This is a genomic window from Tropicimonas aquimaris, from assembly GCF_042676185.1.
GTDB lineage: Bacteria > Pseudomonadota > Alphaproteobacteria > Rhodobacterales > Rhodobacteraceae > Tropicimonas > Tropicimonas aquimaris.
Genome location: NZ_JBHTJT010000060.1, coordinates 56,122 through 110,155, shown reverse-complemented (window position 1 = coordinate 110,155; position 54,034 = coordinate 56,122). Strand labels below are relative to the sequence as shown.

At 65.5% G+C, this 54,034-nt stretch carries 56 protein-coding genes (2 of these 56 running past the window's edge); 35 read left to right on the top strand and 21 right to left on the bottom strand.

The window, feature by feature from the left end:
* Window positions 1-730, top strand: partial view of a hypothetical protein gene (locus ACFQ2S_RS23815; RefSeq protein ID WP_386078960.1) — the 3' portion only. 677 nt of this gene lie to the left of the window's left edge; 730 of the gene's 1,407 nt are visible here — the last part of the coding sequence; its start codon lies beyond the left edge, outside the window; the stop codon is at window positions 728-730.
* A gap of 318 nt (window positions 731-1,048) precedes the next feature.
* Here ACFQ2S_RS23815 and ACFQ2S_RS23810 read toward each other — a convergent pair whose 3' ends face one another.
* The 3 genes from ACFQ2S_RS23810 to ACFQ2S_RS23800 are packed head-to-tail and all read right to left on the bottom strand — an operon-like array spanning window position 1,049 to window position 2,817.
* Window positions 1,049-1,369 (bottom strand): ATPase inhibitor subunit zeta, encoded by a 321-nt coding sequence (locus tag ACFQ2S_RS23810; protein WP_386078957.1) that lies wholly within the window; start codon window positions 1,367-1,369, stop codon window positions 1,049-1,051.
* 50 nt (window positions 1,370-1,419) lie between these two features.
* Window positions 1,420-1,776 (bottom strand): hypothetical protein, encoded by a 357-nt coding sequence (locus ACFQ2S_RS23805; RefSeq protein WP_386078955.1) that lies wholly within the window; start codon window positions 1,774-1,776, stop codon window positions 1,420-1,422.
* Window positions 1,777-1,806: 30 nt separating this feature from the next.
* Window positions 1,807-2,817 carry a DUF2333 family protein gene (locus ACFQ2S_RS23800; protein WP_386078953.1) on the bottom strand — a complete coding sequence of 337 codons (1,011 nt, stop codon included), beginning with the start codon at window positions 2,815-2,817 and terminating at the stop codon, window positions 1,807-1,809.
* Between the two features lie 176 nt (window positions 2,818-2,993).
* On the opposite strand from ACFQ2S_RS23800, the gene ACFQ2S_RS23795 reads away from it, so the two are divergent.
* The 11 genes from ACFQ2S_RS23795 to ACFQ2S_RS23745 all read left to right on the top strand — a co-directional run bounded on the left by ACFQ2S_RS23795 (window position 2,994) and on the right by ACFQ2S_RS23745 (window position 12,036).
* Window positions 2,994-3,503 (top strand): sigma-70 family RNA polymerase sigma factor, encoded by a 510-nt coding sequence (locus tag ACFQ2S_RS23795; protein ID WP_386078950.1) that lies wholly within the window; start codon window positions 2,994-2,996, stop codon window positions 3,501-3,503.
* A 13-nt stretch (window positions 3,504-3,516) separates the two neighbouring features.
* Window positions 3,517-4,302, top strand: coding sequence for an anti-sigma factor family protein (locus ACFQ2S_RS23790; protein ID WP_386078947.1), 786 nt, complete (start codon window positions 3,517-3,519; stop codon window positions 4,300-4,302).
* Window positions 4,303-4,548: 246 nt separating this feature from the next.
* Window positions 4,549-4,911: a hypothetical protein gene (locus ACFQ2S_RS23785; RefSeq protein WP_386078944.1), complete on the top strand. Its 363-nt coding sequence runs from the start codon at window positions 4,549-4,551 to the stop codon at window positions 4,909-4,911.
* 276 nt (window positions 4,912-5,187) lie between these two features.
* Complete coding sequence (locus tag ACFQ2S_RS23780; RefSeq protein ID WP_386078942.1) at window positions 5,188-5,763, top strand: Na+/H+ antiporter subunit E; 576 nt, start codon at window positions 5,188-5,190, stop codon at window positions 5,761-5,763.
* Entirely contained in the window at window positions 5,760-6,011 is a 252-nt protein-coding gene (locus ACFQ2S_RS23775; RefSeq protein ID WP_386078939.1) for a monovalent cation/H+ antiporter complex subunit F, read from the top strand. The genes ACFQ2S_RS23780 and ACFQ2S_RS23775 overlap by 4 nt, the downstream gene beginning before the upstream one ends.
* Complete coding sequence (locus tag ACFQ2S_RS23770; protein ID WP_386078936.1) at window positions 6,008-6,316, top strand: cation:proton antiporter; 309 nt, start codon at window positions 6,008-6,010, stop codon at window positions 6,314-6,316. Before ACFQ2S_RS23775 ends, ACFQ2S_RS23770 begins: the two co-directional genes overlap by 4 nt.
* Window positions 6,316-7,194, top strand: a complete 879-nt coding sequence (gene mbhE / locus ACFQ2S_RS23765; protein WP_386078934.1) for a hydrogen gas-evolving membrane-bound hydrogenase subunit E — start codon at window positions 6,316-6,318, stop codon at window positions 7,192-7,194. Before ACFQ2S_RS23770 ends, mbhE begins: the two co-directional genes overlap by 1 nt.
* A 1-nt stretch (window position 7,195) precedes the next feature.
* Window positions 7,196-7,471 carry an NADH-quinone oxidoreductase subunit K gene (locus tag ACFQ2S_RS23760; protein ID WP_386078933.1) on the top strand — a complete coding sequence of 92 codons (276 nt, stop codon included), beginning with the start codon at window positions 7,196-7,198 and terminating at the stop codon, window positions 7,469-7,471.
* Window positions 7,464-8,873 carry a complex I subunit 5 family protein gene (locus ACFQ2S_RS23755; RefSeq protein WP_386078931.1) on the top strand — a complete coding sequence of 470 codons (1,410 nt, stop codon included), beginning with the start codon at window positions 7,464-7,466 and terminating at the stop codon, window positions 8,871-8,873. Before ACFQ2S_RS23760 ends, ACFQ2S_RS23755 begins: the two co-directional genes overlap by 8 nt.
* On the top strand, window positions 8,870-10,342 hold the full coding sequence (locus ACFQ2S_RS23750) for a complex I subunit 5 family protein (RefSeq protein WP_386078929.1): 1,473 nt from the start codon (window positions 8,870-8,872) through the stop codon (window positions 10,340-10,342). The genes ACFQ2S_RS23755 and ACFQ2S_RS23750 overlap by 4 nt, the downstream gene beginning before the upstream one ends.
* Window positions 10,339-12,036 carry a proton-conducting transporter transmembrane domain-containing protein gene (locus ACFQ2S_RS23745; RefSeq protein WP_386078927.1) on the top strand — a complete coding sequence of 566 codons (1,698 nt, stop codon included), beginning with the start codon at window positions 10,339-10,341 and terminating at the stop codon, window positions 12,034-12,036. The genes ACFQ2S_RS23750 and ACFQ2S_RS23745 overlap by 4 nt, the downstream gene beginning before the upstream one ends.
* On the opposite strand, the gene ACFQ2S_RS23740 is transcribed toward ACFQ2S_RS23745, so the two are convergent.
* Window positions 12,037-12,906 (bottom strand): LysR family transcriptional regulator, encoded by an 870-nt coding sequence (locus ACFQ2S_RS23740; RefSeq protein WP_386078924.1) that lies wholly within the window; start codon window positions 12,904-12,906, stop codon window positions 12,037-12,039. It lies immediately after the preceding gene.
* A gap of 176 nt (window positions 12,907-13,082) precedes the next feature.
* Here ACFQ2S_RS23740 and ACFQ2S_RS23735 point away from each other — a divergent pair, with 176 nt between their 5' ends.
* Together ACFQ2S_RS23735 and ACFQ2S_RS23730 are read left to right on the top strand one after the other, a co-directional pair.
* Complete coding sequence (locus ACFQ2S_RS23735; protein WP_386078922.1) at window positions 13,083-14,600, top strand: proton-conducting transporter transmembrane domain-containing protein; 1,518 nt, start codon at window positions 13,083-13,085, stop codon at window positions 14,598-14,600.
* Between the two features lie 3 nt (window positions 14,601-14,603).
* A complete protein-coding gene (locus ACFQ2S_RS23730) occupies window positions 14,604-16,958 on the top strand; it encodes a putative inorganic carbon transporter subunit DabA (protein WP_386078919.1) in 2,355 nt (784 codons plus the stop codon).
* A gap of 153 nt (window positions 16,959-17,111) precedes the next feature.
* Here ACFQ2S_RS23730 and ACFQ2S_RS23725 read toward each other — a convergent pair whose 3' ends face one another.
* Complete coding sequence (locus ACFQ2S_RS23725; RefSeq protein WP_386078916.1) at window positions 17,112-19,202, bottom strand: inositol monophosphatase family protein; 2,091 nt, start codon at window positions 19,200-19,202, stop codon at window positions 17,112-17,114.
* Between the two features lie 108 nt (window positions 19,203-19,310).
* On the opposite strand from ACFQ2S_RS23725, the gene ACFQ2S_RS23720 reads away from it, so the two are divergent.
* Entirely contained in the window at window positions 19,311-19,946 is a 636-nt protein-coding gene (locus ACFQ2S_RS23720) for a recombinase family protein (RefSeq protein WP_386078914.1), read from the top strand.
* Window positions 19,947-19,994: 48 nt separating this feature from the next.
* On the opposite strand, the gene ACFQ2S_RS23715 is transcribed toward ACFQ2S_RS23720, so the two are convergent.
* Together ACFQ2S_RS23715 and ACFQ2S_RS23710 are read right to left on the bottom strand one after the other, a co-directional pair.
* Entirely contained in the window at window positions 19,995-20,624 is a 630-nt protein-coding gene (locus ACFQ2S_RS23715) for an RES family NAD+ phosphorylase (RefSeq protein ID WP_386078911.1), read from the bottom strand.
* Window positions 20,621-21,280: a hypothetical protein gene (locus tag ACFQ2S_RS23710; RefSeq protein ID WP_386078908.1), complete on the bottom strand. Its 660-nt coding sequence runs from the start codon at window positions 21,278-21,280 to the stop codon at window positions 20,621-20,623. The genes ACFQ2S_RS23715 and ACFQ2S_RS23710 overlap by 4 nt, the downstream gene beginning before the upstream one ends.
* A gap of 519 nt (window positions 21,281-21,799) precedes the next feature.
* On the opposite strand from ACFQ2S_RS23710, the gene ACFQ2S_RS23705 reads away from it, so the two are divergent.
* The 4 genes from ACFQ2S_RS23705 (at window position 21,800) to ACFQ2S_RS23690 (ending at window position 23,687) form a co-directional block, all read left to right on the top strand.
* Window positions 21,800-22,348, top strand: a complete 549-nt coding sequence (locus ACFQ2S_RS23705; protein WP_386078906.1) for a carboxymuconolactone decarboxylase family protein — start codon at window positions 21,800-21,802, stop codon at window positions 22,346-22,348.
* Between the two features lie 24 nt (window positions 22,349-22,372).
* Complete coding sequence (locus ACFQ2S_RS23700) at window positions 22,373-22,522, top strand: hypothetical protein (RefSeq protein ID WP_386078904.1); 150 nt, start codon at window positions 22,373-22,375, stop codon at window positions 22,520-22,522.
* 77 nt (window positions 22,523-22,599) lie between these two features.
* On the top strand, window positions 22,600-23,064 hold the full coding sequence (locus tag ACFQ2S_RS23695) for a nuclear transport factor 2 family protein (protein ID WP_386078902.1): 465 nt from the start codon (window positions 22,600-22,602) through the stop codon (window positions 23,062-23,064).
* A gap of 2 nt (window positions 23,065-23,066) precedes the next feature.
* Window positions 23,067-23,687 carry a pyridoxamine 5'-phosphate oxidase family protein gene (locus tag ACFQ2S_RS23690; RefSeq protein WP_386078899.1) on the top strand — a complete coding sequence of 207 codons (621 nt, stop codon included), beginning with the start codon at window positions 23,067-23,069 and terminating at the stop codon, window positions 23,685-23,687.
* On the opposite strand, the gene ACFQ2S_RS23685 is transcribed toward ACFQ2S_RS23690, so the two are convergent.
* Window positions 23,673-24,686 carry an AraC family transcriptional regulator gene (locus tag ACFQ2S_RS23685; RefSeq protein WP_386078897.1) on the bottom strand — a complete coding sequence of 338 codons (1,014 nt, stop codon included), beginning with the start codon at window positions 24,684-24,686 and terminating at the stop codon, window positions 23,673-23,675. The two genes, ACFQ2S_RS23690 and ACFQ2S_RS23685, sit on opposite strands and share 15 nt — an antisense overlap.
* A 280-nt stretch (window positions 24,687-24,966) precedes the next feature.
* Between ACFQ2S_RS23685 and ACFQ2S_RS23680 the strand changes: the two genes are divergently transcribed.
* Window positions 24,967-25,812, top strand: a complete 846-nt coding sequence (locus ACFQ2S_RS23680) for an isochorismatase family protein (RefSeq protein ID WP_386078895.1) — start codon at window positions 24,967-24,969, stop codon at window positions 25,810-25,812.
* 259 nt (window positions 25,813-26,071) lie between these two features.
* A complete protein-coding gene (locus ACFQ2S_RS23675) occupies window positions 26,072-26,554 on the top strand; it encodes a YHS domain-containing (seleno)protein (RefSeq protein WP_386078893.1) in 483 nt (160 codons plus the stop codon).
* 333 nt (window positions 26,555-26,887) lie between these two features.
* Here ACFQ2S_RS23675 and ACFQ2S_RS23670 read toward each other — a convergent pair whose 3' ends face one another.
* The gene (locus ACFQ2S_RS23670) at window positions 26,888-27,820 is read right to left on the bottom strand and encodes a LysR family transcriptional regulator (protein ID WP_386078891.1); all 933 of its coding nucleotides are present in this window, start codon (window positions 27,818-27,820) and stop codon (window positions 26,888-26,890) included.
* Between the two features lie 99 nt (window positions 27,821-27,919).
* On the opposite strand from ACFQ2S_RS23670, the gene ACFQ2S_RS23665 reads away from it, so the two are divergent.
* From ACFQ2S_RS23665 to ACFQ2S_RS23640, 6 genes are all read left to right on the top strand, one after another.
* Complete coding sequence (locus tag ACFQ2S_RS23665; protein WP_386078888.1) at window positions 27,920-28,927, top strand: class 1 fructose-bisphosphatase; 1,008 nt, start codon at window positions 27,920-27,922, stop codon at window positions 28,925-28,927.
* Window positions 28,928-28,973: 46 nt separating this feature from the next.
* On the top strand, window positions 28,974-29,846 hold the full coding sequence (locus ACFQ2S_RS23660; RefSeq protein WP_386078885.1) for a phosphoribulokinase: 873 nt from the start codon (window positions 28,974-28,976) through the stop codon (window positions 29,844-29,846).
* A 10-nt stretch (window positions 29,847-29,856) separates the two neighbouring features.
* Window positions 29,857-31,854, top strand: a complete 1,998-nt coding sequence (gene tkt / locus ACFQ2S_RS23655) for a transketolase (protein WP_386078883.1) — start codon at window positions 29,857-29,859, stop codon at window positions 31,852-31,854.
* Window positions 31,855-31,856: 2 nt separating this feature from the next.
* Window positions 31,857-32,939, top strand: a complete 1,083-nt coding sequence (fba, locus tag ACFQ2S_RS23650; RefSeq protein ID WP_386078881.1) for a class II fructose-bisphosphate aldolase — start codon at window positions 31,857-31,859, stop codon at window positions 32,937-32,939.
* 137 nt (window positions 32,940-33,076) lie between these two features.
* Window positions 33,077-33,772 (top strand): ribulose-phosphate 3-epimerase, encoded by a 696-nt coding sequence (rpe, locus tag ACFQ2S_RS23645; RefSeq protein ID WP_386078879.1) that lies wholly within the window; start codon window positions 33,077-33,079, stop codon window positions 33,770-33,772.
* Window positions 33,773-34,423: 651 nt separating this feature from the next.
* Window positions 34,424-35,140, top strand: a complete 717-nt coding sequence (locus ACFQ2S_RS23640) for an HAD-IA family hydrolase (RefSeq protein WP_386078877.1) — start codon at window positions 34,424-34,426, stop codon at window positions 35,138-35,140.
* Between the two features lie 17 nt (window positions 35,141-35,157).
* On the opposite strand, the gene ACFQ2S_RS23635 is transcribed toward ACFQ2S_RS23640, so the two are convergent.
* The gene (locus ACFQ2S_RS23635; RefSeq protein WP_386078874.1) at window positions 35,158-36,078 is read right to left on the bottom strand and encodes a LysR family transcriptional regulator; all 921 of its coding nucleotides are present in this window, start codon (window positions 36,076-36,078) and stop codon (window positions 35,158-35,160) included.
* Window positions 36,079-36,179: 101 nt separating this feature from the next.
* Between ACFQ2S_RS23635 and ACFQ2S_RS23630 the strand changes: the two genes are divergently transcribed.
* From ACFQ2S_RS23630 to ACFQ2S_RS23610, 5 genes are all read left to right on the top strand, one after another.
* Entirely contained in the window at window positions 36,180-37,610 is a 1,431-nt protein-coding gene (locus tag ACFQ2S_RS23630) for a form I ribulose bisphosphate carboxylase large subunit (RefSeq protein ID WP_386078872.1), read from the top strand.
* A 67-nt stretch (window positions 37,611-37,677) separates the two neighbouring features.
* Window positions 37,678-38,034 (top strand): ribulose bisphosphate carboxylase small subunit, encoded by a 357-nt coding sequence (locus ACFQ2S_RS23625; protein WP_386078869.1) that lies wholly within the window; start codon window positions 37,678-37,680, stop codon window positions 38,032-38,034.
* 52 nt (window positions 38,035-38,086) lie between these two features.
* Window positions 38,087-38,896: a CbbQ/NirQ/NorQ/GpvN family protein gene (locus ACFQ2S_RS23620; RefSeq protein WP_386078867.1), complete on the top strand. Its 810-nt coding sequence runs from the start codon at window positions 38,087-38,089 to the stop codon at window positions 38,894-38,896.
* 10 nt (window positions 38,897-38,906) lie between these two features.
* On the top strand, window positions 38,907-41,249 hold the full coding sequence (locus ACFQ2S_RS23615; protein WP_386078864.1) for a nitric oxide reductase activation protein NorD: 2,343 nt from the start codon (window positions 38,907-38,909) through the stop codon (window positions 41,247-41,249).
* Window positions 41,250-41,378: 129 nt separating this feature from the next.
* Window positions 41,379-42,473: a M20 family metallopeptidase gene (locus tag ACFQ2S_RS23610; protein WP_386078861.1), complete on the top strand. Its 1,095-nt coding sequence runs from the start codon at window positions 41,379-41,381 to the stop codon at window positions 42,471-42,473.
* Here ACFQ2S_RS23610 and ACFQ2S_RS23605 read toward each other — a convergent pair.
* Both ACFQ2S_RS23605 and ACFQ2S_RS23600 read right to left on the bottom strand, forming a co-directional pair.
* A complete protein-coding gene (locus ACFQ2S_RS23605) occupies window positions 42,443-43,108 on the bottom strand; it encodes a TenA family protein (protein ID WP_386078858.1) in 666 nt (221 codons plus the stop codon). The two genes, ACFQ2S_RS23610 and ACFQ2S_RS23605, sit on opposite strands and share 31 nt — an antisense overlap.
* Window positions 43,101-43,943: a BtpA/SgcQ family protein gene (locus tag ACFQ2S_RS23600; protein ID WP_386078856.1), complete on the bottom strand. Its 843-nt coding sequence runs from the start codon at window positions 43,941-43,943 to the stop codon at window positions 43,101-43,103. Before ACFQ2S_RS23600 ends, ACFQ2S_RS23605 begins: the two co-directional genes overlap by 8 nt.
* Before the next feature lie 32 nt (window positions 43,944-43,975).
* Between ACFQ2S_RS23600 and ACFQ2S_RS23595 the strand changes: the two genes are divergently transcribed.
* Window positions 43,976-44,854, top strand: a complete 879-nt coding sequence (locus ACFQ2S_RS23595; RefSeq protein WP_386078853.1) for a PfkB family carbohydrate kinase — start codon at window positions 43,976-43,978, stop codon at window positions 44,852-44,854.
* Window positions 44,855-44,875: 21 nt separating this feature from the next.
* On the opposite strand, the gene ACFQ2S_RS23590 is transcribed toward ACFQ2S_RS23595, so the two are convergent.
* Genes ACFQ2S_RS23590 through ACFQ2S_RS23565 form a run of 6 tightly spaced genes read right to left on the bottom strand, consistent with a single transcriptional unit; the run spans window position 44,876 to window position 50,483 of the window.
* Window positions 44,876-45,640, bottom strand: coding sequence for a glutamine amidotransferase (locus ACFQ2S_RS23590; RefSeq protein WP_386078850.1), 765 nt, complete (start codon window positions 45,638-45,640; stop codon window positions 44,876-44,878).
* A 16-nt stretch (window positions 45,641-45,656) separates the two neighbouring features.
* Window positions 45,657-46,721, bottom strand: coding sequence for a phosphotriesterase family protein (locus tag ACFQ2S_RS23585; RefSeq protein WP_386078847.1), 1,065 nt, complete (start codon window positions 46,719-46,721; stop codon window positions 45,657-45,659).
* Window positions 46,718-47,722, bottom strand: a complete 1,005-nt coding sequence (locus ACFQ2S_RS23580) for an ABC transporter permease (protein WP_089234794.1) — start codon at window positions 47,720-47,722, stop codon at window positions 46,718-46,720. The genes ACFQ2S_RS23585 and ACFQ2S_RS23580 overlap by 4 nt, the downstream gene beginning before the upstream one ends.
* The gene (locus tag ACFQ2S_RS23575) at window positions 47,722-48,507 is read right to left on the bottom strand and encodes an ATP-binding cassette domain-containing protein (protein WP_386078844.1); all 786 of its coding nucleotides are present in this window, start codon (window positions 48,505-48,507) and stop codon (window positions 47,722-47,724) included. The genes ACFQ2S_RS23580 and ACFQ2S_RS23575 overlap by 1 nt, the downstream gene beginning before the upstream one ends.
* A complete protein-coding gene (locus tag ACFQ2S_RS23570; RefSeq protein ID WP_386078841.1) occupies window positions 48,507-49,439 on the bottom strand; it encodes a substrate-binding domain-containing protein in 933 nt (310 codons plus the stop codon). The genes ACFQ2S_RS23575 and ACFQ2S_RS23570 overlap by 1 nt, the downstream gene beginning before the upstream one ends.
* A 27-nt stretch (window positions 49,440-49,466) precedes the next feature.
* Window positions 49,467-50,483: a LacI family DNA-binding transcriptional regulator gene (locus tag ACFQ2S_RS23565; protein WP_386078838.1), complete on the bottom strand. Its 1,017-nt coding sequence runs from the start codon at window positions 50,481-50,483 to the stop codon at window positions 49,467-49,469.
* A gap of 874 nt (window positions 50,484-51,357) precedes the next feature.
* On the opposite strand from ACFQ2S_RS23565, the gene ACFQ2S_RS23560 reads away from it, so the two are divergent.
* Window positions 51,358-52,200, top strand: coding sequence for a LacI family DNA-binding transcriptional regulator (locus ACFQ2S_RS23560; RefSeq protein WP_386078835.1), 843 nt, complete (start codon window positions 51,358-51,360; stop codon window positions 52,198-52,200).
* A complete protein-coding gene (locus ACFQ2S_RS23555; RefSeq protein ID WP_386078833.1) occupies window positions 52,091-52,381 on the top strand; it encodes a substrate-binding domain-containing protein in 291 nt (96 codons plus the stop codon). The genes ACFQ2S_RS23560 and ACFQ2S_RS23555 overlap by 110 nt, the downstream gene beginning before the upstream one ends.
* Before the next feature lie 38 nt (window positions 52,382-52,419).
* On the opposite strand, the gene ACFQ2S_RS23550 is transcribed toward ACFQ2S_RS23555, so the two are convergent.
* The 3 genes in view from ACFQ2S_RS23550 to ACFQ2S_RS23540 are tightly spaced (at most 24 nt apart) and all read right to left on the bottom strand, a layout consistent with a single transcriptional unit that may run on beyond the window.
* Complete coding sequence (locus ACFQ2S_RS23550; RefSeq protein ID WP_386079377.1) at window positions 52,420-53,064, bottom strand: ABC transporter permease; 645 nt, start codon at window positions 53,062-53,064, stop codon at window positions 52,420-52,422.
* Between the two features lie 24 nt (window positions 53,065-53,088).
* On the bottom strand, window positions 53,089-53,922 hold the full coding sequence (locus ACFQ2S_RS23545; RefSeq protein WP_386078831.1) for a DUF2628 domain-containing protein: 834 nt from the start codon (window positions 53,920-53,922) through the stop codon (window positions 53,089-53,091).
* Between the two features lie 9 nt (window positions 53,923-53,931).
* A protein-coding gene (locus ACFQ2S_RS23540) for a hypothetical protein (RefSeq protein ID WP_386078828.1) crosses the window boundary here: on the bottom strand, window positions 53,932-54,034 show its 3' portion. 62 nt of this gene lie beyond the right edge of the window; only the last 103 of its 165 coding nucleotides appear in the window; its start codon lies beyond the right edge, outside the window — the gene reads right to left on this strand; its stop codon occupies window positions 53,932-53,934.

Below are 54,034 nucleotides of genomic sequence, written 5' to 3'. Positions count from 1 at the left end.
GTTGCAGGGCGAGGCAGAGCTTGCCGCCGCCGCTCGTCGCGATCTCGTTGCCGGTCATCTATACCGGAATTTCGACTCCCTGTCCGATCCCGGTGCCGGTCTCGATCTGGCCGCCGAGGGTATCGCCGCGGGCGACATCGGAATGGTCCGGATTGTCGCAACGATGCGGGAAGAAGAGGGTGCCCTTGGAGCAAGAGCCGAGACACTCAGGCAGCAAGCCCTGGAAATCGCCAACCAGGCTGCCGCCGGCGGCGACGAGACCGCGGCCCGCAGCATTTTCGATTACTGGCACAAGCTGGCGGTCCGGTCCCCGGAAGGCGCCCGAGAAGAGGCTGCGATCGTCACCGCCTACGGGGCGCTTCTCGACCGGCCCAGACTTGTCCGGCACGAACTCGTGAACCTGGCGCAGAGGGTCGAAGGACCGGCGGAGCGCGCGGAGGCCGTTGCTCTGCTCGAGACGCTTGAGGGCAAGGACTATACAGCTGCGTTGCTCGACCTCCGGACGCACAAGAATCTTTACGTGCAGGCCCTGCAAACGCGTCTGGCTCAACGGGGATATGACCCCGGCGTTCCCGACGGTCTCCTCGGCCCTCGCACGCTGAGGTCGTTCGCGGCGTTCTGCGAGAGCTACGGTGTCGAAGCCGAATGCGAGAACGGGCCACTTTCTTGGCAGATCGGAAGAGCCATCGGAAGTCACCTCGATCCGGGCGACGATCCGGCGGAGCCCTGATTGCGGCGGGCGAGTTACTCGGGACCTGACCACGCCCGGATGTTGCCAGGAGACTGGCGTTGGCAGCCATTGCTTCGCCTCCGGAAAACCAAGGCAAAAAACGGCTGCGACGAGAGCTTTGACGGCCACGCCCGCGCCAGGATCCCCGTCTGGACCCAGGATTGCAACCGGGCCGGACCTTGCTCATTGCTCGGCGGACTCATGCCTCGGAGACCCCAGGGTATTATTCCCGAAGAGGTGCCGGGCCCGCCCCCCTCTCGAAGGAACGCGCCGGACCACTGGGCCGGCGCGCTTGATTTCAATCCGCGTGAAAGCGCGTCAGCTGGCCCGGGCCAGGCCGACGACAGCTGTGGCGTCGCGCATGAATTCCTCCAGCTTTCTGTGCAGGAGCGCCTCATCGGCGAGGTCGCCGAGGTAGTTGCTCAAGACGGCGATCGTCCGATCATTGCCGGGGGAACGAAGGCCCTCTCGGATCAGTTCCTGTACAAGCTCTCGTTCACCCGACAGAGCGTCGTCTTTCAACTGAGCTGCCCATCCGGCGATAAATCGGAACGCCTGAATGCGTGCCTGGAAGGCAAGCTCCCCGTCGCGTGCGAATTTCGCCTCCATCGATTGTTCGCGCTTCTTGAATGCTGACATCGGTTTTCTGTCCTCCTGAAAACTGTTGATCGAAGGTCGGTACTGCCCTCTCAAGCGGCGCGAAGGCCCTGCGGTTGTTCAAACTTCCGGCTGCCATCCTCTTCGGCCGTGATGGCGTCCCTTTGTGATCCTTCGAGCAGTTCGATCACCTCGCGGCCCAGGGCGCGCTGCTGTGCGGTATCGAGGATCATTTCCTCGACCGCGTCGAAGAGGCTGCCTCGGGTAAGGCCGATCAGGTGGAGCTGGCGATCCGAGAGGCGGTCGAGCGCCGTCATGACAGCGGTGAAGTCGCGCTCGAAACGCCAGTCGTCGTAGGACTGCCGGAGGGGTGCCATGCGGCCCGGCCGCGACGGTTCGCCTGCGGTTGCTCCGGTCGCTTCGAACGTGGAGAAAAGTCGCTTGAACATCGGAAAGTCTCCTGTGGTGAAGGCCGTGGGTCAGACGGCAAGAACGTTGACCGCTTCTTCCAACTGCAGGATCGCCCGTTTCATGTAGAAGCCCTGCAATGCCAGATGGTTGGCAAAAATCGACCGGTCCCGGTCTCCATTGAGCACGATCGTCGGCCTGAGCTCTGCGCCCTGCCGGAGACCGTCGAGCGCCTGAGCCCAGATCGGGCCGAGGTTACGCTCGCGAATGACCCGCTCGAAATCCTCGCCGAGGTTCGAAAGCACAACGTGGTAGCCGTGCAGCATTCCCTTGTTGTGGTAGAACACATCATCGGCCTGGCGGCTGAAAATCCACCATCCGGTGTTCTGCGCCCGCTCCAGCCGCGCTGTCTGCGCCCCCAGATCGGCCGAGATGCGCGAGAGCGTGGCCGCCAGGGTATCCGCGCGCCGTTCGAACACGGCCTCGCCGCGCGCCAGCCTGTCATTGTAATGCATCAGCGCCGACAACCCCTGGCGGTACTGCGTTTCCGAAGACACCGACGGCAGCAGCGAGCGCGTGGGCTCCCAGATCCAGATGTCTGGCGGGAACTGGAGAAACCCGGTGGCGCGCTCAAGATCGGGATCGTCACTCGAAGAGCCGCGTGTGCGCGCGATCTGATCGAGCAGCTCAAAGCTGAACCGGCCGACCGCATCGATAACGCCTGTCTGGAAGTTGGGCATGTTGTCAAGCACGGCGGAGGGCGCGACGATCGGGTCGTTCGGGGTCCAGCCATTCTCGTTCAGCTCTCTCTGGATCAAGGCCGCCGCCGCGGCGACGGCCGCACTTGCACCCGAGCCGTCGGTGGTGACGGCCGGCGGCTCGGTGCTGATCGCGTGCTTCAATGGCCCGAGCACCCCATAGGCCACAATGGCCCAGATCGAGACGCCAACAGCGAGGTAGCGGGCCCATCGCAGAACGGGGAACTTTCGGGTTTGGTGCTCCGAGCGCGCTTCCCCGGTGCCTGCGAGTACAGGCAGGAGGCCAGTTCCGTGAGAATGGGCATGGTGGCTATCGGATGTCACTGGACTTTTCCCCTTGCGGCTTCGAACGACATACGCGGCAGGGGCAGATTTCATCCGGCGAGGCTCTGCAGATCGCCGAAAAAAGCCGGACAAGAAAATTTTATCGGAAACTGGGATGAAAACCCGGGTTCGCTCGTATGTCACACAGGACATGATTTCTGGAGTGAAGGGAGAAGATGGAAGCGCGCGCCGAACTGGAAAGGAATCTCGACGAGTATGTCGACGCCCTGACGCGATACGCGATGGTGTTGACGCGCGACCGGGATGCGGCCGAGGATCTCGTGCAGGAGACGCTGACGAAAGCGATTGCCGCGGCCGATCAATGGCAGCCGGGCAGCGACCTGCGCGTCTGGCTGTTCCGCATCCTGCACAACACCTTCATCAGCGACCGGCGTCGCCATCGGGTGCGTGAGGATGCGAAGCTGATGCTGCCGGAGCCGGTCGAGGATACCGACCCGACCAGGCGGATCGAGCTGCAGCAGGTGCTCGACGCCCTGCTGGAACTCCCCGAAGCGCAACGGCAGCCGATCGTTCTCGTGGCGCTCAAGGAGATGAGCTATGCCGATGCGGCCCGCACGCTCGATCTGCCGCTTGGCACGTTCTACAGCCGTCTGGGTCGGGGCCGCGCCGCGCTCCGCAAGATCGTCGATGGCTTGAAATCGAAACGGCTGAAACTGGTCGTTTGAGGAGGCTGATACAATGACACAGCAAGCGCACGACATCCTGAACGCCTATATCGACGGTGAGCTGGGGCCGGACGAAGCCGCCGAACTCGAAGCGCGGATGGCCGAAGACCCGGACACGTTGCGGGCGTTCGAGACGCTGGTTCGACAGAAGACACAGGTTCGCGAGGCGCTTGATGCGCTCGCGACCGGGCCGGCAAACCTGAAGACCGAGCGGCTGAAGCGCCGCCTTGCAAGCAAGCTCGCCGGCCGCGCCTCCCCGGCCCGCCGCCTCGGTGTGGGTTGGTTGAGGCCGGGTGCGCAGATTGCGGCGGCCTGTGCCCTCTTTGCATTCGGCTGGTGGGGACACGCGACGGTCACGACGCCACCCGCAGGCATTCCTGACTATGTTTCCGAAGCCATCGGGGCGCACCAGGTCTTTGCCGATGATCCCGTCTACCCGGTCGAGTTCGCCGGTGCCGCGGTGGACGGCGTCGCCGACTGGTTCGCTGGCAAGATCGGCGTGCCGGTCGCGGCGCCCGATCTCGCCGAATACGGCGTCACGCTGGTGGGAGCTCGCCTGCTCGGCACGAAGGAAGGCCCATTGGCCCAGTATATCTACGAGGATGGCCGTGGCGCGCGCTATTCCCTGACGCTTGCCCAGCATCCGGAGAAAGAGCCGATCGGGCCGGTGACGGTCGTGGATTACCCCAACCGGTCGGTCGGATACTGGCGCACGCCGAAGGTGGATTTCGCCTTCGTCGGTGAAGGTGGTGCAGGCGACGTCCAGAGGATCGCGATGGACCTTTCAAGCAAAATCTGAGGCGCATCGCCCGCTTCTGCGAGGGGGCGCCGCGACACACCAGCTCACGGTATCGTCGAGCTGCACGGTGGCCTGCGCGACATGCGCAGGCCGCCGCTTGCACATATGGAACCTTCGGCGCGAGGACTGCCGGCAGGACTTTGCCGTTTTCCCGGATGAATACCGGCAATGGCGCGTTCTTGAACTAGTGGAAACGAACATGCAGCCGCACGGATGCGGCGCATTTGCAGATATCAGGAGACTGCCATGTCCAAACTCTTCCACCCCGACCATCGACCCCATCTCGTCGCGCTCGTTGCCGGCGCGCTCGCCTTTCTGATGCCGTTCTTCATCGTGCTGACCCCGGAAAAGGCGCTCGGCGCGCATCTCATCGGTGTCGCCCTGATGGCGCTCGGCGCAAAGGCCGTCTGGCGCCCGGGACGCGGTGACGAACTCCTGCTGGTCGGCGGCGGGGCGCTGGCCATTCTCGTGCCCGTCTTCGCCTGGCAGATGCCGGTGGGATCGGCCTGGGCGTTGCCGTTTCTCGGGGCCGTTGTATCCGTGGCGGCGCTGCGGCGCATGATGCTCGACCTCGCCCTGTCAAAGCCGGGGGGAACTGCCGAGAATTGACACGACGTCCAACCGCGGAGTGTCCCCAAGCCTGCTCGCCTCAAGCACCGCGCCCTGAGGGCCGACCCATTGGTCGGCCCTTTTTTCGTCTCCGGCCCGGGATGAATCTGCCATGTCACGCGTTGGTCATTCATGGGCCGGTCAGACTGCACCGCCGCCCCGATATGAAACAACAACAGGAGACCCGGATCCGGGCCCCTCTGGCAACCGAATGGCAGCCGGTTGCGATGTCGGATCCCTCGTACAGCGCCGCATGACGCTGCCCTAGGAGATCCGATGAACGTTCGACACGATTTCACGCAGGACCTGCACCTGCAAACCGATCACCTGGTCATCTCGAGCCGCCCCGTGCGCCAGGCAGCGCGCGGACGGCTGCGTGGGGTGGTCTTCACCGGGATGGCGCTGGCCGCGATCTGGGCCGGGCTGCACTGGGATGACCCGGCAAGCTGGGTCATCGGCCTGCCCACCGTGGTGGGCGGCGCGGCCGCGACGGCTCTGCTGCCGTCCGCCCCTCCACCGGCCATCTCGCTCACTGGCGCCTTGCGACTGACGGTTTTCGCCATCGCAGGGATCCTGAGCGGAGCCGTCGATGTGAGCCTGTCGAGCCTGCGCCCCCACCGTCTGCGCACCGGTTGCCTGACCTACCGCACCCGCCTGCCGGACGGACGGCCACGCCGTCTTTTCGCCCTCGCCATAACCCTGCTGCCCGGGACACTCACCGCCCGTCTCGAACGCGACCAGCTCACGGTTCACGCGCTCGACTGTGGCCCCTCGGCCCGCGCCGATCTCGACGCATTGGAAGCACGGATTGCCGGTCTATTCGGCCTGTCCCTCGATGGAGACCACGCATGATCCCTGACGCGCTTGCCCTGATCACCCTGCTGGCGACGCTGGCCGTCGTGCCGCGCCTCGTCCTGGCCCGCACTGCCGCAGACCGCATCCTCGCCATGCAGCTCGCCGGCACCGGAACGGTCGCAACCCTGCTGCTCCTCGGTGCAGCCGAGGGCGCGCCCGCGATGTTCGACGTCGCCCTTGTCTTCGCCGCGCTGGCCGCGGTGGCCGGCATCGCTTTCGTGGCCCTTGGGCGGAGGGCCGAATGATGGATCTGCTTCAACCCCTCGGCGTCGCCCTGATGGCAGCCGGCACCGCCTTCCTGGTCATGGCCGCGATCGGCGTCTGGCGCCTGCCGGACCTGCTCTCGCGCCTGCACGTGCTGACCAAGGCGGATACGGCAGGCGTTGCGCTGATCGCGCTTGGCGCTGCCTGTCTCGCGCAAGGTATTGCGGCGAGCATCAGCCTCGCGCTCTGCACATTGCTGGTGGCGATCTCCGGAGCCACCACCGGCCACCTGATCGCGCGGGACCATCTCGCTTCGGGCGGCGCGGCCCGGGAGGAGACGCGCTGATGCCGTTCTTCGACATCTTCCTCGCGGCCGCGATCCTCGGAACCGCCGCGCTCGCGCTCTTCGCGCGCGACCGGATTGCGGCCATCTCCGCGTTCCTCGTGGCCGGGTTGCTGGTTGCGCTCTCCTGGGTGCGCCTCGGAGCGCCGGATGTAGCGCTGGCCGAGGCCGCCATCGGCGCCGGCCTGACGGCAGCCCTTCTGCTGCGCAGCGCGCGCCGCATCCCGAGCGCCGCGCCTTCGCCCGTCTCCGACGCCCAGTGGCTCGGCGCCGCGGCGCTCGCGCTTGGCGTGACAGGTGCGATCGTCTGGACCGCCCTCGGCGTCGGCACCGCGCCGGTCTATCCGCCGCTCGTGCGGGACGCCTTGCCGGCCAGCGGTGTCGAAAACCCGGTCACCGCCGTGCTGCTCAACTTCCGCGCCTGGGACACGCTGCTCGAGATTGCGGTGCTCTTCGTGGCGCTGGTCGTCGTTGCCGTGATCTCCCCCGTCCGCCCGCGCACCGCCCCGCTGGGGCCGATGGTGCTGCCCTTTGCCCGGGTCATTCTGCCGCTGACAATCCTGCTTGCGGGACATTTGCTGTGGCAGGGCGGACATGCCCCTGGCGGCGCCTTCCAGGCCGGGGCGCTGCTGGCGGGGGGAGCTATTGCGCTCGGGCTCAGCGGTGTGGTCCTGCGGCGCTCCGGGATTGGGGGGCTTGCCATCGCCGGTCTGGCAGCTTTCGTACTTGCTGCTCTCGCTGCCGAACTCCTGACCGGCGCTCTGCTCAGCTATCCCGTAGGAGAGGCCAAGGCCTGGATCATCGCCATAGAAAGCGCGCTCACGATCTCCATCGCCGCAACGCTCTTCCTGCTCTTCTTTGGACCTGCCGAAAGACACTGACATGATCTCGGAATTTGCCTTTCTTTGCGCAGGGGCCGGCCTGATCGGCCTTGCCCTCTTCCGGCTCGCCACAAGCGCCGACCTGCTGATGCGGGTGCTCTCGCTCAACGTTCTCGGGATCGGGATCGCCATGCTGCTGCTTGTGGCCGGGCGAGGGGAAGGGGGCACCGATGCCGTTCCGCAAGCGTTCATTCTCACGGGAATCGTCGTTCTGGTGGGCGTCACCGCCGTGCTTCTGGCGCTTGCCGAGCGTGTCGCGGAGGTGGGCCATGAGTGACATATCGCTACTTGTGCTGCTGCCATTTCTCGCCGCCACGCTTGCCGCCGGATTGCCCTACCGGGCGGCCCCACTCGGGATTCTGGCGACCGTGCTGAACGCTCTTCTGGTGCTGAGCCTCTGCATTGCCATTCTACGTTCCGGCCCTGTCGTCCAACCGATCGGCGGCTGGATCTCGCCGCTCGGCATCGCCTTTGTCGCCGACGGCCTCGCCGCGGTCATGCTCGCCATGACTGCCCTTGTCGCCGTTGCGGTGAGCCTTCAGGCCGCCACCGGTTCCGTCCGCGCCGACTTCTGGTCGCTCTGGCTGGCGACTTTGGGGGCGCTCAACGGGTTGTTCCTGTCGTCCGATCTTTTCAATCTTTACGTTGCCTTCGAAATCCTCGGCCTTGCCGCCGTGGGTCTGACGGCGCTCGCAGGGACACCGGCCGCGCTGCGTGCCGCGTTCGACTACCTGACCGCCGGGCTGGTCGGCAGCCTGCTGGTCCTGCTCGGCATCGCGCTTTGCTACTCGGTCACCGGCCGGGTGGATCTGGAGGCGGTTGCCATGCTGACGCAAGGCGGCAGCGGCCGGATCGCGCTGGCGCTGATCGTCGCCGGTCTGGTCGTGAAGGCCGCTCTATTCCCGCTGCATTTCTGGATGCCCGCGGCGCATTCCAGCGCCACGCCGGCTGCGAGTGCCTTGCTTTCCGCGCTTGTCGTGAAAGGTGCGCTCTACCTCGTCCTGCGTCTCTCGCTGGAAGGCGGCGCGGGGGCGGAGTTCCTGCGGAGCGTCCTGGCGATCCTCGGTGCGGGCGGGATGCTCTGGGGCGCTTGGAACGCGCTGCGGGCCGAGCGGCTCAAGCTTCTGGTGGCCCATTCCACTGTGGCGCAGATCGGGTTGATCGCGCTTGCCATCGGGGTTGCCGGCGATCCGCTCCAGACCGGTCTCTGGCAGGCCGCGGCGCTCCTGATGCTCTCGCATGCGCTCGCCAAGGCGGCGATGTTCCTCGCGGTCGGACGGATCGCAGACGCGCTCGGGCACGACCGGATCTCCGGCCTGAACCGAGAATCCTTGCGGCCGGGGCCAGCGGAATTCGCCTTCGCCATCGCCGCGATCAGCCTGATAGGCCTGCCGCCCACGGCCGGGTTCATCGGCAAGTGGATCCTGATCGACGGGCTGATAGAGGCGGGCGCCGCCCATTGGGTCGCGCTCATCCTGCTCGGCACCGCGCTCTCCGCCGCCTACCTGGTGCGGGTCGTCTCGCGCTGCCTGCGTGGCGGGCCGCATGTCGCGGAAACGGCTCGAAGCCTGCCCTGGCGAACCGGCGATGTCGTCGCCCTCGGCCTCGCCACCGGCGCGCTGCTGCTCGGCCTTGCCGCCGCCCTTCCGCTCACTCTCCTGGAGACCTCCTTCGCATGAGCCAGTTCCTGCCGCTCGCCATCCTGATGACTTCTCTTGGTGTGGCTCCGGTCATCCTGCTGATGCCAGACGGCGCCCGGCGCCTGCGCACCGGTGTCAACCTCGCGGCCGCCACCCTCAAGGTCGCGCTGGTGGTATGGCTGTCCTGGGAAGTGACCCGGGGCGCCGAGTTTGATCTTCGCCATGCCATCGCGCCCGGCTTGGAGTTGCACCTGCAATCCGACGCGCTCTCGGTCCTCTTCCTCGCGCTCTCTTCCGTTCTCTGGCTGCTGACCACGATCTATGCCGTCGGCTACCTCGAGGGCGGCACCGATCGCAGCCGGTTCTTCGGCTTCTTCAGCCTCTGCGTCGCCTCGACGGTCGGCATCGCGATGGCCGGCAATCTCCTCACCTTCCTGGTGTTCTTCGAGCTGCTGACGCTGGCGACATGGCCGCTGGTCGTCCACCGCGGCACGTCCGAGGCGCACCGGGCTGGGCGTATCTACCTCGCCTACACGCTGGGCGGCGGGCTGGCTCTGACACTTGGAACGATCTGGCTCTATTCGCTGGCCGGCGAAGTGCCTTTCGAACCGCGCGGCGTTCTCGGCGATCTGCCGGAGACGGCGCCGGTGGCGTTGACGGCGATCTTCGTACTGCTGATCGCCGGCGTCGGCGTCAAGGCGGCGCTGGTGCCGCTTCATGGCTGGTTGCCGCTCTCCATGGTCGCGCCCGCACCGGTTAGCGCGCTGCTCCATGCGGTCGCGGTGGTCAAGGCGGGCGCCTTCGGCATCATGCGGATCGTCTATGATGTCTACGGCGTCGAAACCGTGCAGGCGATGGGCCTGTCCGCGCCGCTGGCGGCGCTTGCCGCGGTGACAATCCTCTGGGGCTCGCTGCGTGCCCTGACCCAGGACGACCTGAAGAAGCGGCTGGCCTACTCGACCGTGAGCCAGGTGAGCTACATCACCCTCGGCGTGGCCCTGATCTCGCCAGTGGCGGCGATCGGTGGGCTTGCTCATCTCGTTCACCAAGGGATCATGAAGATCACTCTGTTCCTTGCCGCCGGAAACTTTGCTGAAGGCGAGGGGGTCAAGACCGTCAGGGCCATGAACGGGATGGGCAAGCGGATGCCCGGCGCCATGCTCGCCTTCACCGTCGGCGCGCTTGGCATGATCGGCATCCCGCCGCTCGCCGGTTTCGTGAGCAAATGGTATCTTGGCGCCGGCGGTCTCGATGCCGGCCAGCCGATGGTGATTGCGTTGCTCGCCGGTTCCAGCCTCCTCAACGCCGCGTATTTCCTGCCGATCCTCTATCGCGGCTGGTTTCTCGCCCCGCCCGAGACCGCGACGCCCGGTCGCCGCATCGGCTGGATGCTGGCGATCCCGCCCGCCACCACCGCAACTCTGGTCCTTGCCGCCGGCCTGCTGGCCAGCGCCCCCTTCAGCCCGCTCGGCTGGACACGCTTCATCGTTTCCCTGGAGTACCTATGATCGCGCTTCCCCTCTGGCTGGTTCCTGCCGCCCCGCTCGCATTGCTGCTAGCATTCGTTCTGCCGCAGGCCCGTCCGATGCTGCGCAGCCTGTTGCCGGTCGCCGCACTTCCGGCGCTTCTGGCGGCGACGGCCTCCACCGGCCCGATGCCGGTTCGTCTCGACTGGCTGCTCCTCGGTACCGAGTTTGCGCTGACAGACACGGGCGCTGCGTTCCTCTTCTTCAGTGCCGTGCTCTGGGGCCTCGCCGGCTGGCAGGCGGTACGTCTTCTCACCGACGACCCGTTGCGCGACCGTTTCCTCGCCTGTTTCCTGCTCTCCATGACCGGCAATTTCGGCCTGCTCGTCGCGCAGGACATGGCCTCCTTCTACACCTTTTTCTCGTTGATGAGCCTCGCCTCCTGGGGGCTTGTACTGCATGGCGGCGGGGCCGCTCAACGTTTTGCTGGGCGGGTCTACATCACCTTCGCGGTGGCCGGCGAGGTCGCGCTTTTTGCCGGTCTGGCGATCGGCGCCTTCGCGACCGGCGAGCTGGCGCTCTCCGCGATGGCCTCCAAGGCCGTGCCTTCGCTGGCCATCGGCCTCGCCGCGGCCGGTCTGCTGGTCAAGCTTGGGGCGGTGCCATTGCACTTCTGGCTGCCGCTGGCCCATTCCGCAGCCCCCGCCCCGGCGAGTGCGGTGCTCTCCGGGGCGATGCTGAAGGCCGGGCTCTTCGGGCTGATGATTGTCCTGCCGCTGGGCGAGGCCACATGGCCCGCCGCCGCCACCGCCCTTGCCGCGATGGCGCTGGCCGGGCTTGTGCTTGCCCCGGGCTTCGGCCTCGTGCAGAGCGATCCCAAAGCTGTTCTGGCCTATTCGAGCATCGGTCAGATGAGCCTGATGGCGCTCGGCCTCGCCGCGGCGCTGGCTGCGCCGGAAAGCTGGCCGCTGATCGCTCCGGCGTTGATACTGCTGGCCACGGTGCATGCCTTTTCCAAGGCCGCGCTCTTTCTTGGCGTTCCGGCGGTCTGGGCCTCGACGCGTGGCGGACATCGGGTGGCCGTTGTGCTTGCCTTGGCGCTGCCGGCGCTGGCGCTCGCCGGGCTGCCCGGCACGGGCGGTTTCGTGGCCAAGGGCGCCTTGAAAGCCGCGCTTTCGGGGCTGCCAGAGGGCTGGACTCTCTGGCTCGGCCCTGCGCTCTTTGCCGCAAGTCTCGGCACGGCGCTGTTGATGTTTCGCGCGCTCCTGCTGCTCGCTCAGGCCAAGCACAAGCCCGCCGTTCCGAAGGACGTGGTTCTTCCCTGGTTCGGGCTTGTCCTGGTCTCAGGCCTTGGCATGTCGCTCGCGCCGGTGCCCGTCTTGGCGAGCGTGAGCGTGAAGGCGGTGGATTTCCTGCCTGTCGCAATGGCGGGTGCATTTGCGCTCCTGGCGATCGCTCTGGCGCGCGTGACCCGTCTGCGGATCGACCCGCCTGCACCCGGCGAAGTCCTGGGACTGTTCAATCGGGTGCCCGAGCCGGAGCCGTTGCTGGCCCTGCCGCCCCCGCCGCGCAACGGTCGTGGATTGGTGCTGCGCCGCAACCGTCGGAGACTGCACCGGCCCGAAAGCGGCTCGCTGGCAATCCTCGGAATGACCGCGGCTCTGGCGCTCTTCGCGCTGCTTCCGTCGCCGGAGGCCGCGCCTCCCGATGTACCGCCGGAGGCTGCCTCGCAATGATCACAGACCTGCTTCGATGAGCTTACGCACCAGAGGGTTGCGGAAGCGGCGCGGGAAAGTGACGGCCCAGAACCGCTCCGTGAGACCGGTCGCCTCGGGGTGCTCCAACAACTGGCCGGAGGCAAGTTCGTCTGCCACAACGACGGGTGGAACGAGGGCCACCCCCATATCGGCCCGCACCATCAGGCGCATCATCGCCATGTCCTCGATCTCGGCGGCAATCTCGCACCGCACGTCGAGCCGGTTGGCGAGCGCGTCGAACCCGGTGCGCATCTCCGAGCCGCGGGCAGGCAGGATCATCGGTTCGCGGCTCAGCACCTCGGACAGGCTGCCCGCCATTCGCACCCCGGACCCGACAATGGCGACCGGCTGCTCGGAGAGCAGATGCGCCTCGAACCGCCCGAGGGCGTCATCGGGCGGCGGCGTCGTGGCAAGGATCACGTCCAGGGCATGGGCGCGCAGTCCTTCGAGCAGTTCTCCCAGTTTGCCGGAGCGGAGCACCAGATCGGTGTCGCGACGTCCCACCAGCGGGGCAAGGAAACGCATCTGGAAGTTACGGGACAATGTTGCCTCGGCACCCACCCGAAAGGCCCGCCGCATCTGACCCGTCTGGCCGAGCGTGTCCAGAAGGTCGCGTCCGGCTGCAAAGATCGCGTCGGCATGTTCCAGCGCGATCCGGCCCGCTTCTGTCAGATGCAGTGCGCGGCCACGCCGCTCGAACAGATCGTGGCCCAGCCGCGCCTCCAGCGCCCGGATCTGCGTCGAGAGCGCCGATTGCGACAGGTTCAGCCGTTCGGCCGCGCGCGTCAGGTTCCCCTCATGCGCAACAGCATGAAAGTAGCGCAGGTGGTTGTAGTTCAGCACGGACATCGTTCACCTAAACAGAACGTTTCATCCCAATCATTGTATTTTTCTTCCCTCGGCGCGTCCATCATATCCGTCGGTACCGTTCCCGAAGGAGATCGACCGTGATTGCCGCCCTTTGTATCTTGTTCGCACCGCTCGCCGTGCTGGCTGCCGGCACCCTGCGGTTCAAGGAAACACGCATGCCGGACCAACCGCCGCGCGGCCCGGAGAGAGCGGCAGTGCTGGCATTCGGCCTATCTGTCGTGGCGGCCGCCGCGCTCCCCTTGACCGGCCCGACCACCTCTCCGGTGCTGGGCGTCGGTGAGCTGGGTCTGTCGGTGCGCCTGGACATCGTTTCGGTCGCAATGCTGCTTTTGACGAGCGGGCTGGCCCTGGTGATCCTGCGCTTCTCGGCCACCCATCTGCACGGCGAGCCTGGCGAGGGGCGGTTCACCGGTTGGCTCAGCGTGACGCTCGCCGGTGTCATGCTGCTGGTTTCCGCCGGGCACCTGGCGCAGCTCTTGCTCGGATGGGCGATGGTGGGCATGGGCGTGCATCGTCTTTTGCTGTTCTATCCCGACCGGCCGGGCGCGCAGCGCGCGGCACGCAAGAAGACCCTCGTGTCCCGCGGCGCCGACCTTGCCCTGCTGGCGGCCTCCGGCTTGCTGGTCCTCGCCTATGGCACTTCCGAGATCGCTGCCATTGCCGATGCGGCCCGCGCTGGCAAGCTGCCACTCCCCGCCATCGCCGCGGCCGGCTTCCTGGCCCTGGCAGCGATCTTGAAGTCGGCGCTGCTGCCGGCGCATGGCTGGCTGACCGAGGTGATGGAAGCGCCCACGCCTGTCTCTGCCCTGCTGCATGCCGGCGTCGTCAATGCCGGAGGCTTCCTGTTGATCCGCTTTGCCGATGTGATGCTCGGGGCTCCGGCGGTGCTTGCGGCGCTGGTGATGATCGGCGGTTTCTCGGCGCTGGTGGGCGCTTTGGTGATGCTGACCCAACCGGCGGCAAAGACCGCTCTGGCCTGGTCGACGATCTCCCAGATGGGCTTCATGGTGCTGCAATGCGGCTTCGGCCTCTTCGCGCTGGCCCTGCTCCACATCGTCGCCCACGCGCTCTACAAGTCCCATGCCTTCCTGACCGCAGCGGAGGCTGCCAAGACGGTCCAGTCAGCGCGTCGGCTTGGTCCGGTGGCGATCCCCGGCGCTCGGGCGGTCTCCCGCGCCATGGGCATCGCGCTGGCGATCTACCTGCTGGTCGGCCTGCCGCTCGGGCTGGTCGAGAAATCCCCCCAGGCGGTGGCCCTCGGCGCGATCCTGGTCCTCGGCATTGCCTACCTGGTGGCTCAGGGGCTGGCCGACGAAGCGCCGCGCGCGCTCGGCGTCGCGACGGCGCGCGCCTCGGCCCTCTTCGCTACTGGATACTTCGCCTTCCAGTGGCTGGCGCAGACCCTGACCAATGGCGCCCTGCCACCCACGCCGGTTGCCGGACCGCTGGAGTGGGGGCTGATCGCGCTGACGCTTGTCAGCTTTGGCACGCTCGCAGTGGTGCAGGCGCTTTTGCCGGTCTGGTCGGCGCATCCGGCCGCGCGAGGCCTCCGCATCCACCTCGCCAATGGCCTCTACCTCAACGCCCTGACTGACCGCCTCGTCGGCGCCTGGGCCAATCGGCCCACGCCAGCCACCGTCCAAAATTCCGCGACCCGCCTCAAGGAGCTCTGAGAGATGTTCATCAAGCACGACGACTTCACGCCCGAACTGCTTCGTTTCATCACCGCGGCCGAGACAGCGGCACGGGAGATCTCTCCGCTCTTCCCCCTTGACCGCGCCGTAGCAGTGAACCCGTTCCACGGTGAGGCCAAGACGCCGGTCGCACTCGCGGCCGCGCGGTTCGAGCGCGCGGCCGGCTTGCGGATATTCCCCGATCGGACGGAGCACGCGGAGCGGATCGCAGCTGGCGAGGTGACGGAGGCCGACATTGCGCGGGCCCTGGCGGAGCTCTCACCGCAGAACGATGTTCCGCTTCCCTCCATCCTGGCCGCGCTTCGGGAAACCCCGCCGCCGCCCGTCGCGACACCGACCGTTGCCGATCTGGCCGGAGAGACGAGCTGGACGGATTGGCCCGGCATTGTGACGGAACGCCTCGGCGCCTGGGCACAGGGGTATTTCGACCGCGGTCAGGCGCTTTGGACACGCGCGCCCCGCAGGTCGGCCTGGGCGGATTGGCGGGACTGGGCAACTCACGACCTGACCCCGGAAATCCTCGGTTGCGCCGGCTTTGCCGATCTGGTGAGCCAGACCGACCGGAACCCCTGGCGCGCCCTGGGCGAAGCCTGCGCGGCGCTCGGCATCGATGCAGAGGCCGCTCCCGGGGTCTTTCGGCGATTGCTTTGGGACATGGGCGGCTGGGCCGGTCATGCGCGCCACCTCTCCTGGGAGGCGGAACTCGCGGGCGAGACCGACGGCACGCTCTGTGACATGTTGACCATCCGTCTGGTCTGGGAACAGGCGCTTTATGCCCAGTTCGGCGCCGCCATCGCCGACGGCTGGGGCGAGGCGTGCCTGCGGCATCGCCAGCCGATCCGCCCCCGCATGGATCATGTGATTGATGCGGTTCTGCTCAGGGCATCGGAGATAGCCTCGGGCCGGCAGCTCGACAAACTGCTTGCTCAGAGAGCCGGGCAGGAACCCGCGAGCGAGACCTCGGCGCAACTGGTCTTTTGCATCGACGTGCGGTCGGAGCGCTACCGCCGGGCGCTCGAAACGGTTGCACCGGATATCCGAACCCACGGCGCCGCGGGATTCTTTGGCCTCACGCTCGATCATCGACCAGCCGCCTCGAACGAGAGCGAGGCGCTTTGCCCGGTTCTGCTGAGTCCCGCGCTCGGGTCACATGTAGCCTCCGGTGACGATGTCGCCCTGCGCATCCGCGGCCGGACACGCCGGGCCATTTCGCGCTTCTCAAGGGCGGCCGTGTCGAGCTTTGCCTTCGTGGAGGCGGCCGGCCTGTTGCGGATTGGAGATCTGTTCTCGGCGTCCGCCGGACAATCCCAAACAGCCCTCGACGATGGTCCGGCACCGCGTCTGATGCTTGATCCTTCCGACCCGGAGGCTGCCGTGGCCGCGGAAGCTGCCCTGCGCACCATGGGCCTGACCGGACCCTTCGCACCGCTCGTCGTTCTTGTCGGACACGAGGCGCATGTCACGAACGATGCGCAATCGGGACTGCTCCAATGCGGCGCCTGTGGCGGTCATGGCGGGGCGACAAATGCACGGGTTCTGGCGCGGCTGCTCAACGAGACGCCGGTGCGCCGGAGGCTTGCCGCCAAGGGCATCGAAATCCCGGCGACAACGGTATTCCTCGCCGCAAGCCACGACACCGCGACCGACAGCGTCGTGCTTTTCAACAGGGATTCCGTCGGCGATCGGTACCGGCCCTCTGTCAGGTCGCTCGAACTCGCGCTGGAACGCGCAGGCGCCTTCGCGCGCGCGGAGCGGGCGGTCCTGTTGCCCGGATGCACGGAGCCCGATGCCCTGGCGCTGCGCGGACGTGACTGGGCACAGACCCGTGTCGAATGGGGGCTTGCCGGGTGTCGATGGTTCGTTGCCGCACCACGGTCCCTGACGCGGGGCCGAGACCTCGCCGGGAAGGCCTTCCTGCACGACTACGACGCGACACGGGACCCCGACGGCAGCTGGCTGGCGCAGATCCTCGGCGGGCCGGTCTGCGTGGCGGCGTGGATCAACCTGCAGTATTACGGGGCCACCGTCGCCCCTGAAGCCTTCAGCAGCGGGAACAAGCTCCTCCACAATGTCGTCGGCGGGTTCGGCCTGCTGGATGGCACTTCCGGCGCTCTGCGCGGCGGACCATCGCTTCAAGGCACCACTCTGGAGGGCCGTGCGGTCCATGAGCCCTTGCGCCTTTCGGTCCGGGTCGCTGCACCCCAGGCGCTGCTGGACAAGGCGTTGGACAAGGCCCCTGGTGTCAGGGACATGCAGAAGGCCGGCTGGGTCGACATCCGGCCAACCCGTCCACTGAGCCATGCCAGAGGCGCGCAGGCCCTTTGCGAGGTCTCGTAGGGCCCGGGGCGAGGTTTTCTCCTACCGATCCATCCGAATGGATTGGAGATCTGAGGCTGTCCTCCTCCGCTCCGGCGCGAGCTTCACGCCGGAGCGTTTCAGCGGATGCTGATCCGGTCGACAATGCGCTCAGGGTGCGAGCGCGAGACGAGTTCAATGAACCTGCCGGAGTGTCTTTGCCTCGGGGGCGGGATAGATCGGCTGCATTGCCTTCTTCCAGATCTCCATAAGTTTTTCTCTGGGAATACCCTGCGCAGAGAACTCGCGCAGGAGCGCGGAGGTGGCAAGCGACAGGGCTTCGGTCAACCCGATGTTCTGAGCGCGGGCCGCCATCACGGCCGCCTCCAGGTATCCGTCGAGCCTGATCTGCAAAAGGGCTTTATGCTGGTCGCTCAGGGTCTCGAAATCGCTCATGGTGTCCTCCGTGGGGTCTGGTGTGTTTTGTAGCGTTGCCGGACGGTCGGGCGCCGCAGCGAGCAGAGCCTCGGCCAGCTCCATGGCGTCGTCGGGCCAATAGTCCTGAGGGCGCGGATGCCGGACGCCGGGTGCCTTTACCGGTCGGCAGGACAGGACGGCGTTGCGCCATTGCCGCGGGATCGCGTCGCGCCCCTGCAGAGCGCCGAGGAGCGCGCCGCAGATGGCGGCGTTGGTGTCCGTGTCACCCCCACGAGCCACTGTCGCCGGGAGCGCGTCGCACATTGCGGTCCCGCGCATCAGGTGGTGAAAGCCGTTCTGAAAGGCGATCAGCACCCAGCCCATCTGGCGTTCGAACTCGGCCGGCTCCCGGTCGCGAGCGGAAACCAGGGCCTTTCGGATGGTTTCCGCTCCGCTGCCTTCTCCGGCATGCCGGTCTGCGGCGGCCCACATGTTTTCCGAGGTGCCACCAGAGACGCCGGCTGCGATCGCGGCTGCGAAGGCAGCGCTTGCGGCCTGGCAGACAGGATGCGGATGCGTCAGGCCGGCGTCCTGTGCTGCGAGTTGGGCGGCGCGCGCCGGGTATCCCGCGGCGAAGATCCCGATCGGACTGACCCGCATGAGCGCGCCGTTCGACTGGCTCTGGTTGTTCCTTGTCGGGTGTCCGGCTGCGATCGCTGCGATCCCGGCGCGCGTGGTTGCGCCGATGTCAAAGGGTCCGGAGCGCGCCCATCGGACGTAGGCCTGTCCTACCAGCGCAGGGTCGAAGCGCCGCGCTTTCGCGAGCGACCGTGCCAGTGCCAGTGCCATTTCGCTGTCGTCGGTCGGCTGGCCGGCGATCAGGTTCCATGTCCCGCCGTCGCTCAGGCGGGTTACGCCTTCGGGATGGCGTCTCGCGATCTCGTCAGCCGATAGGAACTCGACTGCAGACCCAAGAGCATCGCCGGCGAACTGGCCGAGCAGGCAGCCCTGCGCCCGGGAAAGCCGTTCGGCATCGGCGATCGGAGAGGCCGGGCGCAGACGCTTGCGGGTCTGACGAGGCCCGCGACCCGGAGCCATCTCCACCAGCTTGGAAACCGTCTGCGCGTCGCCGCCGATGCAGCCATCGAAGCTGCGCCTGCCATAGTCGATCGGGCGACCGGATCTTTCGACCAGCACGCCGCCGGCCCCGATCAGCAGCGCATGGCCGCCGGCAATGTCCCAGTGATCGAGCCCCGCGACGAGGCTGACGGCGGCGTCCACCTCGCCGGCGGCGGCCAGCGCGAGCCGGTAGGCCGGGCTCGGCATTCCGAGGATCCGGACATCCGGCAGCGCCTCGTGATTGTGCCGGGCGTGGTCCGACGCATTGGCGTTCATCGCCACGACATTGCGGTCGCCGGTTGACTTGCGTCTTATGGGGGCTCCGTTGCGAACCAGGTCCGCCCCCTCGGCCCAGGAGATCAGATCGCCGCGATCGTCCGGCGCGAGCGGCGCGAAGACAACGCCGAGAATGGGACGGCCATCGCGGAGCAGGGCCACGGAAATGGCCGACCCCCGGCGGCCGGCCAGGAAGTCTGTCGTGCCGTCCTGCGGATCGACCACCCAAGTATCGCCGGCAGGGGGCAGGATCATGTCCGTCTCCTCGCCGTTGAATCCGCAGCCGTGGAGGCCAAGCAGCCGCTCCTTCAGCAGGCGTTCGATCTCGGTATCGATGGGCGCACTCGAGCCACGACAGCGCGGTCCTCCCGGACAATGGAACTCGGCTCTTAGCATGGCGCCGGCCTCGGTAACGGCGCCGATCACGGCAGGCAGAAGATCTGCGGCGACAGGGGCAATATTGGTCTGGATCATTTCGGTTTCCTTTGCTTCGATGAAGCATGCATAGCCCCGGATCGGCGCCCCTGCGGATCGCTCGGGATTTTCCGGTTTGGCGGTCTGGCGAGAGAGGGAAGGCAGGCGATGAAGAACGCCGTCGGATTCTACTGGACACTGCCCGTCCCTTGGGCCGGCTTTGAAAATCTTCCCGAGAACATCGAGGAGGCAGCTAGGGCAAGTCACACCATCCGCTATCAACGCGAGCGGATCCGGCGCTATGCCAAGGAGGAGAATTTCCGCCTCGTTGCCGAGGAGGTCTTCATGGAGATCGCGCCGGACCGCGGCAGCGATTATGTCCGAGACCCCCTGGAACACGTCGCGAAGATCTGCCGTGCGCGGGATGCGGAACTTCTCTTTGTGGATTTTTCCCTGGCCCAAGGGTGGCGCAGCCACGGCCCGTTCTCGGAATGGGCACGGCGGTTGGGCATAGTGCCAACGGAAGTCACTCCCGACGAGATCCTGCTCGACGGCAAGCTGTTCGATCCTGCCGCGCATTTCTCGCAATGGCGAGCGAGCCAAAGTGAGTGGACGTCGCAGAAAGGCGAGCGCGTCGCCCGTGCCTTGAAAGAAGCGCGGCGTCTGCGCGCGGAGAAACGGACATTCAAGGAGATCGCCGAGAACCTGAATGCACGACAGGTGCGCAGCGCCTCCGGCAAGCCTTGGAAAGAAGACAGCATCCGCAAGCTCCTTGCTCCGGCGAGTTCATCGAAGGCGACATGATCGCCAGACGCAGGGGGGAGCGCCGGCGGCAGAATTGCGAGGCTGCGGCTACTTCGAGATGATTGTTCCTGACCGAGCGGCAGTGTCGGAGAACTCGTCGAGCAGGGTGGGATCGGTCGCGACCATCCGGGTTTCGAGCACGTCGAAGTCGCTCGGGGTTAGCCGGTCCCCGAACAGCACCATCGCATGCGCCTGGCTGTCCCGGACAGAGGACCATACGACGCCCTGGGCCGTGGGATTGTCACGCCAGGCCAGTTCCGCAAGCCTCCGGCAGAACGCATAGACCGTTTCGGCTGGCCTAAAGACACTATCCTCGCTCAGGCCGAGGCTTCCGAGCTCCGGAGTGAAGAATGGCACCAGGTGCAGATCTGCGGTCGGCGCGATCCGGCTTACGCCGCGGTTCTGGAGTTTCTGCCGCAGATAGGAGGCGTAGCGGCCGGGCGGTTCGCGAAACACCGTCTCATAAGCGGCGGCGTCGAAGGTCGAGGCCGCATAGAGCGTCGGGATGCAATCTCCCGTCGCGGTGTGAAGAGGCGCGAACCGGGTGGGATCCCCGGCACAAGGGTTGAAGGTCGCTCCGGGGTAGTCCTTGTGGTGGTTCCGAAACAGCACCCAGCCGGCGGCGATCTTGTGATGTCTTCCGATCCTGGCACTGGCGGGCAGGACGAAAGCGCTCAACCGACGACCTCGTGCCTTTCGCGTTCGGCCGCGGCGATGACGAGACGGTCTCCCCGACGAATCGCGTCGATGGGTGTCGCGGTATCCAGCCGCGCGTTCGGCGACACGATCCAGAAGGCGATCTGCCAGGGCGTCATGTCGTCTGGCAGGGCTTTCAGGACGTTGCGCATCAGCGGGTAGGGCTGTCCGTCGGCATCGAACTGAAAGCGCGGGTAGATGATCTTGCCGCCAAAGGGCAGCCCGAGGATCTTCCGGGCCTTGCGCCAGGATGCCGCCGTCTGGGAGGCATTGGTGCCGGAATGCCCGGCCAGCTTGTGGACGGTCTGCGCTTCGATCGCAGGGAATTCCTGCAGGAACTCGAGCCGCATCTCCGCGTTGCGGAGGTCGATGCGCGATTCCGCAGTATCGAGCGGGTCGAAGTCCAGCATCGCGGTCATCATGGTTTCGATCCGCTCTTCCTGCCGTTCCCTGAGCTTGTCGGGCATCATTCGGCTCACGATCTCCGACATACGGATCAGGACGGCCCGGGTCGCCGGATCTTCGACAACAAAGGTTACCGCGCCCGCGACATCGGGCCGGGAGAGCCGGCCCTCGAGAGCATGGGTGGTGACCGGTTCGGCCCGACCGTCGTGAAGGTAGTAGAGCTTGTCGGTCATCGTGAAACCTCGCTCAGAGGAATGAAGCGCGGAAGCGGACGTTGCACCGGCCCGAGCCCCCGAATGGAACGATCTGCCAAGGTCCGACCCAGAGCGGATCGCGCGCGTTCCGCAGGTCGGCATATCTCGGATAGAATATATGTTTGTATCGGAGATATGTCAATCTGAGCGGCGACGACCACCTGGGCATCGAGCCCCGCTCCAGATTTCCGGGGGCAGCACTCGACCGGGTCCGAAGGCTCGTCGTTTCCCCGGGAGGCGTAGATGTTCCAGAACCGGAACGTCGGCGTCGCGCAGGTTGACGCATCCGTGATCGTTGGTCGCCCGTCCTGACGTGCACGGTCAAGTCTTTGACACGGCAGGTCAAGACCGAGGCGCCCCCGTTACCTATGTCGAAGCTGTTCATCGACACGGGCACGGCCGTCTCTTCCGTTCGCGGAAATCATGCGTCCCGTCGCCCGATGAGCGTCCGTCAACCGAATGAAAAGAATATAGATTTTAAATCTCAAGGAGATACCCATGTCCCGGATCGCAATCCCTGCCACGATCGACGATGCTCCCGACGCCTCCCGCCCGCTGCTGGAGCAGGTCAAAAAGCAGCTCGGCAGCACGCCCAACATGTTCCGCCTCGTCGCCCAGAGCCCCGCGGCACTCGAAGGCTATCTCGGGCTGTCCGGCGCGCTCGGAAAGGGCCGTCTGCCGGCTGCCACGCGCGAGCGGATCGCGCTGGCCATCGCGGAGTTCAACGGCTGTGGCTACTGCCTGTCTGCCCATAGCTATGTCGGCGCGCACCTCGCCAAGCTCTCGCCGGAGGAGATCGCCGCCAACCGCCGGGGCGGCTCGACCGATCTCAAGGCCCGTGCCGCCGTGCGTTTCGCGGTCCAGATCGCCGAAACGCGCGGTCATGTCAGCAATGGCGACCTGCAAGCCGTCCGCGAGGCTGGCTATGAAGACGGACAGGTGATCGAGATCGTCCTGCATGTCGCGCTTAACATCTGGACTAACTACATGAACGAGGTCGCCAAAACCGACATCGATTTCCCCGTGGCCGACGGCGTCGCCGCCTGATCCCGGCGAGAGGAGGAAATCCCGATGTTCTTTAGAAATCGCCGCAAGGAACAGAGACGGGAGACCTGCCTTCCCTGGCGGGTCGCGCGCCACCTGTCGCACGATCAATTGCGCGATGTCGGCCTGAAAGCCTGTCCCGGGCCGGTTCCGGTCTTCCTGCGCCACCTCTGGTGACCGGCTGGAGGCAACATCACTTCGTCGGCGGCGCGCCCCATGTGCGCCGCCGGTCCGCCCATCGAAAGGTAACCGACATGCACCGCCCACCGCTCCCCCCCTTCACCGAAGAGACTACCACGCAGAAGGTACGTCTGGCCGAGGATGCCTGGAACAGCCGCGACCCGGAGACGGTCTCGCGCGCCTACACGCCGGAGAGCCGCTGGCGCAACCGCAGCACCTTCCTGACCGGCCGAGACGACATCGTCGCCTTCCTCGCCGAGAAATGGCAAAAGGAGCAGGAGTATCGCCTTATCAAGGAACTCTGGGCCTTCTCGGAGAACCGCATCGCCGTACGCTTCGCCTATGAATGGCGCGGCCCGGCCGGACAGTGGGTCCGTTCCTATGGCAACGAGAACTGGCAGTTCGACGCGAACGGTCTGATCGAAGAGCGCCACGCCAGCATCAACGATCTCGCCATCGTCGAGTCCGCCCGGCTGTTTCGCTGGCCGCAGGGCCGGCGTCCGGACGACCATCCCTCGCTCAGCGACTTGGGGCTCTGACCATGGCCGGCCAGATCCCCAGCGACGTCGCCTTTTCCCCCGCGGTGAAGGCCGTCCAGGAGGAGAAGTGCTCCCTTTCGCTCTATGCCGAGGCAGTGGCGAAGCGGCCGTGGGCGGATCGTATCACGCCCGACCTCGCCGCCTTCATCGGAGCCCAGGCAAGCGTGTCTCTCGGCACCGCGAGCGCCGCCGGTCAGCCATATATCCAGCATCGCGGCGGCCCTGCCGGGTTCCTGAAAGTGCTCGGGGAGCGGCGTCTCGGTTTCGCCGACTACGCCGGAAACCGGCAATACATCACGCTCGGAAATCTCTCGGAAAACCCGCGTGCCTACTTGTTTCTGATCGACTACGAAAAGGCTCGGAGGGTGAAGCTCTGGGGCACCGCCCGGGTTGTGGAAGACGACCCCGCGTTGCTGGAATGGCTTCGCCCGGCGGACGGCGCGGGACGCGTCGAACGGGCGATCCTGTTCGATATCACCGCCTCGGATGTGAACTGCCCGCGGCACATCCCGCAACGCATCGACGTGGCGCGATTGGCGACGATGCTGGCCGAGCGCGACGCGCGCATCGCCAGTCTTGAAGCGGAACTCGCGCGTCAAGGCGGCCGGTCATCGGGCGCCTGAAGCCTGCGTTCCCGCTTGCCGGAAGGCCCGCGGGGACAGCTCTTCCCATCGCTTGAAGGCGCGTGTGAAGGCGCTCTGCTCGGAAAAGCCGGTCAGGAAGGCGATCTCCGACAGGGAATAGCGCTTGTCGCCGACAAGTTGCTGAGCCAGGTGCCGCCGCGCCTCGTCCACCACCGCCTGATATGTCGTGCCGCGCTCGGACAGCCGGCGTTGCAGGGTGCGCGTGCCCATTCCGAGCGTCATGGCGACCTCCGCAAGGGGAGGGACGCCGCCGCTGAGAAGCTTGGCGACCTCTTCCACCACTTGCGTTTCCAGTGACGGCTCCGCCGGATCCTCGGCCTGCAACAGGCTCTCCAGGTGGTCGGTGAAGAACCGCCAGATGCCGGCGTCACCGATGGTCGTCGGCCGGTCTACTTGATCGATCGCGAGCTGCAGCCCGTCGACCTCCGCCCCGAAAACCGGCTCGATACCGAAATGCTCCACCAGCGCGTCCTTGGATCCGTCGCGCCGATGCGTGAACTGGACCCGCACCGGCGTCAGGTCGGAGGTCGTCGTCTCGCGGCAGAGCGTCAGCGTGGTGGCCATGGCCGCTTCGTTCGACAGGTAGACGCCCAGCCTCGGCAGAACGGGCTGGCGATGTGTCCAGCAGAAGACGGCTTCCCGGTCGACCGCCGAGAACTCGGACACTCCATTGTGCAGCCGTGTGTAGCGGCTCAGGCGTTGAAACGCGTGGCGCAGGGTCGGCGCGGATTTGAACGCGAGACCGAAGGCGCCGAAGGCTTCGCAGCGCATCCCCGAACAGACGCGCATATGAAACCGCAGGTCGGGCCATTCGCTTTCGGCAATCGCTTCGAGCAGAGAATGATACGCTTGCGGGGCCACCATGGCGTCCGGCTCCAGGATGCTTTCCGGCGTGTGGCCCACGATGTCGTAGAGCGCCGAGACATCCTCGACGTGGATCGCCTGTTCTATCTGCTTGCGGGCATAGAAAGCCGACAACACCGTTTGGATCCTCATGGAAACTGCGGCCTGCCCCCGCAGCGGCCGCGATGTTCAGACGGTAACGCCCGCGTGAACGCTTGTCTCCCGTTTTGACGCGACCGGTCAAGGCTTTGACACCTGCGGTCAAGACCCCGCCGACGCTGCTGCCTTATTCAGAAGATGTTCGATGACGCAGGATCAGGCAGCCGTTTCCCTCCACCGAAACCCGCCAGGCCCGCCTCGCAGAACGCCCGTCCAACACGCGCATCGCGCAGAGAACAGTGAGTGAGGAAACGACATGAAGAACTCGAATGACAGCCTTGGCCTGACAATCGCGACGGCCCTTCTGGGGGCCGGCATGGCCTTCTCTTCCAGCATCGCCATTGTTGGCCTCGGAAGCGGAGCGGCCTCCGCCCAGGAGTTGCAGCCGCGTGCTGCCACCGCCAAGCTGCCGCCGGTGAATGATGGCCTGCCGATGCCGGGCTTCGAAATCACGCCCGCCAACACCGCCATCGTGATCACCGATCCGCAGAACGATTTCCTGTCGCCCGACGGCGTCACCTGGGGCGTTGTCGGCCAAAGCATCACCGAAAACGGCACGGTTGAGAACCTCGACGCGCTCTTCGCGGTAGCCGAGAGGGTCGACATGCCGGTCTTCGTCTCGCCGCACTATTACTTCCAGCATGACCACGAGTGGCATTTCGAGGGCACGCTGGAAACGCTGATGCATTCCATCGGCATGTTCGACCGGCCGCACGCACTCAGCCTGGACGGCTTTGAAGGCTCCGGCGCCGACTGGCTCGAAAGCTACAAGCCGTATTTCGAGCGTGAAGAGGTCGTGGTGACCAGCCCGCACAAGGTTTATGGCCCCGACAGCAACGACCTCGCGCTGCAACTGCGCAAGGCCGGCATCGACAAGGTGATCCTCGGCGGCATGTCGTCGAACCTCTGCACGGAATCCCATATGCGGTCGCTGATCGAGGCCGGCTTCGAGGTCATGGTGGTCACCGATGCGACCGCAGGCGCGATCACCGCGCATTATGACGGCTACGCTGCTTCGCTCACGAATTTCCGCATGATCGCCAGCGCCGTGGACAACACCGAGAATACCGTGCGCGCGATCGAGGCCGCATTCGGCATGTAACCCGGGGCGTTCGGCGCCGCTCCCGCGCCAGTTCGTCCCGCGGCCGACGTAAGGCCTCGCCACATCCCCGAACGCGAGATGTCGGCCGCCACGCCCGGCCCCGGCTGTCCCCTGGGGCAATGTCCCCTCCGGGGTCGGGCTTCAAGTTTCCATCCATCGAATGTCCGGTCGGTCTTTCAAACCTTCCGGAAGCCCAAAACCCGACAGCATTCCGCTCCGGGCAACTGCCAAGCTTTGGCACAATCCAAGGACCAAGATCATGAAGCGCAAGACCCAACTCCTGCTCGTTTCCATCGCCCTCGCTGCTTTTGCCGCTCCGAGTTTTGCAGAGGATGAGTATAACGTCACCGCCGGCTTCTCACTCGAAGGCACCCAGCTGGCCCTGCGTGGCGTTGATACCGTTGCACTCTCGACGCTGAACGCTGTCGTCGCGGGGGACGCGGCCCATGTCGTGGAGCATGACGGGGTAACCTACTATTTCGCCTCCGAGATCACGGCAGGGCAGTTCACCGCCGACCCGGCGGCCTACATGCCCCAGTATGGTGGCTTCTGTGCCTTCGCCGTCGCCATTGGCAAGAAACTCGACGGCGACCCGCGCTATGCCGATATCGTCGATGGCAAGCTCTATCTCTTCGTGAACGCAGCCGTTTTCGCGAAGTACACGGAGAACCCGGAGGAAACCCTGCGCAAGGCGGCAGAGACCTGGCCTTCGATCCAACACGCGGCTGCGGGCAGTCTGTAGTCCTCGCGGGCGGCGGGGTGCAACGGTCCCGCTGCCCGGAATTGTCGGGAGAACAGGGTAGGGGTGCGGAGAACGCTCCCTCTTGGCGCCGTTTTGGGAACCTGTCTCGCCTGAAAGTCAGCTCGTGCGGCAACGCGCCTGCATATTTCCTGCTCCCAATCCCGAACACGCCGGAGGCACTCTTCCTTGAGCTTGACCTTGCTCAGGATGCCTGTGATCCGCAGGGCCGGGAAACCGGTTCGACTCGCTGTCCGCTTTCGGGTCGGACCCGAAGTGACCGCGGAGGGCGACCCTCGCGGCTGGCAACACTCCCCGGCAGATTGGCCGTCGCGTTCAATTGGCCAGATTACGCTCGAAAATCGGTCTGACCAGCGAAACGATCTGATCATGCACGAGGCGACTGGCTCCGGTCGGCGGCTCCGCGGACGGGTAGAGAAGGAACCACTGTCGCACGATGGGCAGACCTTCCGCTTTCAAGGCAACCAACCGACCGCCATGCAACTCCTCGGCGATTGTGTGCTGTGACAGGATGGCAATGCCCAGCCCTGCCAGCACCGATTGCTTGATGGTTTCGTTCGAGGACATTTCGATCACCTCGACCGGGTCGCCGGCATCGAGGCCATGAAGAAACCTTGAGCTGAGGATCCGGGTGCCGGATCCGGGTTCGCGGGCGATGAACGGCTGTTCCAGGATTTGCTCGGCGGTTATGGTCCCGCGGTTCGCCAGCGGGTGATTTGCTGACGCCACAAGGAGGTGCGGGTTGGGACCGATTGCCGTGGCCGATACCGGTGGCGTCCGGGGCGGCCGTCCCATCAGGGCGAGGTCATAGGCACGATCTTCCAGGCCCGAAATGATCTCGCCCCGGTTCCCGACTTTCAGGATGACTTCGACCTCCGGAAGCACCTCTCGCAGCCGGGCGACCAGTTCCGGCGCGAAATACTTGGCCGTACTGACCACGCCAAGGACCACCATGCCGGCCTTCCCGCTGCGCAGAGCGTCGATGGAATGAACGGCCTGCTCAAGGCTGACCTCGGCCCGGTCGAACGCTTTCAGGAGCGCCGCTCCTTCCGGCGTGGGCGCGAAAGAGGAGGGGCCGCTTCGATGAAGCATCGCACAGTCGAAATTTTCTTCCAGGGCCTTCAGTTGGCTGTGCACTGCGGGCGGCGTAAGGCCGAGGTCATCAGCCGCCCTGCTGATGGATCGCAGGTCCGTGACAGCCCGCAGGGCCCTTAACTGTTTGAAAGTCAGAGAATTCAGACGCTTCATTTCGGCAACTTTAATCCTGCTTCTCGAAAATTAAATTCCTTTATAAATCAAAAAACGGAATATGAAAGCTGTTCCTGAATCGCCGAAGGGGAGGCCGCGATGTTGGATAAGGCATCATCCATTGAAACCAGAGAAATCCCCGAGGGGCTGCGGGCGCCCATCGACGCCCTGGCACGGGTGGCGCGGAACCTGTCCTTCACGATCCGCCGTGGCGCGCTTGGCCAGTCACTTGGCCACGAGGTCGGAGAGAACACCGACGGTGATGCCCAGAAAGCTCTGGACGTGCTCGCCGACGAGGCTTTCGCGAGGGCGCTGAGCGGGACCGGCGTGCGTTGGTATGCGTCCGAAGAGCGGGACACTGTCGAGCCGATGGACGCCGATGGGCGCTTCGTGGTCGCAATCGATCCGCTGGATGGTTCGTCCAACATCGACGTCAATGTCTCCATCGGGACGATTTTTTCGATCTACGATGCAAAGGATGACGCCGAGGCCAGCGTTCTGCGCCCGGCTTCGGAACAGATCGCCGCAGGCTATGTCATCTACGGGCCCCAGTGCCAGATGATGCTGACCTTCGGCGCGGGCGTGCAGCAATATGTCCTGGACCCCGAAAGCGATACGTTCCGGCTGGTCGACGCGGCCAGGACAATCCCGGAAGGGTCCAGCGAATTCGCGATCAATGCGTCCAACTATCGTCACTGGTCCAAGCCGATCCGCGCCTATATCGACGATTGCCTGGCCGGGATCGACGGGCCACGCGGCAAGAATTTCAACATGCGCTGGGTCGCCTCCCTCGTGGCCGAGACCCACCGCATCCTCAGTCGGGGCGGTATCTTCCTGTATCCTTCGGACGACCGCAGCGGCTACGAACGCGGCCGCCTGCGCATGGTCTACGAATGCGCGCCCATCGCCTTCCTGATCGAGCAGGCCGGCGGGGCGGCGACCGACAGTTGCGACCCGATCATGGGCAAGGCCGCCAGCGAACTTCACGCCCGCACGCCGTTCGTCTTTGGCACGCGGGAAAAGGTCGCCCGGGTGACGGCCTACAACGATCTGCCGGACCAGGAAGTCTCGGCGCTCTTCGGCGCGCGCGGGTTGTTCCGCGCCTGATGTCCGGAAACACAGATTCGTCGCGCCGTCGGGGAGGAAGCGTCCAATGAGCAAGAAACATCCGATCATTTCCGTGGCCGGCTCTTCCGGGGCTGGCACGTCCACCGTCAAGCACACATTCGACCAGATCTTTCGCCGCGAGGGCATCAAGGCTGTCTCGATCGAGGGGGATGCCTTCCACCGCTTCAACCGTGCCGAGATGAAGGCCGAACTGCAGAAGCGCTATGATGCGGGCGATCCGACCTTCAGCCACTTCAGTTACCAGGCCAATGAGCTCGGCGAACTTGAACGGGTGTTTCGGGAGTACGGCGAGACCGGAACCGGCCGAACCCGGACCTATGTGCATGACGATGTCGAAGCGCAGACCTACGGCACGCCGCCCGGCGAGTTTACCGACTGGCGCCCTTTGGAGTCAGGCTCAGACCTGCTGTTCTACGAGGGGCTGCATGGAGCCGTGGTCAATGACGAGGTCAACATCGCCGCGCTGGCCGACCTCAAGATCGGCGTCGTGCCGGTCATCAACCTCGAATGGATCCAGAAGATCCACCGCGACCGGGCAAGCCGGGGCTACACCACGGAAGCGGTGACGGATGTGATCCTGCGGCGCATGCATGCCTACGTGCATTGCATCTGCCCGCAGTTCACCGAGACGGACGTGAACTTCCAGCGGGTGCCCGTGGTCGACACGTCGAACCCGTTCATCGCGCGCTGGATACCGACCGCAGACGAGAGCCTCGTGGTGATCCGGTTCCGAAACCCGCGCGGCATCGATTTCTCCTATCTCACCTCGATGATCGGGGGCAGCTGGATGAGCCGGGCCAACTCCATCGTGATCCCGGGCGGGAAGATGGATCTCGCCATGCAGCTGATCTTCACCCCGATGGTCGAACGCCTCGTCCACGAAGCAAAACGCGCCTGAGGAGACCGCCATGAACATCGAAACCCCCGTCACCGCAGCGACCGAAGACCTTATGGCAAACGCCATCCGGGCATTGGCCGTGGACGCCGTCCAGGCGGCCAATTCCGGGCATCCCGGGGCTCCGATGGGGCTCGCGGACGTGGCAACGGTGCTGTTCAACCGTTTCATGCGGGTCGACCCGGCGGACCACAGGTGGCCGGATCGGGATCGCTTCGTGATGTCGGCCGGCCACGGCTCGATGCTGGTCTACGCCATCAACCATCTGCTCGGTTATGACGACATGGACATCCAGCAGCTGAAGAGCTTCCGCCAACTTGGTGCGCGGACCGCGGGGCATCCCGAATACGGCCACGCCAAGGGGATCGAGACCACCACTGGGCCACTTGGCCAGGGGCTTGCCAATGGCGTCGGCATGGCGCTGGCGGAGCGGATGCACAACGCGCGTTTCGGCGACGGGCTGGTGGATCACTGGACCTATGTGATGGCGGGAGACGGCTGCCTGATGGAGGGCATAAGCCATGAGGCGATCGATTTTGCCGGGCATATGGGCCTGGGTCGGCTGATTGTCTTCTGGGACGACAATTCGATCACCATCGACGGCTCCACCGAGATCTCGACCTCGACCGACCAGCCGGCCCGGTTCGCCGCCGCCGGATGGCATGTGCAATCGGTGGACGGCCATAACAAGGAAGCGATCGCGGCGGCAATCGAGGTGGCGCGCGCGGACGCCCGGCCATCTCTCATCGCCTGCAAGACGATCATCGGTTTCGGCGCCCCAAACAAGCAGGGCACCGCCGCCACCCATGGTGCGCCGCTCGGGGAGGTCGAGATCGCTGCCACCCGGGACGCGCTCGGCTGGACCTTTGCGCCCTTCGAAATTCCCGAGGCGGTCCGTGCGTCCTGGCGCGCTATCGCCAGACGCGGCGCGGGGGCGCGGGGGGAATGGCGGGAGCGGCTGAAGGGGTCGGAGCACGCGGACGCGTTTCGCCAGTCGCTCGGGCGGCCTGATGCCAAGGCCCTCCGCGCGGCAATCGGCAACTACAAGCACAAGCTTGCGATGGAAAGGCCGAAGGTGGCCACGCGGAAGGCGTCTGAGATGGCACTCGAGATCGTCAATGGCACCCTGCCGAATAGCGTGGGAGGATCGGCCGACCTTACAGGATCGAACAACACCCGCACGAGCCGGATGGTATCCGTGAAGCCCGGAGAATTCTCCGGCGACTACATCCACTACGGCGTGCGCGAACATGCGATGGCCGCGATCATGAACGGCATCTCGCTGCACGGCGGCTTCGTGCCCTATGGCGGCACGTTCCTGGTCTTCGCGGATTATGCCCGCCCGGCGATCCGCCTCTCGGCGCTGATGGAGCGGCCGGTCACCTATGTGCTGACCCACGATTCCATCGGGCTTGGCGAAGATGGTCCGACGCATCAGCCCGTGGAGACCATCGCGAGCCTGCGCGCCATGCCCAACCTCACGGTGATCCGCCCGGCCGATCCGGTCGAGACGGCCGAGGCCTGGGAAATTGCCGCGACCTCGGAACGGACGCCAACCGCGCTTTGTCTGTCGCGGCAGGGCCTGCCGACTTTGCGCAGGACGCACCGGGACGAGAACCTCGTCGCAAGGGGCGCCTACCTGATCCGGGTGCCCGAGGCGGAACGGCAGGTGACCCTGATCGCCACCGGGTCGGAGGTCTCGCTGGCGATGGACGCGGCCGCGATGCTGGCAGAGCAGGGTGTCGGTGCAGCGGTCGTTTCCGCACCCTCGCTGGAACTCTTCGCGGCCCAGTCGGCCGAATACCGCGCCGGGGTTCTGGGCGTTGTGCCCCGCATCGCGATCGAGGCCGGCGTCTGGCACGGCTGGGGGCAGATCCTGCGCCATGGCGATGTCTTCATCGGGATGGAGAGTTTTGGCGCTTCCGCACCGGCCGCAGACCTTTACCGCCACTTCGGCATCACCAGTGACGCCATCGTCACCGACGCATTGAAACTTATCGGGAGGACCTAACCATGGCGCTGATCACCATGCGACAGCTGCTGGACCACGCTGCAGAGCACAATTACGGCGTGCCTGCCTTCAATATCAACAACATGGAGCAGGGTCAGGCCATCATGGAGGCGGCCAGCGAGGTGGACGCGCCGGTGATCATGCAGGTCTCGCGCGGCGCCCGCGGATATGCCACCGACATCATGCTCGCCAAGATGGTCGAGGCGCTGGCGCGGATCTATCCCAACATCCCGCTCTGCATGCACCAGGACCACGGCAACAACGAGGCCACCTGCATGACGGCGATCTCGCACGGTTTCACCTCGGTGATGATGGACGGTTCGCTGGAGGCGGATGGCAAGACGCCGGCCTCCTACGAGTACAACGCGACCATCACCGAACGTGTCTCGCGCATGGCCCATTGGGTCGGTGCGTCGGTGGAGGGCGAACTTGGCGTGCTGGGCTCGCTGGAGACCGGCGAGAGCGCGGCCGAGGACGGGCACGGGGCGCAAGGCAGGCTCAGTCATGACATGTTGCTGACGGACCCGGACCAGGCCGCGGCATTTGTCGCCCATACCAAGGTCGATGCGCTCGCCATTGCCTGCGGCACCTCGCATGGCGCCTACAAGTTTTCCCGCAAGCCCACGGGGGACATCCTAGCGATGGATGTGATCGAGGCAATCCACGCCCGCCTCCCGGATACCCATCTGGTCATGCACGGCTCCTCTTCGGTGCCACAGGAACTGCAGGACATCATCAACCAATTCGGCGGAGAGATGCCCCAGACTTATGGCGTGCCGGTCGAGGAGATCGAACGCGGCATCCGCCATGGCGTGCGGAAGGTGAATATCGACACCGACTGCCGAATGGCGATGACCGGCCAGTTCCGCAAGATCGCGATGGAGGACCCGTCCGAATTCGATCCGCGCAAGTTCCTCAAGCCCGCGCGCGACGCCATGCAGGACCTTTGCCGGGACCGTTTCGAACGCTTCGGCACGGCAGGGCGCGCCTCCTCCATCCGGGTCATCCCGATGGACGACATGGCTGCCCGCTATTCCGCCGGATCACTTGACCCACACCCCGCCACGGCGGCCCGTGCCGCGTGATCCTGCACTGGCGGGTAAAACTCCCGCCGGTTTCCATCGCATTGAAAATGCTCGAAAAAATGGTTGGGCCGGGCGCCGCTCGCGCGGCGCGGTCACACCGGCACCGTGACGACACTGATCAGCTTCAGGAGGTTTCCATGCCTTTCGACCGTTCCATCAAGATTGCCCCGTCCATCCTCTCCGCAGATTTTGCAAATTTCGGAGCGGAGATCCGCGCGATCGAGGCCGAGGGATGCGATTGGGTCCACATCGACGTCATGGATGGCCATTTCGTCCCCAACCTGACGTTTGGTCCGCCCGCGGTGAAGGCGTTCCGTCCCCATGTGACAACGGTGATGGACGTGCATCTGATGATCGCACCGGTCGATCCTTATATCGAGGCTTACGCCGATGCCGGCGCGGATGTTCTGACTGCCCATGTCGAGGCAACGCCCCATATTCACCGCACCCTGCAGGCGATCAGGGGCGCGGGGATGAAGCCCGGCATCGCGCTCAACCCCGGCACCCCGGCGGAGGCGGTCGAGCATCTGCTCGACCTGACAGACCTGATTTGTGTGATGACGGTGAATCCCGGCTTTGGCGGGCAGAAATTCATCGACATGACGGCCAAGATCCGCCGCCTGCGCGAGATGATCCGGGACCGTCCGATCCATATTGAGATCGATGGCGGGGTCGACCCGACCACGGCGCCGCTGGTGGCCTCGGCCGGCGCCGATGTTCTGGTTGCAGGATCGGCGGTGTTCCGCGGTGGGTCTGTCGACAACCCAGGCGCCTATGGCGACAACATCCGAGCGATCCGGGCCGCGGCTATGGCAATCGGAAATGCGGCCTGATGGTTCTGATCGTCTTCGATCTCGAAGCGACCCTGGCCGACTGCGCACCGGACCTTCACGGCGTCGCCAGCAGGATACTTGCCGAGGCCGGGTTTGCCCCACTCTTTCTCCAGGCGGCGCGTAACTTCATCGGCCGGAGCGCGGCTGCCTTCCTCCGGCGGAGGCGAATGGCCCTCGGCATTCCCGACAGCGAACAGGCGTCTCTGCTCCAACTCTTCCTGCGGGACTACGTGAAGCCTCGTCTCTTACCCGGACCAGCCCCGGTGTCCCCGAACCACCCGGGCGGCTCGCGGCAGACGGGTACTGGCTGGGGATCTGAACCGACAAGCCGCTGGCGCCGGCGCGGGCTGCTCACGTGTGTCTGGATCCGCCGGGGGGCTTCGAGGTGGTGATCGGCGACGACAATTCGCTGGTCCGGAATCCCGTCCCTGCGCCGTTCCATGAGGCGTTGACTGCCCTGGGCGACGAACCTGCACTTCTTGTCGGGGAAAGAGCGATCGACGCAGGGACAGCACGGCGAGCCGGCGTCCCTTTCCTGCTTTTCACGCAGGGGAATAACGAGTCCGGCCCCGACAGCATGGATGCGACGGTCCGTCTTCACAACTCCGCGCCGCTACCCGGACTGGTCGCGGCTTTCCCGGGGAGCGCGGCATGAGCCTCAAGGCGCTGATCTTCGATGTGGATGGGACGCTCGCGGAGACCGAGGAGGCGCATCGCCAGGCATTCAACGATAGTTTCGCATGTGCCGGGCTCGGATGGCACTGGTCGCGCGAGGAATATGGCTTGCTCCTGCGCACAACGGGCGGCAAGGAGCGTATCCGACGTTATTGCGTGGAGAGTGGCAGCGAGTTCCTTGGCGATCACGTCATCTCGTCCTTGCACAGGCACAAGACGGCCCGCTACGCGGAGATCATCGCTGACGGCGGTCTTTCCCTGCGTCCGGGCGTGCGGGAACTGGTGGCGCAGGCGCGCCAGGCTGGGATGTCCCTTGCCGTGGCGACCACGACCAACCGGCCCAATGTCGACGCGCTCTGCGTGGCGTGCTGGGGATGCCTTGCGAGCGATATGTTCGACGTGATCGCTGCCGGGGACGAGGTCGCTGCGAAGAAGCCTGCACCGGATGTCTACCAACTCGCGCTGAAACGGCTTGGATTGAAACCCTGCGATGCACTTGCATTCGAGGACAGCCGCAATGGGCTTTTGTCTGCCCGGGAGGCTGGTTTGCGCACGGTCGTGACGTCCTCGGCCTACACGCGAGACGAGGCATTCGCGGAGGCCGATTGGCTCCTGCCTGATCTGCGCCCCGAGACCCTTCCTTTGGAACTCCGCATGACGCTGGCCCCCGCTGCCCGACATCCGGCCGCATAAGGCAGGGGAGCGCGACCCTACAGTGGCGGGGCGGCTCTCCAGTCTCCCTCTTCGCGCAGGAAATCGAGGAAGGCGCGCGCTGCATTGGTCAGCCGCTTGCCTTTGCGATGTGCTGCAAACCACTGCCTATGAAGGGGAAATCCCTCGACGTCCAGGACTGCTATCGTGGAGGCGGCCAGTTCCAGCCGCAGCGAGCTGAGCGAAAGATAGGCGACACCGAAGCCGGAGGCCACGACCTGCTTGATCGCTTCGCTGTCGTCGAACTCCATGAGCGGCGATATTTCCACGCCGGCGGCCGCAAAGATCTCTTCGACCGCCAGCCGGGTGCCGGAGCCGCGTTCGCGCCCGATGAGCGGCTCCTGGGCGACCCGGGCCAACGGGGTGTTGCGTTGCGCCGTGAGGGGATGATCGGCCGATGCGGCAAGCACAATCAGGTTTTCCATGAATGGCTCCGCCACCACCGCCTCGCCTTCCGGCGGGCGGCCAGTGACATAAAGGTCGTCGGCGTTATCCGCAATTCGGGCGAGAACGGTCTCGCGGTTGGTGAATTGCAGACGCGGCTCGACCCTCGGGAAGCGCCGCTTGAACTGTCCAAGCGCCTGGGGAAGGAAGTATTTCGCCGTGGAAACGGCCGCGACAGAGAGCGGACCTGCGACCTCCCTGTGCATGTCTTCGAGCGTAGCCTGCATGTCCGAGATTCGGGAAAGGACATCGCGAGACGCTGCCGCAACCTCGGCGCCGGCAGCGGTCAGGTGTAGCTCCCGCCCGACCTTTTCGGTCAGCGGCAAGCCGATTTTTTCTTCGAGGGCCTTCACCTGCATGGAGACGGATGGCTGCGAGAGATGCACCTCTTCCGCTGCCCGCGAGACGGATCCGTTGCGGGTAACCGCTTCGAACAGGCGCATCTGCTGGAATGTTGGCGTGATGATTTTTATCATAGATAAAAGTCTATACTAAATATAAGAACAATCAATTTTCTTCTAATTATTAGTTTCTTTACCCTCTTGGCAAGGCTCGAGCCAAGGGAGGGAGTTTCGAGATGCCCAAAGATGATGTCAGGTCCTACAACGCAGGCGTGAAAGAGTACCGGGAGACCTACTGGACGCCTGAATACTTGCCCAAGGACACCGATTTCCTGGCCTGTTTCAAGATCATCCCGCAGGAAGGCGTACCCCGCGAGGAGGCCGCCGCCGCGGTGGCCGCCGAAAGCTCGACCGGCACCTGGACCACGGTCTGGACCGACCTGCTGACCGATCTCGATTATTACAAGGGCCGTGCCTACGCCATCGAGGACGTCCCGGGCAGCGACGAGGCCTTCTACGCCTTCATCGCCTACCCGATCGACCTCTTCGAGGAGGGTTCCGTCGTCAACGTGATGACCTCGCTGGTGGGTAACGTCTTCGGCTTCAAGGCGGTGCGCGCGCTGCGGCTGGAGGATGTCCGGGTTCCAATCGCCTATATCAAGACCTGTGGAGGCCCACCCCACGGCATCCAGGTCGAGCGCGATATCATGAACAAATATGGCCGCCCGCTGCTTGGCTGCACGATCAAGCCCAAGCTCGGACTCTCGGCGAAGAACTACGGTCGCGCCTGCTACGAGGGCTTGCGAGGCGGTCTCGATTTTACCAAGGATGACGAGAACGTAAACTCCCAGCCCTTCATGCGCTGGCGCCAGCGTTTCGACTTCGTGATGGAAGCGATCCAGAAGGCCGAGGCCGAGACCGGCGAGCGCAAGGGCCATTATCTGAACGTCACCGCGCCGACGCCGGAAGAGATGTACAAGCGGGCCGAATACGCCAAGGAGATCGGCGCGCCGATCATCATGCACGACTACCTCACTGGAGGCTTCACCGCCAACACGGGCCTCGCCAACTGGTGCCGCGACAACGGGATGCTGCTGCATATCCACCGCGCCATGCACGCCGTTTTGGACCGCAACCCCAATCATGGCATCCATTTCCGCGTGCTGACCAAGATGCTGCGCCTTTCGGGCGGCGACCACCTGCATACCGGCACCGTTGTCGGCAAACTGGAGGGCGACCGTGCCTCCACGCTCGGCTGGATCGACCTGTTGCGCGAGAAATTCGTCAAGGAGGACCGCTCTCGCGGTATCTTCTTCGACCAGGACTGGGGCTCCATGCCCGGCGCCTTCGCCGTGGCCTCGGGCGGCATTCATGTCTGGCACATGCCGGCGCTGGTCAACATCTTCGGCGACGACGCGGTGCTTCAGTTCGGCGGCGGCACGCTCGGCCATCCCTGGGGCAATGCGGCGGGGGCAGCGGCGAACCGCGTGGCGGTCGAGGCCTGCGTTCAGGCCCGCAACGAAGGACGCGAGCTGGAGACTGAAGGCAAAGACATCCTGACCGCCGCCGCCAAGTCGAGTCCCGAGCTCGCCACCGCGATGGAAACCTGGAAAGAGATCAAGTTCGAGTTCGACACGGTCGACAAGCTCGACGTCCAGCACCGCTGAACTTTCCGACATCCCCGCCGGCCCAGCACCCGGGCCGGCCAGAGCAAAGATTCAAGAGGACCCAATCATGAGCACGATGCAGGACTATCAGTCGTCCCTCTCCGACGTGAGCAGCCGCAAGTTCGAAACCTTCTCCTACCTGCCGGAAATGGCCGCGAACAGCATCCGAAAGCAGGTGGAGTACATCGTTTCAAAGGGCTGGAACCCCGCCATCGAACATACGGAGCCCGAAAACGCTTTCGGCCATTACTGGTACATGTGGAAACTGCCGATGTTCGGCGAGACCGATGTGGACCTGATCCTTGCCGAGGCCGAAGCCTGCCACCAGGCGCATCCGAACAACCACGTCCGGCTCGTCGGGTTCGACAATTACACCCAATCCAAGGGCGCGGAAATGGTCGTCTATCGCGGCAAGCCGGTCTGATGACGCGTCCCCGGCCCGCAAACGTCGGGCCGGAAATGTCGGGGAATGGAACATGAACGTTCAGAACATCGAGCAATACCGAGTCGGCGCCGAACCTTTCTACCGGGTGACCGCCGGAGAAGACGCTCTCTACGAGGCCGCCTATGCCCGCCGGATGCCGGTAATGCTCAAGGGGCCGACGGGTTGCGGCAAGTCCCGTTTTGTCGAATACATGGCCTGGAAGCTGGGCCGACCGTTGATCACCGTGGCCTGTAATGAGGACATGACCGCTTCCGACCTGGTCGGTCGCTTCCTTCTCGACAAGGATGGGACCGTCTGGCAGGACGGCCCTCTGACCACCGCCGCGCGGATCGGCGCGATCTGCTATCTCGACGAGGTGGTCGAGGCCCGGCAGGACACGACCGTCGTCATTCACCCGCTCACCGACCATCGCCGCCAGTTGCCACTCGACAAGAAGGGCGAGTTGCTCGAAGCGCATCCGGATTTCCAGCTCGTGATCAGCTACAATCCTGGCTACCAGTCGCTGATGAAGGACCTGAAACAATCCACCAAGCAGCGGTTCGCGGCGCTGGATTTCGACTATCCCGACGCGGAACCGGAAGCCGAGATCGTGGCGCGGGAAACCGGCGTCGATGCCGGGACCGCAGGCAAGCTGGTGCAGGTCGCCCACCGAACGCGCAACCTCAAGGGGCATGGTCTGGACGAAGGCATCTCGACCCGCCTGCTCGTCTATGCCGGGCAAATGATCGCCGAAGGAGTGGATCCCGTGGCCGCCTGCCGGATGACACTGGTCACGCCGCTGACCGATGATCCGGACATGCGCCAGACACTGCAGGCGGCGGTGGAAACCTTCTTTGTCTGAGGCCGCCGGAATGACGATCTCCCTCGACGATTACCTCGACTGCTTCGCCAAGGCGCCGCCCGAGCTGATCGAGACGATCGAGCCGGTCTTTCACGATGCGGCGCGGGTGATGAGCCCGGCCGGCTTGTCAGACTACATGGAAGGCGCGCGCGGGCTGTGCAACCTCGGCCGCGGCTACGATCTCGTCTTTGCGTGGCTTGAGAACATACCCCTGGTTGCAAAGGAATGCGGCGAGGACGTGATCCGCGACTGCCTCACGGCCGCGATGAAACTCAGTTCGATGACCTCAGGCGAGGTCATTGCATTGCTCTTCTCGTCGCTGCCCACTGCCGCCCGGCGGTTGGGCGACCCGGAATTGCTGCGCGGCTATCTGGCGCTGATCCATTCGCTCTCGGCCAGGGCCGCCCGAGGCCTGCGGCCAATGCTCTCCAATATCGACGAGTTGCTGTCCAAGCTCACGCTGTCTGGACTGCGCCGCTGGGCGACCTTCGGCGCCGAGGCCTACCGGCGCGACCTGCCCAACCTGACGCGCTACTTCGCGTTGGAAAGCGCGGATTCCCGCAAGGTCCTGCAGCAGGAGCGGCGCGGAACGCTCTTCATCGATACGCACCGCAAGTTGAACTTCTATCTCCGTGCGCTGTGGGGACGCGACTTCTTCCTTCGACCGACCGCCGCCGATCACGAGGGCTTCCGCCCCTACATCGAACATCACGTCTTGCACCTGCCGGATGCGCTCGACGATCTGGCCGATGTGTCCGGGCTCGAACTCTACCGTGCTATGGCCGCGCATCAGGCCGCGCATATCCAGTACAGCGACAACGCGATCTCCTCCGAGCAACTGACGCCCGCCCAGATGTTCTTCATCGGCCTGGTCGAGGATGCGCGCGTGGAATGGGTGGCCGCTCAGGCCTTTCCCGGACTGTCAAAGCTCTGGGGTCGGCTGTTGACACTGGATCGACCGGATGACGTCGAGCACGAAACGATCCTGTGGCTCGAAAGGTTTGCGGCCTTGCTGAACGACCCGGCGGCAGAGACCGGCCATGCGGCGCTCGATGCCCTTGGCGCGACGTTCCACGTCGGGATAGAGCGAAATGCTGCAGACAGCCGTTTCTCCTGGTCCCTCGGTCTGGAACTTTACCACGTGTTCGCAGCAACACGCGATGTGCCCAGCCTGCGCATCCTGAACACGATCCGTATTCCCTATCGCGACGACAATCGAATGGTTTGGGCCTTCGAGGAATTCGATTGGCGCGCGCATGGCGCCGAATATTTCCCCGCCAGCCAGCGACAGGTGCGCAAATACGTCTCCGTCATGGAAATGGCGCACGAGGTCGATGCGGAACTGGCTGGGGACGATGCGCAGGAAATCTGGGTCTGCAAGGACGAGTTTCGCCCCTACGAGGATGCCGGGGAGGCTACGACAAGCTTCAATGCGATGTGGGGCAAAGAGCCGATTTCCGCGCCGTTCCACTACAACGAATGGGATTATCAGGTGCAACTGCACCGGCCGGACTGGACAACGGTCTATGAACGCCGGGCAACGCGGGGCGATCCCGCACGGGTCGACGATATCCTTGCCGATCACCGTCCCGTCGTGCGCCGCATCCGGCAGATTATCGACCTGCTGACGCCCGCAGGTGTGGTCCGAGTGCGCGGCATGGAGGACGGAGACGAGATAGACCTCAACGCGGCCGTCGATGCAATGATCGCGATCCGCATGGGAGCGCAGCCCAATACACGAATAACGATGCGCAACGTGGTCCATTCCCGCGACCTCGCGGTGACGGTGCTGCTCGATCTGTCGGAAAGCACCAATGATCCGGCCCGCGGCAGCGACAAGACCGTGCTCGATCTTACCCGGGAGGCAGCCACCCTGGTGGCCACGGCGATCGCGGGCATAGGGGACCCCTTTGCGATACATGGCTTCGTCTCGGACGGCCGCCACGACGTGCATTACTATCGCTTCAAGAACTTCGATCAGCGTTTCGACGACGAGGCGAAGGCGCGCTTGGACGGGATGCGGGGGGGACTGTCGACCAGAATGGGCGCGGCGTTGCGCCATGCGGGCCAGGAACTCCTGAAACAGCCCGAGCGGCGCAAGCTGATCCTGCTTGTGACAGATGGCGAACCCGCCGATATCGACGAGCGCGATCCCCAGCACCTTCGACACGACACGCGGAAGTCGGTGGAGGAGCTCGCTTCGAGGGGTGTCACGACCTATTGCCTGACGCTCGATCCGAACGCCGACAGCTACGTCAAACGCATTTTCGGCGAGAACAACTACACGATTGTCGACCATGTCGAGCGCCTGCCCGAGAAACTGCCGAACCTTTTCGCAAGCTTGACGCATTGAGCCCGCAGGATACCGCGTGGCCGGTGCCGCGTGACGTGTCGAGTGGGGCCGTGGATCTGGGGTGTGGTGCCGGTGCGGCCGTGCCGTTAAGGATTGCCGGGGGACCACCAGAACCGGAGCCTCGTGCGCATGAACTCGACATTGACCGACGTCACCGCGATCACCCAACGCCTGATTGCCTTCGACACGGTCAACCCGCCGGGGCGCGAGAGGGAGGCCGCCGAATACTGCGCGCAACTCCTTTCGCGGGCCGGTTTCGAATGTCGGATCGTGGATCACGGCCAGAACCGCGCCAGCCTCGTCGCGCAACGCGGGGCCGCCCCGGGGCTGTGCTTCAGCGGCCATCTCGATACCGTGCCGCTGGGGCGCGTTGACTGGCGCCGGCCGGCGCATCTCGGGGTGGTGGAGGGCGACCGGCTTTTCGGACGAGGCAGCAGCGACATGAAGGGCGGCGTGGCGGCTTTCCTCGTCGCTGCCGCACGCAGCAATGCGCCGGTCTCCGTCGTGCTGGCCGCCGGCGAGGAGACGGGGTGTGACGGCGCGCGCTGGCTTGCGGAGGCCGGTGACCTGCCGCAGGCGCGGGCCGTCATTGTGGGCGAGTCCACCGACAATAACCCGCTGGCCGGCCACAAGGGCGCCCTGTGGTTGAACCTCGTCTCGCGCGGGCAGACGGCCCATGGAGCCACGCCCGAACTCGGGGTGAACGCCATCGCCGGGATGGCGGAGACACTGCGGCGCCTGTGCGCCTTCGATCCCGCGGTGAGCCATCCGCAGATGGGCCGGGCGACCTGCAATCTCGGGACCATCCGCGCCGGGATCAACGTCAATTCCGTGCCCGATCTCTGCGAACTGACGGTGGATCTGCGGTCGGTCGAAGGCGTTACGCATGAGGCGCTCACGCAAAAGGTGCGCGCGCTGTGCGATGCGGCCATCGAGATCGAGACCCTGCTGGACCTGCCCTCGGTCTGGACGGACCCGGCCTCGCCATGGTTCGCCGGGGCCGCCGAGCGGGTGCGCGCGATCACCGGGCGCGAGGGCGGTCCGGAATGTGCGACCTATTTCACCGACGCCTCGATACTGAAGTCGGCGATGGGCGGGCCCGAAGTGATGATCCTCGGGCCCGGCGCGCCGGATCAGCCGCACCGGACCGACGAATACGTCAGCACGGCGCGTCTTCACGAGGCCGTGGAGATCTATGCGGCGCTGATCGAGGAGTCCGCGTAAGCCGCCGAGTGGAAGTCGATCTCGAGCTGCTGGACACGGCCGAACAGGCGCACCGTCGCATCGCGCTCCGCCTCCGTCATGTCGGCGCCGAGCACATCGAGCCGGTCACGGAGCCAGGCGGCCTGGGCAGTGAAGCCGGGGGCCGCGTGCATGTCCACCCAGTCGCGCACCATGGGGTCGGTGATCGCGGCGTCCCTCAGGGCGGTGCACCAAGTCCAGTACATCCATTCGGCGGCGAACATCGCGGTGACGATGGCGCCGAAATCCCCGTCCCGGGCGATCTCCAGCATCCCATCGCGAAAGGCCGCCACGCGCGGATCGGCCTGCAGCGCGGCGTCGGGCGCGATGCCGCGCTGTGCAAACGCGGTCTCGAAATACGCCATCTGCTCGTTCGCGAGGGCGTCCAGCGTGCCGATCAGCTTGCGCCTGTCTTCGAGGTCCGTCGCCTTCGCGACCGCATAGCCGAAGATCGCCATGGCCGTCTCGACGAAGGCGCCCTCGATCAGCAGGTAGCGGTCAAAGACCGCCGCCGGCAACTCGTCCGCTGCGATATCCTGCACGAAGCGATGGGAGATCATCGCGGAAAAGACCGCGGCGTTTTCCTCCAGGATCCGGTCCGTGAGGTGCTCAGTCATCCAACCCCTCGCTCGCCGCGGCCACGAAGCTTTGCACCCGCGCGGGATCGACCGGGTTCCACCAGACGCCGCCTTCCTTGAGCGAGGAGGCGACGATGACGCCGTTGGTCCGCTTCAGGATGTCGAGGATGTTCGCCTCGGTGACGCCGGAGCCCACCAGCAGCGGCAGGTGGGTCGCGCCTCCGATCTCCTCGATCTCTTCCATCGTGGCGCTGTTGCCTGTGCGCTGGCCGGTGGCGATGATGCAGTCGCTGTCGAAGAAGGCGAGATCGCGGGTCAGTTCCGGGATCGGCCGGTCGGCGACGATGGCGTGGCTGCCGTGCTTCACATGGGCATCGGTGAAGATCTTCACCCGTTCGGCCCTGAGCAGCGCCCGGTAGCGCAGCGCCTCGGCGGCGCGGCCTTCCATGAAGCCCTCATTGGCAACATAGGCATTGGCCCACTGGTTCACCCGGATGAAATCGGCGCCCCCCGCAACCGCGGTCGCCAGCGCCGGCAGGGGCGCGTTGGCAAGCACGTTGATCCCCATGGGAACGCCGAACGCGCGCTTGATCCGGTCGGTCACGACCGACAGGAAGGCCGGGGTCTCCGGGCCGATATCCTCGGGCTTGGAGAAGGGGATGTCACCATGGTTCTCGACGATCAGCCCGTGCAGCCCGCCGGCGACCAGCCGCTCGGCATCGCGCATGCAGGCGTCGTAAATTTCGTCCAGCGTCTCGCCGCGGTAGCGGGGGGCGCCGGGGAAGGGCGGGCAATGGATCATTCCAATCAACGCCTTGTCGCGCCCGAAGATATCTCTTATCGCACCGGAAGTCCGGTCGGATATGAGTTGCATGTCATGACCTTTCGGTATGGAGGGACTTGAAGATGAAGGCCTTTGTCATCGGCAACGTGGCTCTGGACGAGACACTCTCCATCGTGGATTTTCCCCGCCCCGGCGCGTCGATCTTCGGCGCGGCGCTGTCGCATGACCTGGGCGGGAAGGGGGCGAACCAGGCGATCGCCATGGCGCGGACCGGGCTCGCGTGCCGCTTTTCCGGGGCTGTCGGCCGGGACGGCCGCGGACAGGAGATCGCACGCCGGCTGGAGGCGGAGGCACTGGAGGCGCGGCTGGTCGAGATCGACGGCACCGCGACCGATTTCTCGATCATCCTGATGGCCGAGCAGGGGGAGAACGCCGTCATAACAACCCGCGAGGCGGCCGCCGCGATGACGCCGGAGATGGCCCGGGGCGCGCTCGACGGGGCACAGGCGGGCGACCTGCTGGTCATGCAGGGCAACCTCGGGGCAGAGACCACGCGCGCCGCGCTGGCCGAGGCCCGTGCGCGCGGCATGCGCACGGCGCTCAACCCGTCTCCGCTGCAACCGTATTTTGCCGATCTCTGGCCGCTCGTGGACAGCGCCTTCGTGAACGAGGGCGAGGCCGAGGCGCTCGGCGGGGTCGAGGCGATCCTGGCGGCGGGCGTGACCGATGTGGTGCTGACGCTGGGCGGGCAGGGGGCAGCGCTGATCCGGCAGGACGGCCGCATCGACGTGCCGGCCGAGCCCTGCACGGTGGTCGACACCACCGGGGCGGGGGATTGCTTCATGGCCGTCGCGCTGGCCTCGGCAGCGCTGCGCGGCTGCCCGCTGGACGCGCGCGCGCTCGGCCACGCCGCCCGCGCCGCGGCGCATACCGTGGCGCGCGCCGGCACCGTGAGCGCCTTTCCCGACCGGGCCGAGATGGCGCGTTTCCTCGCCACCTGACAGCCCGGCCGGACGCGTGCCTCAGCGTGCGACAAGCCAGCCGAACACATTCTGCCACAGCGTCGCGTATCCTTCCCATTCGCAGAAATCTGGCGAGAGCCAGTGCGGGCCGATGTCCGAGGTCCAGACGGCCGTGCGCCCCTTGCCATGGCTGCCGAGCACGAGCAGCGGATGGCCGCCCTGATCCTCGGGCAGTTTCGCCACGACCTCGGCGCCCTCGCGCAGCTCGACCTCGTTGACGCCGAGGATCGGCGGCCAGGCGGTGCCGGTCAGGCCGGCAACGGTCTCGTGGTCCGGTTGCACGATCTCGGCGATCGCGCCCTCGGGGATTTCCACGCGGTCATCCCAGGGCAGGCAGGTGACCGGCAGGACATCCTCGACCGGCGTCTTGCGCCAGCGGGCCTTGCCGTCGATGCCCTGGAAGGAGAAATAGCCGCCCATCATGATCAGGTTGCCGCCATCGGCGACCCATTGCTTCAGCATCCGCAGCCGGTTGGGCACGCATTTCGAGCGCAGCCAGACGTCGGGCGGCAACAGGAAGGTGTTGGCGCCGATGTCGGACAGGATGATGATGTCGTATTTCTCCAGCCCCTCGGCCTCGAAGGGGAATCCTTCGGCCGCCGCGTGGGCGGTCATCTGCTCGATCTCGTAGCCGCTGCCCGCCATGGCCTTCAGCAACGGCTCCGCGCCAGTGTGGAAATGGACCGACCCGAACTGGTCGAATCCCTTGTAGTGCGTTTCGGACGTGGTCCAGCTCTCACCGACCAGCAGCACTCTTGTGCTCATGACTGTCTCCTGTGTCTCAGATCGTCGCGTCAAAGACGCGGCGTGGGTTGGTCACCATCAGTGTTTCCAGCTGCTCCGGCGTGGCGCCGTGGCGCAGCAGCCGTGGCAGGAAGTGCCGGGCGACGAAGGCATAGCCGTTGCCGCCGTAACGGGTCAGCATCATCTTGATGAAGACGTCGTGCGAGAGCAGCAGGCGGTCGAGATAGCCGTGCTCGACAAGGCCCATGATCGCGCGGGCGACCTCGTCGTCGGAGGGGCATTGCACGCCCTGGTCGGCATAGAAGTAGTCCATGCCGATCATGTCGAACTCGATGAAGGCCCCGCGCGCGGCCAGCGTCGCCTGGTAGACGGGGTCCATGTGCGAGGGGTTCATGTGGCACAGCACCGTGTGGCGCAGGTCGGCCCCTTCCTCCTCGACGATATCGAGCACCTTGTGCGCCAGCCGGAACCAGCCCGGCAGGTGCACCATCAGCGGCAGCCCGGTGCGGCCTTGAGCCCGCGCCGCGCCGCGCAGAGATTTTTCCTCCTCGGGGGTGAAATCCGCCGAGACGCCGATCTCGCCGATCAGGCCAATCTTCGCATCGGTCCCGTCAACGCCCTCCAGCGCTTCGGCGACGATTTCGTCGGCGATGTCATCGGCGGTGATGGAGGCGACGCGCTCCGGCATGGACGAGGCGAGGTAGTAGCCCGCGCCCATGACGATCTGCACGCCCGTCTCCGCCGCAATCCGGCGCAGCTTGACCGGATCGCGCCCGATGCCGCGGCAGGTCGGGTCCACGATGCTGCGTCCCCCGACGGCGGCGAACTGCTTCACCTCGTCGATGGCCAGCTCCAGCTCGTCCAGCGAGATGTTGTGCTTGTTGACGAAGGGATCCTGCCGCAGCTCCGACAGGATCTCGATGGAGACGGGCGCCTCGGCGAGGTACTGGCGCTCCGGCTCCTGCGGCGGGTTCCACCAGCAGGAGCAGTCGTTCTGCAGGTGCTCGTGCATCAGCGTGTGGCCGAGCGCCGCCGACGGGATGGGCCCGTCGACGGTCATCACCCGGCCCGAGCCGATATGGCATTGGGACAGCTCGCTCATGCCGGTTTCTTTCTCGCGAAACGCCAGTTGCGGTCGAACAGGCGGGTGTTCATCCAGATTGCCACCAGGATGATCGTGCCCGTCACGATCTGGGTGAAGAAGGGCGAGATGTGCATCAGGATCAGCCCGTTGCCGATCACGGCGATGGTCAGCGTGCCGAGCACCGTGCCCAGCATGGAGGCTCGCCCGCCCATCAGCGAGGTGCCGCCAAGGACCACCGCGGCGATCACCTGAAGCTCGAACCCCTGCGCGGCGTTGGACGAACCCGAGCCGAGCCGCGCAGCGATCAGCATGCCAGCGATGGCGCTGGCCACGCCCGAGACGACGTAGACCGACGCCAGTACCTTCTTGGCCGGCATGCCGACGCGCCGCGCCGCTTCCATGTTGGAGCCCACGGCCACAACCTGCCGGCCGTACTGCGTGCGAAGCATGACGACGAAGCCGAGGATGGCGATCAGGATTGCGATCAGGGCCGGCACCGGAAAGCCGAGGATCTCGCCTCGCCCGAGCCAGAAGAAGCCCGCGGCGTCCCGGATCGGAATGGAATAGCCTTCGGTCAGGAGCAGGGCGAAGCCCCGCAGGATCGACAGCCCCGCCAGCGTGACGATGAAGGCCGGGATGCCCTGGTAGGAAATGAACCAGCCCTGCGCGCCGCCGATCACCGCGCCCGCGATCAGCATCAAGACGACGACCACGGGCCACGGGATGCCGGTTGCCATCAATATGGCTGCGAGCGCGTTGATCAGGGCGACCTGCGAGCCGACGGACAGGTCGATGCCGGCGGTGGTGATGACCAGCGTCATCGCCACGGCGACGATCAGGATCGGCGCCGCCTGCCGCACCACGTTGAGCAGGTTGCCCGAGGTGAGGAAGGTAGTGGTCATGGCGCTGAAGAACAGGATGCAGATCGCGAAGAACAGCGCGATGGAGAGCACCTGTGCGTGTTCGGACAGGTAGTCGGCCAGCCGGGAGCCAGCTTGCCGCTCGGTATAGGTCGCCATCAGTGGCCTCCCTTTCCGACGATGAGGTCGACGAGTTCCTGGAGATCGGTTTCGCCAATGTTGCGTTCGGCGACCTTGGTGCCTTCGTACATCACCGCCACCCGGTCGCAGACGCGGAACAGGTCCTGCATCCGGTGGGTGACGAGCACCACGGCCACGCCGCGCGCCTTGACGCGGTTGATGAGGGCCAGAACCGCCTCGACCTCCGCCACGGCCAGCGCCGAGGTCGGTTCGTCCATCAGCAGGATCTTCGGCTCGAAGCTGGCGGCGCGCGCGATGGCGATGGCCTGGCGCTGGCCGCCGGAAAGCTTCTCGACCTTGGCGGTCAGCCGGGGAATGCGGATCTCCAGCGCGGCGAGCATCTTCTCGGCCTGCGCGATCATCCGTTTCTGATCGAGGAACGGGCCGCGTTTCAGTTCGCGCCCGAGAAACAGGTTGCCGACCACGTCCACGTGGTCGCAGAGCGACAGGTCCTGGTAGACCATCTCGATGCTCAGGTCGCGCGCCTCGGACGGCGTGGAAAAGCGCACCTTGCGGCCCTCGAGCTCGATTTCGCCCTCGTCGGGGATGTAGGTGCCGGAGATCACCTTGGATAGGGTGGACTTGCCGGCAGCGTTGTCGCCGATCAGCCCGAGGCATTCGCCGGGACGGATGTCCAGGTCGACCCCACGTAGCGCCTCGTGCGAGCCGAATGTCTTGTGGATGTTTCTCAGCCGAAGGATCGGCTCGGCCGGGAGGGGGGCATCCCCCCTCCCTTCCGCAATTTGTGCCTCTGCCGCCATCATTAGAAGAGCGACCGGAAGTCGTCCACGTTCTCGCTCGTTACGATGGTTACCGGAACAGAGATCTCCTTCTCGACCTCGCCACCTTCGGAGAGCGTCATCAGCGCCTCGACCGCTGCCGCGCCCATCAGCGAGGGATCCTGCTGGATCACCGCCTTGACGTAGCCGGCGTCGATTCCGTCGATCACCTGCGCGGTGAGGTCCCAGCCGAAGATCGCCACGTCTTCCTGCTTGCCCTGGCTCTCTACGGCCGCTACGGCGCCCATCAGCGCGGGCTCGCCGGTGGCATAGATCGCGGTCAGGTCGGGGTTGGCAGTGATCAGGTTCTCGGCCGCGCCAAGCGCCACGTCTTGAATGTTCTGACCGTCAACTGTGCCGGCCACGGTGACCATGCCGCTGTCAAGCGCCCCCTCGAAGCCGTCCTTTCGGACGTTCTGGATGTAGGAGTTCAGAGCGCCGACAATGCCGAGCTTCGACTCGCCGCTCATGCTCTCGTTGTAATAGGCGGCGAGGTCCGCGCCGGCCTGGGCGTTGTCGACGCCGATCTGGGCGGCCTGCGGGCCTTCGGGCAGGATGGCGTCGATGGCGACAACCGGGATGCCTGCCGCGGCGGCCTGCTCGACCGCCGGCATGATGCCGTTGACGTCGATGGCGACGACGGCCAGCCCATCAACACCTTCCTGGATGTAGGTCTCGATGGCGCTGTTCTGGGCCGCGGAATCGTTGTTGGCGTTGAAGATCACCAGGTTCACGCCGGCCTCGGCAGCGGCTTCTTCGGCCCCACGGTTCATCTCGTTGAAGAACAGCGCCTGCTGGTTGATCTGGACCAGTGCAAAGGTCTTCGTTTCCTGGGCCAGGGCCGGCAGGGCCATGGCGCCGATCATCGTCGTGGCAAGAAGCGCGCCAAGCTGTCTGCGGGTAAGATGGTCAGTCATTTTCGTTATCCTCGCTGTTGAAGTTGCTCAGGCAGATCGGATCGGCGGCGCAACGGAATCCCGCTCGATCAGAGTGACAGGCAGCAGTTCCTCTTCTGGGAGCGTGCCGTCTTCTTCCGGTTTGTGATCGAGGAGCAGTTCAAGCGCGCGCTTGCCCAGTTCCCGGACCGGCTGCCGCACCGCTGTCACGGCCGGTGCGAATAGATGGAGGGGGCCCACATCGTCGAAACCGACGATGGAGACATCGTGTGGCACCGAGAGATTGGAGTCCCTCAGCACTTCGTACAGCCCTATCAGCAATTCGTCGGAGGTGGCGAAGATCGCCGTCGGACGGTTGTCGCCACGGGCAACGAAGGCCCTGGCGGCGACCCGTCCGGCCTCGAACGTGTAGGGGCCGCAGGCGCGCTCCACGCGGGCCGCGTCGCCCGCGATCTCGTGAACGCCCCGCAGGAAACCGGCATGGCGCCGGGCGCCGCTGATCATCTCGTCGACGCCGCCGATGAAGAGAAAGTGTCGGTGCCCGATCTCCGCGAGATGCCGTCCGGCCGCATAGCCTCCCGCCTCGTTGTCGCAGAACAGCTTGGGCACCCGGGTCGCCGGCACGTCCTCGTCGACCACCACGCATGGGCCGGCGGTGTTGATCTTGTCCGCCAGCGCGTCGTCGCCGGCATGGTTGGTGATGAAGATCAGCCCGTCGGCACGCCCCTGCCGGATGTGATCGAGATAGGAGATCTCGCGCTCGCGCCGGTTCAGCGTGGCATGGAGCGACAGCGACAGGTTGCGCCGGTCCGCCTCGGCCTCGACCGAGGCGACGAAGGTCGAGAAGAAGGGGGTGGAGATGTCAGGCACCATCAGCGCGATGGTTTCGGACCGCCCGAGGCTCAGGCGGCGGGCGTGTGCATTGGGGACGTAGTCGAGTTCCCGGATCGCGGTATCGATCGCCTCGGCAGTGCGTTTCGGCAGTTCGAGCGAGCCGTTGAGGTACCGCGAGACCGTCGTCTTCGATACTTTCGCTCGCTGTGCCACGTCCTGCAAGTTCGCCATGAGGCCCCGCTTTCGGTCGGTAAACCGGTTCAGTAAACCGGTACACAAAATCGGTAAGCCGAATCATTTCGGTCTGTAAAGACATTTCGCGAGAGCTCCGCACAGCCGGACATCGCCCGGTGGAAAATGCTGCGATGCTGCCTGGTCTTTGAGCCTGTCATGTATGAGGCTCGCCGAGGCCACCGCCGAAATCGGGACAAGGGACCAAGGTGTCTTCCGAGACCTTGAACGGATACGGGGAAGGGAGAACCGACCGGGCTTTGGGCGGGTGGTAACAAGGGTGCTCCTCCGGCGTTGCCTCATGACGTGACGGTGCAGGGCAGTGCCGTGCGACATCCACCTCTCCTGCACCACGTAAGTTGTCGGTATTCGATGGAAGTCGGGCAAATGAGCCGGTCATGGGCAGGCAAGACCGGCTCTCAAGTTCCGGAGCCCTGCCGAGTCCGGAGACATTGAGCGAGCGGGCCCCATGCCAGTGTCCGGTCCTCGCCGGCAGAGCTTCGGTGTCGCACCGCCCGCGTGTCTGGCTCGGGCAAGTGGCCGGCCGATCCAGCGCCACTGGACGCCTCTGACGCTTCGAACTCCCGGCTGACCCGAACGGCGGAAGCGCCGCGCTCGGTCATCAGTTTCGCGGCTGCGAACATGAATCGACACAAAGCGTTCGTCTCACCATCTGTAGCCGGTCCGGTGTCGATGAATTGGACAGCAAGTCACACCACGCGCAATCGGGCACCGGGAGAGAGCGTCGCCAAACGGATCATGCGCAGCGTCGCGGCTTGTTTTCAGGGGTTTGCCCGGTCCAGACTGCGTCAGGCGAGACAAATGGCCGGCTACCTTGGCAGTTTGCCTGCCGCGTGACCGCGGAGGAACGGATTTGAACGACAGCGGACGGGGCACGTCGAAACAGCCCAAGGTCAAACTGCGGGACGTGGCCCGCACCGCGGGAGTCTCTGTCGCGACGGTCAGCCGTGTGATCAACGACGCCCCGACGGTGACGGCCGACACCAAGGCACGGATCAACGCGGTGATCCAGGACCTTGCGTACACGCCGAACCCGCTGGCAAAGGCGTTGAACTCCGGTCGCACTAGGACGGTCGGCGCGGTCATCTCGACCTTGGATCACGCGATCTTCGCGCGGTTCCTCAAGGCGTTGGAGGTGGCGCTGGACCAGCACGGTTACTCGCTCGTCGTTGCCTCGACCGAAAACGACAAGGACAGGGAGCTTCGTCGCGCGCGGTCGTTCCTCGAGATGGGGGTCGAAGGGCTGATCCTGTCCGGCGGCGACCACGGGGACGAGTTCCGGCAACTGACGGAGCGCTACAACGTGCCGGTGGTCCTGACCTCGATCTTCGACCCCGGCGCCGACTACCCGACGATCGGTTACGACAATGCCGAGCTGACCGGGTTCGCGATGCAGCATCTTGTCGACACCGGGCACGGGAAAGTCGCGGTCATCCACGGGCCCGCGGCGGAGAACGACCGGGCTCGCGCTCGGATTGCCGCCGCGGAGGCCTTTGCCGGGCGGTGCGAGATCCGCATGATCGAGGTCGAACTGAGCGAGGAGGGCGGGGCGGAGGCGGTCCGAAAATGCGCAAAAAAGGAGCGAGATGCCCGATGCCTTTTTCTGCTTGTCCGACGTCATCGCGCTCGGCGCATTGTTCGAACTGGCGCGACAGGGGATCTCGGTACCCGACGACGTCTCCGTGGTTGGTTTTGATGACCAGCCATGGACCAGCCATGCCAGCCCGGCGCTCACAACGGTTCGGGTCCCGGTGCTGGAGATGGGCGAGGCCGCGGCGCTTGCCCTGGTCCGAAATCTCGAGGAAGGCCGCCCTGTCGAGCCGCTCAAGCTCGACGGGGCGATCGTCCTGCGGGGGTCGACCGCGAAGCGGAGCTGACGGGTATCCGGCCAGGGGGGAGAGGCCCGGCCACCGCGTCAGCCCCGCTTGCCTGTCACGATCCTGTCCAGGATCAGCGCGCAGAACAGAATCGCCAAACCGGCGAGGATCCCTTGTCCCGCCGCCGCATATTGCAGCGCCTCGAGCACGTCCTCACCAAGCCCCTTGGCGCCGATCAGCGATGCAACGACGACCATTGCCAGCGACAGGAGGATGGTCTGGTTCACCCCGTCCATGATCGTCGGCGCTGCGAGGGGGGTCGACCTTGCAGAGCAGGTAGTGGGCGTCGCGCCGAAAGCAAGCGCCGCCTCGCGGACCGCTTCGGGAACCTGCTGAAGGCCGAGCACCGTGAAGCGGATCACCGGCGGGCTGCCGAAGATCATGGTGGCCACCACGCTCGCGGGCTTGCCGGAGCCGATGAAGGCCACGACCGGGATCAGGTAGACGAAGGAGGGCATCGACTGCATGAAATCGAGTATCGGACGGACGATTGCGAAGGCACGGGGGCGCCGTGCGCAATAGATGCCGAGCGGTATGCCGAGCGTGATCGAGATCAGCGCCGCCGCGCCGAGCAGCGCCACCGTCGTCATCGCCTTTTCCCAGAAGCCGAGCAGGCCGAGATAGGCGAGCGCCGCCCCGGTGAAGATCGCCACGCGCACCCCGGCGGAGAGATAGGCCAGCATTATGACCACGGTCGCCACCACCGGTCAGGGCGTGTCGACGAGCAGCACCTCGATCCAGTCGAGCAGCGTCCGCATCCCGAGCGTCAGGCCGTCGAAGAACCCGCGACCGGCGGTCTTGGTCCAGTCGAACGCCGCCTGCACCCCGTCACCCACGTCGAGACGCCAGTTGCGGTTGGTCGGAAAGGTCTTGAGGAGTTCGATGGCATCGGGCTGGGCGAACTTGATGGCCGACAGGCCGATGACCGGCACGGCAAGGCCGAGCGCGACCGCCAGCCGCTCGGTGGACCAACCATGCGTCACCTGCCGGTCCGAGCGCCAACGCGCGAACTGACCCTCCAGCGTCCAGTTTGCCAGTGCGTCCTGCAGGAGCTTGAACGCGGCCAGGATTGCGAGACCGCTGAGGATGTAGACCATCCCGGTCGAGTCCGCGGTCGCAGCGGCGGCCTCGGCGTCGACCAGCGCGCCCTCGAGCGAGGCCGCCGCCCGTTTCAGCGCGTCCAGCGTGGCCGCGCCGGATTCCTCGGCCTTGGCAATCTGCTGCTGGCGCAGCTCCAGCGTCTCGGCGATCCGGTCCGCCCTTTCGCGGAACTCGCGGCCAAGGTCGCCGAAGAGGCCGCGGCCGATCTGGATGAAGGCCAGCGTCTCGAGCAAGAGGAAGCCGAGGAACCACGACCAGAGCCCCCGCGCGCCGAACCAGATAGGACCGAGCAGGGCGGCCGCCTTGTTGAAGGTGAAGCGAAAGCCCGGGGCCTCCATCATGTAGGCGAAGGCCCGGCAATAGTAGTCCTCGCTGCTGCCGACGAATTCCTTCACCAGCGCATTGAGCCGTTCGGCGGTATCCGGTCTGATCTCTGCCATGACGCCTTCCTACGCGTGGTTTTTCTGGATCGCCCGGATCAGGCCGGGGCGGTTGATGACGCCGACGGTCTGGTCGTCGTCCTTGACGCGCAGGATGCCGTGGCCGTGCCGT

What these genes read in the sequence shown, in the direction of transcription:
- ACFQ2S_RS23630 (WP_386078872.1), top strand. Translation starts at nt 36,180, where the DNA reads ATGCCCAAAGATGATGTCAGGTCCTACAACGCAGGCGTGAAAGAGTAC.
- ACFQ2S_RS23745 (WP_386078927.1), top strand. Translation starts at nt 10,339, where the DNA reads ATGATCGCGCTTCCCCTCTGGCTGGTTCCTGCCGCCCCGCTCGCATTG.
- fba (WP_386078881.1), top strand. Translation starts at nt 31,857, where the DNA reads ATGGCGCTGATCACCATGCGACAGCTGCTGGACCACGCTGCAGAGCAC.
- ACFQ2S_RS23720 (WP_386078914.1), top strand. Translation starts at nt 19,311, where the DNA reads ATGAAGAACGCCGTCGGATTCTACTGGACACTGCCCGTCCCTTGGGCC.
- ACFQ2S_RS23795 (WP_386078950.1), top strand. Translation starts at nt 2,994, where the DNA reads ATGGAAGCGCGCGCCGAACTGGAAAGGAATCTCGACGAGTATGTCGAC.
- ACFQ2S_RS23665 (WP_386078888.1), top strand. Translation starts at nt 27,920, where the DNA reads ATGTTGGATAAGGCATCATCCATTGAAACCAGAGAAATCCCCGAGGGG.
- ACFQ2S_RS23755 (WP_386078931.1), top strand. Translation starts at nt 7,464, where the DNA reads ATGAGTGACATATCGCTACTTGTGCTGCTGCCATTTCTCGCCGCCACG.
- ACFQ2S_RS23695 (WP_386078902.1), top strand. Translation starts at nt 22,600, where the DNA reads ATGCACCGCCCACCGCTCCCCCCCTTCACCGAAGAGACTACCACGCAG.
- ACFQ2S_RS23680 (WP_386078895.1), top strand. Translation starts at nt 24,967, where the DNA reads ATGAAGAACTCGAATGACAGCCTTGGCCTGACAATCGCGACGGCCCTT.
- ACFQ2S_RS23750 (WP_386078929.1), top strand. Translation starts at nt 8,870, where the DNA reads ATGAGCCAGTTCCTGCCGCTCGCCATCCTGATGACTTCTCTTGGTGTG.
- ACFQ2S_RS23670 (WP_386078891.1), bottom strand. Translation starts at nt 27,820, where the DNA reads ATGAAGCGTCTGAATTCTCTGACTTTCAAACAGTTAAGGGCCCTGCGG.
- ACFQ2S_RS23640 (WP_386078877.1), top strand. Translation starts at nt 34,424, where the DNA reads ATGAGCCTCAAGGCGCTGATCTTCGATGTGGATGGGACGCTCGCGGAG.
- ACFQ2S_RS23575 (WP_386078844.1), bottom strand. Translation starts at nt 48,507, where the DNA reads ATGATGGCGGCAGAGGCACAAATTGCGGAAGGGAGGGGGGATGCCCCC.
- ACFQ2S_RS23790 (WP_386078947.1), top strand. Translation starts at nt 3,517, where the DNA reads ATGACACAGCAAGCGCACGACATCCTGAACGCCTATATCGACGGTGAG.
- ACFQ2S_RS23565 (WP_386078838.1), bottom strand. Translation starts at nt 50,483, where the DNA reads ATGGCGAACTTGCAGGACGTGGCACAGCGAGCGAAAGTATCGAAGACG.
- ACFQ2S_RS23740 (WP_386078924.1), bottom strand. Translation starts at nt 12,906, where the DNA reads ATGTCCGTGCTGAACTACAACCACCTGCGCTACTTTCATGCTGTTGCG.
- ACFQ2S_RS23585 (WP_386078847.1), bottom strand. Translation starts at nt 46,721, where the DNA reads ATGAGCGAGCTGTCCCAATGCCATATCGGCTCGGGCCGGGTGATGACC.
- ACFQ2S_RS23625 (WP_386078869.1), top strand. Translation starts at nt 37,678, where the DNA reads ATGAGCACGATGCAGGACTATCAGTCGTCCCTCTCCGACGTGAGCAGC.
- ACFQ2S_RS23620 (WP_386078867.1), top strand. Translation starts at nt 38,087, where the DNA reads ATGAACGTTCAGAACATCGAGCAATACCGAGTCGGCGCCGAACCTTTC.
- ACFQ2S_RS23775 (WP_386078939.1), top strand. Translation starts at nt 5,760, where the DNA reads ATGATCCCTGACGCGCTTGCCCTGATCACCCTGCTGGCGACGCTGGCC.
- ACFQ2S_RS23610 (WP_386078861.1), top strand. Translation starts at nt 41,379, where the DNA reads ATGAACTCGACATTGACCGACGTCACCGCGATCACCCAACGCCTGATT.
- ACFQ2S_RS23785 (WP_386078944.1), top strand. Translation starts at nt 4,549, where the DNA reads ATGTCCAAACTCTTCCACCCCGACCATCGACCCCATCTCGTCGCGCTC.
- ACFQ2S_RS23595 (WP_386078853.1), top strand. Translation starts at nt 43,976, where the DNA reads ATGAAGGCCTTTGTCATCGGCAACGTGGCTCTGGACGAGACACTCTCC.
- ACFQ2S_RS23760 (WP_386078933.1), top strand. Translation starts at nt 7,196, where the DNA reads ATGATCTCGGAATTTGCCTTTCTTTGCGCAGGGGCCGGCCTGATCGGC.
- mbhE (WP_386078934.1), top strand. Translation starts at nt 6,316, where the DNA reads ATGCCGTTCTTCGACATCTTCCTCGCGGCCGCGATCCTCGGAACCGCC.
- tkt (WP_386078883.1), top strand. Translation starts at nt 29,857, where the DNA reads ATGAACATCGAAACCCCCGTCACCGCAGCGACCGAAGACCTTATGGCA.
- ACFQ2S_RS23735 (WP_386078922.1), top strand. Translation starts at nt 13,083, where the DNA reads ATGCCGGACCAACCGCCGCGCGGCCCGGAGAGAGCGGCAGTGCTGGCA.
- ACFQ2S_RS23805 (WP_386078955.1), bottom strand. Translation starts at nt 1,776, where the DNA reads ATGTTCAAGCGACTTTTCTCCACGTTCGAAGCGACCGGAGCAACCGCA.
- ACFQ2S_RS23780 (WP_386078942.1), top strand. Translation starts at nt 5,188, where the DNA reads ATGAACGTTCGACACGATTTCACGCAGGACCTGCACCTGCAAACCGAT.
- ACFQ2S_RS23570 (WP_386078841.1), bottom strand. Translation starts at nt 49,439, where the DNA reads ATGACTGACCATCTTACCCGCAGACAGCTTGGCGCGCTTCTTGCCACG.
- ACFQ2S_RS23580 (WP_089234794.1), bottom strand. Translation starts at nt 47,722, where the DNA reads ATGGCGACCTATACCGAGCGGCAAGCTGGCTCCCGGCTGGCCGACTAC.
- ACFQ2S_RS23590 (WP_386078850.1), bottom strand. Translation starts at nt 45,640, where the DNA reads ATGAGCACAAGAGTGCTGCTGGTCGGTGAGAGCTGGACCACGTCCGAA.
- rpe (WP_386078879.1), top strand. Translation starts at nt 33,077, where the DNA reads ATGCCTTTCGACCGTTCCATCAAGATTGCCCCGTCCATCCTCTCCGCA.
- ACFQ2S_RS23545 (WP_386078831.1), bottom strand. Translation starts at nt 53,922, where the DNA reads ATGGCAGAGATCAGACCGGATACCGCCGAACGGCTCAATGCGCTGGTG.
- ACFQ2S_RS23690 (WP_386078899.1), top strand. Translation starts at nt 23,067, where the DNA reads ATGGCCGGCCAGATCCCCAGCGACGTCGCCTTTTCCCCCGCGGTGAAG.
- ACFQ2S_RS23600 (WP_386078856.1), bottom strand. Translation starts at nt 43,943, where the DNA reads ATGCAACTCATATCCGACCGGACTTCCGGTGCGATAAGAGATATCTTC.
- ACFQ2S_RS23675 (WP_386078893.1), top strand. Translation starts at nt 26,072, where the DNA reads ATGAAGCGCAAGACCCAACTCCTGCTCGTTTCCATCGCCCTCGCTGCT.
- ACFQ2S_RS23660 (WP_386078885.1), top strand. Translation starts at nt 28,974, where the DNA reads ATGAGCAAGAAACATCCGATCATTTCCGTGGCCGGCTCTTCCGGGGCT.
- ACFQ2S_RS23700 (WP_386078904.1), top strand. Translation starts at nt 22,373, where the DNA reads ATGTTCTTTAGAAATCGCCGCAAGGAACAGAGACGGGAGACCTGCCTT.
- ACFQ2S_RS23770 (WP_386078936.1), top strand. Translation starts at nt 6,008, where the DNA reads ATGATGGATCTGCTTCAACCCCTCGGCGTCGCCCTGATGGCAGCCGGC.
- ACFQ2S_RS23725 (WP_386078916.1), bottom strand. Translation starts at nt 19,202, where the DNA reads ATGATCCAGACCAATATTGCCCCTGTCGCCGCAGATCTTCTGCCTGCC.
- ACFQ2S_RS23710 (WP_386078908.1), bottom strand. Translation starts at nt 21,280, where the DNA reads ATGACCGACAAGCTCTACTACCTTCACGACGGTCGGGCCGAACCGGTC.
- ACFQ2S_RS23550 (WP_386079377.1), bottom strand. Translation starts at nt 53,064, where the DNA reads ATGCTGGCCTATCTCTCCGCCGGGGTGCGCGTGGCGATCTTCACCGGG.
- ACFQ2S_RS23605 (WP_386078858.1), bottom strand. Translation starts at nt 43,108, where the DNA reads ATGACTGAGCACCTCACGGACCGGATCCTGGAGGAAAACGCCGCGGTC.
- ACFQ2S_RS23705 (WP_386078906.1), top strand. Translation starts at nt 21,800, where the DNA reads ATGTCCCGGATCGCAATCCCTGCCACGATCGACGATGCTCCCGACGCC.
- ACFQ2S_RS23635 (WP_386078874.1), bottom strand. Translation starts at nt 36,078, where the DNA reads ATGATAAAAATCATCACGCCAACATTCCAGCAGATGCGCCTGTTCGAA.
- ACFQ2S_RS23615 (WP_386078864.1), top strand. Translation starts at nt 38,907, where the DNA reads ATGACGATCTCCCTCGACGATTACCTCGACTGCTTCGCCAAGGCGCCG.
- ACFQ2S_RS23730 (WP_386078919.1), top strand. Translation starts at nt 14,604, where the DNA reads ATGTTCATCAAGCACGACGACTTCACGCCCGAACTGCTTCGTTTCATC.
- ACFQ2S_RS23555 (WP_386078833.1), top strand. Translation starts at nt 52,091, where the DNA reads ATGCCCGATGCCTTTTTCTGCTTGTCCGACGTCATCGCGCTCGGCGCA.
- ACFQ2S_RS23810 (WP_386078957.1), bottom strand. Translation starts at nt 1,369, where the DNA reads ATGTCAGCATTCAAGAAGCGCGAACAATCGATGGAGGCGAAATTCGCA.